This is a genomic window from Pseudomonas sp. ATCC PTA-122608 (assembly GCF_001952855.1).
Taxonomy (GTDB): Bacteria; Pseudomonadota; Gammaproteobacteria; order Pseudomonadales; family Pseudomonadaceae; genus Aquipseudomonas.
The window spans coordinates 1-57671 of the sequence record NZ_LPNO01000016.1; the positions used below are offsets into that span (position 1 = coordinate 1).

51 protein-coding genes, 1 tRNA gene and 1 pseudogene (1 of these 53 running past the window's edge) are annotated in these 57671 nt (G+C 59.8%); 13 read left to right on the forward strand and 40 right to left on the reverse strand.

Annotated features, from left to right (window positions below):
* Positions 1–327: 327 nt before the first annotated feature.
* From AU074_RS16005 to AU074_RS16020, 4 genes are all read right to left on the reverse strand, one after another.
* Positions 328–729, reverse strand: a complete 402-nt coding sequence (locus AU074_RS16005; protein WP_003218118.1) for a biopolymer transporter ExbD — start codon at positions 727–729, stop codon at positions 328–330.
* Position 730: 1 nt separating this feature from the next.
* Entirely contained in the window at positions 731–1456 is a 726-nt protein-coding gene (locus AU074_RS16010; protein WP_143503593.1) for a MotA/TolQ/ExbB proton channel family protein, read from the reverse strand.
* 50 nt (positions 1457–1506) lie between these two features.
* Entirely contained in the window at positions 1507–2316 is an 810-nt protein-coding gene (locus tag AU074_RS16015; protein ID WP_063033616.1) for an energy transducer TonB, read from the reverse strand.
* Positions 2317–2556: 240 nt separating this feature from the next.
* Positions 2557–3408, reverse strand: a complete 852-nt coding sequence (locus tag AU074_RS16020; protein WP_076015530.1) for a LysR family transcriptional regulator — start codon at positions 3406–3408, stop codon at positions 2557–2559.
* Positions 3409–3513: 105 nt separating this feature from the next.
* Here AU074_RS16020 and AU074_RS16025 point away from each other — a divergent pair, with 105 nt between their 5' ends.
* A complete protein-coding gene (locus tag AU074_RS16025) occupies positions 3514–3975 on the forward strand; it encodes a nucleoside deaminase (RefSeq protein WP_076015531.1) in 462 nt (153 codons plus the stop codon).
* Positions 3962–5146 carry a CynX/NimT family MFS transporter gene (locus tag AU074_RS16030; protein WP_076015532.1) on the forward strand — a complete coding sequence of 395 codons (1185 nt, stop codon included), beginning with the start codon at positions 3962–3964 and terminating at the stop codon, positions 5144–5146. Before AU074_RS16025 ends, AU074_RS16030 begins: the two co-directional genes overlap by 14 nt.
* Here AU074_RS16030 and AU074_RS16035 read toward each other — a convergent pair.
* The gene (locus tag AU074_RS16035; protein WP_076015533.1) at positions 5143–7491 is read right to left on the reverse strand and encodes a TonB-dependent receptor; all 2349 of its coding nucleotides are present in this window, start codon (positions 7489–7491) and stop codon (positions 5143–5145) included. The two genes, AU074_RS16030 and AU074_RS16035, sit on opposite strands and share 4 nt — an antisense overlap.
* A gap of 155 nt (positions 7492–7646) precedes the next feature.
* Here AU074_RS16035 and AU074_RS16040 point away from each other — a divergent pair, with 155 nt between their 5' ends.
* On the forward strand, positions 7647–8591 hold the full coding sequence (locus AU074_RS16040) for a LysR family transcriptional regulator (protein ID WP_076015534.1): 945 nt from the start codon (positions 7647–7649) through the stop codon (positions 8589–8591).
* A 208-nt stretch (positions 8592–8799) separates the two neighbouring features.
* Entirely contained in the window at positions 8800–10413 is a 1614-nt protein-coding gene (locus AU074_RS16045) for an alkaline phosphatase family protein (protein ID WP_076015535.1), read from the forward strand.
* Positions 10414–10545: 132 nt separating this feature from the next.
* Here AU074_RS16045 and AU074_RS16050 read toward each other — a convergent pair whose 3' ends face one another.
* On the reverse strand, positions 10546–11451 hold the full coding sequence (locus AU074_RS16050) for a TauD/TfdA family dioxygenase (protein ID WP_076015536.1): 906 nt from the start codon (positions 11449–11451) through the stop codon (positions 10546–10548).
* Between the two features lie 183 nt (positions 11452–11634).
* On the opposite strand from AU074_RS16050, the gene AU074_RS16055 reads away from it, so the two are divergent.
* Positions 11635–12555 (forward strand): LysR family transcriptional regulator, encoded by a 921-nt coding sequence (locus AU074_RS16055; RefSeq protein ID WP_076015537.1) that lies wholly within the window; start codon positions 11635–11637, stop codon positions 12553–12555.
* A gap of 51 nt (positions 12556–12606) precedes the next feature.
* On the opposite strand, the gene AU074_RS16060 is transcribed toward AU074_RS16055, so the two are convergent.
* Positions 12607–13608 carry an ABC transporter substrate-binding protein gene (locus tag AU074_RS16060; protein ID WP_076015538.1) on the reverse strand — a complete coding sequence of 334 codons (1002 nt, stop codon included), beginning with the start codon at positions 13606–13608 and terminating at the stop codon, positions 12607–12609.
* Positions 13609–13894: 286 nt separating this feature from the next.
* Here AU074_RS16060 and AU074_RS16065 point away from each other — a divergent pair, with 286 nt between their 5' ends.
* On the forward strand, positions 13895–15493 hold the full coding sequence (locus AU074_RS16065; RefSeq protein ID WP_076015539.1) for an ABC transporter permease: 1599 nt from the start codon (positions 13895–13897) through the stop codon (positions 15491–15493).
* A complete protein-coding gene (locus AU074_RS16070; protein WP_076015540.1) occupies positions 15490–16305 on the forward strand; it encodes an ABC transporter ATP-binding protein in 816 nt (271 codons plus the stop codon). Before AU074_RS16065 ends, AU074_RS16070 begins: the two co-directional genes overlap by 4 nt.
* Positions 16306–16318: 13 nt before the next feature.
* Here the strand turns inward: AU074_RS16070 and AU074_RS16075 are convergent, their stop codons facing one another.
* Complete coding sequence (locus AU074_RS16075) at positions 16319–17398, reverse strand: fatty acid desaturase (protein ID WP_076015541.1); 1080 nt, start codon at positions 17396–17398, stop codon at positions 16319–16321.
* A gap of 101 nt (positions 17399–17499) precedes the next feature.
* On the opposite strand from AU074_RS16075, the gene AU074_RS16080 reads away from it, so the two are divergent.
* Positions 17500–18504 (forward strand): AraC family transcriptional regulator, encoded by a 1005-nt coding sequence (locus AU074_RS16080; protein WP_076015542.1) that lies wholly within the window; start codon positions 17500–17502, stop codon positions 18502–18504.
* A 145-nt stretch (positions 18505–18649) separates the two neighbouring features.
* Here the strand turns inward: AU074_RS16080 and AU074_RS16085 are convergent, their stop codons facing one another.
* Both AU074_RS16085 and AU074_RS16090 read right to left on the reverse strand, forming a co-directional pair.
* Positions 18650–19015, reverse strand: coding sequence for a response regulator transcription factor (locus AU074_RS16085; protein WP_076015543.1), 366 nt, complete (start codon positions 19013–19015; stop codon positions 18650–18652).
* Between the two features lie 38 nt (positions 19016–19053).
* Complete coding sequence (locus tag AU074_RS16090) at positions 19054–19740, reverse strand: Crp/Fnr family transcriptional regulator (protein WP_076015544.1); 687 nt, start codon at positions 19738–19740, stop codon at positions 19054–19056.
* A gap of 83 nt (positions 19741–19823) precedes the next feature.
* On the opposite strand from AU074_RS16090, the gene AU074_RS16095 reads away from it, so the two are divergent.
* Complete coding sequence (locus AU074_RS16095) at positions 19824–20348, forward strand: DUF962 domain-containing protein (protein WP_076015545.1); 525 nt, start codon at positions 19824–19826, stop codon at positions 20346–20348.
* 114 nt (positions 20349–20462) lie between these two features.
* Here AU074_RS16095 and AU074_RS16100 read toward each other — a convergent pair whose 3' ends face one another.
* The 6 genes from AU074_RS16100 to dibA form a co-directional block, all read right to left on the reverse strand.
* Complete coding sequence (locus AU074_RS16100) at positions 20463–21443, reverse strand: sulfate/molybdate ABC transporter ATP-binding protein (RefSeq protein ID WP_063033633.1); 981 nt, start codon at positions 21441–21443, stop codon at positions 20463–20465.
* A gap of 3 nt (positions 21444–21446) precedes the next feature.
* Positions 21447–22319 carry a sulfate ABC transporter permease subunit CysW gene (cysW, locus tag AU074_RS16105; protein WP_076015546.1) on the reverse strand — a complete coding sequence of 291 codons (873 nt, stop codon included), beginning with the start codon at positions 22317–22319 and terminating at the stop codon, positions 21447–21449.
* Between the two features lie 13 nt (positions 22320–22332).
* Positions 22333–23151, reverse strand: a complete 819-nt coding sequence (gene cysT / locus AU074_RS16110) for a sulfate ABC transporter permease subunit CysT (RefSeq protein ID WP_076015547.1) — start codon at positions 23149–23151, stop codon at positions 22333–22335.
* Positions 23152–23309: 158 nt separating this feature from the next.
* Positions 23310–24320 carry a sulfate ABC transporter substrate-binding protein gene (locus AU074_RS16115; RefSeq protein ID WP_003218143.1) on the reverse strand — a complete coding sequence of 337 codons (1011 nt, stop codon included), beginning with the start codon at positions 24318–24320 and terminating at the stop codon, positions 23310–23312.
* Positions 24321–24396: 76 nt separating this feature from the next.
* The gene (gene oscA / locus AU074_RS16120; protein WP_003170956.1) at positions 24397–24579 is read right to left on the reverse strand and encodes a sulfur starvation response protein OscA; all 183 of its coding nucleotides are present in this window, start codon (positions 24577–24579) and stop codon (positions 24397–24399) included.
* Positions 24580–24901: 322 nt separating this feature from the next.
* On the reverse strand, positions 24902–26812 hold the full coding sequence (dibA, locus tag AU074_RS16125; protein ID WP_076015548.1) for a phosphodiesterase DibA: 1911 nt from the start codon (positions 26810–26812) through the stop codon (positions 24902–24904).
* A gap of 166 nt (positions 26813–26978) precedes the next feature.
* On the opposite strand from dibA, the gene desA reads away from it, so the two are divergent.
* On the forward strand, positions 26979–28163 hold the full coding sequence (desA, locus tag AU074_RS16130) for a delta-9 fatty acid desaturase DesA (RefSeq protein ID WP_010168824.1): 1185 nt from the start codon (positions 26979–26981) through the stop codon (positions 28161–28163).
* 311 nt (positions 28164–28474) lie between these two features.
* Positions 28475–29473: a sensor domain-containing diguanylate cyclase gene (locus AU074_RS16135; RefSeq protein ID WP_076015549.1), complete on the forward strand. Its 999-nt coding sequence runs from the start codon at positions 28475–28477 to the stop codon at positions 29471–29473.
* Between the two features lie 119 nt (positions 29474–29592).
* Here AU074_RS16135 and AU074_RS16140 read toward each other — a convergent pair whose 3' ends face one another.
* The 3 genes from AU074_RS16140 to gabD form a co-directional block, all read right to left on the reverse strand.
* On the reverse strand, positions 29593–30801 hold the full coding sequence (locus AU074_RS16140; RefSeq protein ID WP_076015550.1) for an HDOD domain-containing protein: 1209 nt from the start codon (positions 30799–30801) through the stop codon (positions 29593–29595).
* A gap of 137 nt (positions 30802–30938) precedes the next feature.
* Positions 30939–32216: a 4-aminobutyrate--2-oxoglutarate transaminase gene (gene gabT / locus AU074_RS16145; RefSeq protein WP_076015551.1), complete on the reverse strand. Its 1278-nt coding sequence runs from the start codon at positions 32214–32216 to the stop codon at positions 30939–30941.
* A 182-nt stretch (positions 32217–32398) separates the two neighbouring features.
* Complete coding sequence (gene gabD, locus AU074_RS16150; RefSeq protein ID WP_076015552.1) at positions 32399–33841, reverse strand: NADP-dependent succinate-semialdehyde dehydrogenase; 1443 nt, start codon at positions 33839–33841, stop codon at positions 32399–32401.
* Between the two features lie 395 nt (positions 33842–34236).
* On the opposite strand from gabD, the gene AU074_RS16155 reads away from it, so the two are divergent.
* Positions 34237–34313, forward strand: a tRNA-Arg gene (locus tag AU074_RS16155).
* Between the two features lie 57 nt (positions 34314–34370).
* Here the strand turns inward: AU074_RS16155 and AU074_RS16160 are convergent.
* The 11 genes from AU074_RS16160 to AU074_RS16210 all read right to left on the reverse strand — a co-directional run bounded on the left by AU074_RS16160 (position 34371) and on the right by AU074_RS16210 (position 44084).
* Positions 34371–34970, reverse strand: coding sequence for a hypothetical protein (locus AU074_RS16160; RefSeq protein ID WP_076015553.1), 600 nt, complete (start codon positions 34968–34970; stop codon positions 34371–34373).
* Positions 34967–35527: an RNA polymerase sigma factor gene (locus AU074_RS16165; RefSeq protein WP_076015554.1), complete on the reverse strand. Its 561-nt coding sequence runs from the start codon at positions 35525–35527 to the stop codon at positions 34967–34969. Before AU074_RS16165 ends, AU074_RS16160 begins: the two co-directional genes overlap by 4 nt.
* Positions 35528–35553: 26 nt before the next feature.
* Positions 35554–37215, reverse strand: coding sequence for a VWA domain-containing protein (locus AU074_RS16170; RefSeq protein ID WP_076015555.1), 1662 nt, complete (start codon positions 37213–37215; stop codon positions 35554–35556).
* Positions 37216–37289: 74 nt separating this feature from the next.
* Positions 37290–37871 (reverse strand): hypothetical protein, encoded by a 582-nt coding sequence (locus tag AU074_RS16175; RefSeq protein ID WP_076015556.1) that lies wholly within the window; start codon positions 37869–37871, stop codon positions 37290–37292.
* 74 nt (positions 37872–37945) lie between these two features.
* A complete protein-coding gene (locus AU074_RS16180) occupies positions 37946–38164 on the reverse strand; it encodes a hypothetical protein (protein WP_256576918.1) in 219 nt (72 codons plus the stop codon).
* 98 nt (positions 38165–38262) lie between these two features.
* Complete coding sequence (locus AU074_RS16185) at positions 38263–38886, reverse strand: hypothetical protein (RefSeq protein ID WP_083676687.1); 624 nt, start codon at positions 38884–38886, stop codon at positions 38263–38265.
* A gap of 65 nt (positions 38887–38951) precedes the next feature.
* Positions 38952–39530, reverse strand: a complete 579-nt coding sequence (locus tag AU074_RS16190) for a hypothetical protein (RefSeq protein WP_076015558.1) — start codon at positions 39528–39530, stop codon at positions 38952–38954.
* Positions 39531–39618: 88 nt separating this feature from the next.
* Positions 39619–42207, reverse strand: a complete 2589-nt coding sequence (locus AU074_RS16195) for an autotransporter outer membrane beta-barrel domain-containing protein (RefSeq protein WP_076015559.1) — start codon at positions 42205–42207, stop codon at positions 39619–39621.
* 299 nt (positions 42208–42506) lie between these two features.
* Complete coding sequence (locus AU074_RS16200; RefSeq protein ID WP_076015560.1) at positions 42507–42911, reverse strand: SMI1/KNR4 family protein; 405 nt, start codon at positions 42909–42911, stop codon at positions 42507–42509.
* Positions 42878–43354 carry an SMI1/KNR4 family protein gene (locus tag AU074_RS16205; RefSeq protein ID WP_076015561.1) on the reverse strand — a complete coding sequence of 159 codons (477 nt, stop codon included), beginning with the start codon at positions 43352–43354 and terminating at the stop codon, positions 42878–42880. Before AU074_RS16205 ends, AU074_RS16200 begins: the two co-directional genes overlap by 34 nt.
* Positions 43355–43391: 37 nt before the next feature.
* Positions 43392–44084, reverse strand: a complete 693-nt coding sequence (locus tag AU074_RS16210; RefSeq protein WP_063033648.1) for a hypothetical protein — start codon at positions 44082–44084, stop codon at positions 43392–43394.
* A gap of 378 nt (positions 44085–44462) precedes the next feature.
* On the opposite strand from AU074_RS16210, the gene AU074_RS16215 reads away from it, so the two are divergent.
* Positions 44463–44720 carry a hypothetical protein gene (locus tag AU074_RS16215; protein ID WP_076015562.1) on the forward strand — a complete coding sequence of 86 codons (258 nt, stop codon included), beginning with the start codon at positions 44463–44465 and terminating at the stop codon, positions 44718–44720.
* Positions 44721–44768: 48 nt separating this feature from the next.
* Here AU074_RS16215 and AU074_RS16220 read toward each other — a convergent pair whose 3' ends face one another.
* The 10 genes and pseudogenes from AU074_RS16220 to AU074_RS16260 all read right to left on the reverse strand — a co-directional run.
* Complete coding sequence (locus AU074_RS16220; protein WP_076015563.1) at positions 44769–45158, reverse strand: hypothetical protein; 390 nt, start codon at positions 45156–45158, stop codon at positions 44769–44771.
* 101 nt (positions 45159–45259) lie between these two features.
* Positions 45260–45856: a hypothetical protein gene (locus tag AU074_RS16225; RefSeq protein WP_076015564.1), complete on the reverse strand. Its 597-nt coding sequence runs from the start codon at positions 45854–45856 to the stop codon at positions 45260–45262.
* A gap of 50 nt (positions 45857–45906) precedes the next feature.
* A pseudogene (locus AU074_RS34870) lies at positions 45907–45993 on the reverse strand (hypothetical protein); the annotation flags it as partial.
* Positions 45994–46131: 138 nt separating this feature from the next.
* Entirely contained in the window at positions 46132–46599 is a 468-nt protein-coding gene (locus AU074_RS16230; RefSeq protein ID WP_076015565.1) for an Imm6 family immunity protein, read from the reverse strand.
* 175 nt (positions 46600–46774) lie between these two features.
* Positions 46775–47311 (reverse strand): hypothetical protein, encoded by a 537-nt coding sequence (locus AU074_RS16235; RefSeq protein ID WP_143503592.1) that lies wholly within the window; start codon positions 47309–47311, stop codon positions 46775–46777.
* Positions 47312–47429: 118 nt separating this feature from the next.
* On the reverse strand, positions 47430–47795 hold the full coding sequence (locus AU074_RS16240; RefSeq protein WP_076015567.1) for a hypothetical protein: 366 nt from the start codon (positions 47793–47795) through the stop codon (positions 47430–47432).
* 99 nt (positions 47796–47894) lie between these two features.
* Complete coding sequence (locus AU074_RS16245; RefSeq protein ID WP_076015568.1) at positions 47895–48539, reverse strand: hypothetical protein; 645 nt, start codon at positions 48537–48539, stop codon at positions 47895–47897.
* Positions 48540–48794: 255 nt separating this feature from the next.
* Entirely contained in the window at positions 48795–49520 is a 726-nt protein-coding gene (locus AU074_RS16250) for a hypothetical protein (protein WP_076015569.1), read from the reverse strand.
* Positions 49521–49524: 4 nt separating this feature from the next.
* Positions 49525–57558, reverse strand: a complete 8034-nt coding sequence (locus AU074_RS16255) for a DUF637 domain-containing protein (protein ID WP_076015570.1) — start codon at positions 57556–57558, stop codon at positions 49525–49527.
* Positions 57559–57589: 31 nt separating this feature from the next.
* Positions 57590–57671 carry the end of a ShlB/FhaC/HecB family hemolysin secretion/activation protein gene (locus AU074_RS16260; protein WP_076015571.1) on the reverse strand. 1643 nt of this gene lie beyond the right edge of the window, so the window shows 82 of its 1725 coding nt (coding positions 1644–1725); its start codon lies beyond the right edge, outside the window; the stop codon is at positions 57590–57592.

Sequence of the window (57671 nt, forward strand, 5' to 3'; positions counted from 1 at the left end):
GCCCCATTCAGCCCGAGGCCGAACGCAGGTATTGCGGAGCGGGTAAACCGGCAGGACGCCGGTTTAGCCGCGCCGGGCCATGGATGGCCCGTCGCGGCGGCCCGCGGAGTAATGCCGGAGTGAGGGAACACCGAGCCTAGGCGAGGTGCCGACAGGCGGGGCAGAGCGTTTTGGTTACTTTTGCGCTTTTCAAAAGTGACCCGCTGTAAGAGCGGAACCCTAGGTGGCCGTTACCTAAATAACGGATATGTACCCCCCCAAAAAAGCCAAAAAAAAGGCCGCACCCTGCCAAGGAAACGGCCAAAAAAATTGTCGAGGCATTTGAAACTAACGTGCAGTAATCACCGACAGCTTGGTAATCCCCGCGCGCTCGATAGACGCCATGGCTCGCGCCACTTCGCCATAATTAACTCCATCGTCAGCCTGCAGTTGCACCCGAACATCCGGGTCCTTGGCCTTGGCCGACTGCAAGTTGAATTCCAGCAAATCCGGCTGGATTTCATCCTTGTTGATAAACAGTTTGCCCGCAGCATCAATACTCACCACCAGCGGGTCTTTCTGCTCCACCGGCGCCACGGCCTCAGTCTTGGGCAGGTTGATCGGAATCGCATTGGTCAACAACGGCGCCGTGACGATAAACACCACCAGCAGCACCAACATCACATCCACCAACGGCGTGACGTTGATCTCACTCAGCACCTCATCGCTGTCTTGCGTGGAGAAGGCCATCTCAGGACGCCTCCTTCACTTTTTGCACGCCGCCCTGGGCACCGGCTTTGCTCAACGTCGGGTGCAGCAGCACACGGAACGAGTTCTTCTGTGCCAGGCTGTAGAAGTCATGGGCAAAGTCGTCCAGGTCCGCAGCCGTGAGTTTCAGGCGACGCAGGAAGTAGTTGTAAACCAGCACCGCCGGCACCGCGACGGCGATACCCACACCGGTGGCGACCAACGCGGCACCAATCGGCCCGGCCACGGTTTCGAGGCTGGCGGAGCCGGCGGCACTGATGCCTTTCAAGGCTTCCATGATCCCCCAAACGGTACCGAACAGACCGATAAACGGCGACGTACTGCCGATACTCGCGACCACCGCCAGGCCCGTTTCCAGGGAGCGACGCTCACGCACAATTTGTTGGCGCAGTGCACGTTCGAGGCGGTCCTGATGATTGATCGCCTGGCTCAGGTCAGCAGCGTGTGGCGCCTCACCCACCTGAATCGCGGCGTAACCGGCCTGGGCCACACGAGCGGCAGCGCCCGGCTTGGTTTCAGCCAGTTCAGCGGCCGAATCCAGACTGGAGGCCGCCCAGAACTGTTTATGGAATTTGCGATCCTGGGACTTGAGGCGGCCGAACTGAACGCCCTTGAGCAGGGCCAGGCCCCAGGTGGCGACCGAAAAAACCACCAGCAGCCAGATCACCGCGCTTTCGATGGACTCAGTTGGAGATGCTAATGCCATGATGTTTTCCCTCTGTGCAGGTCGCGATGTGTCCGACACACCGCATCCAATAATTAATGAATCTTAAAATCGATCGGTACGCTGACCCAGCCGTCCTGGGCCACATCGCCCTGCTTGGCCGGTACAAAACTCCAGCGCTTCACGGCAGCCAGTGCGGCTTCGTCGAGCTGCTGGCGACCACTGCTTTTCTGAATCTGGATCTCACCCGGTTTGCCGGTAGCCAACACATGCACCCGCAACAACACCGTGCCTTCCCAACCCCGGCGCTGGGCCAGTGACGGGTATTCGGGCGCCGGGTTCTTCAGGTACGCGGCGTTGGCCGAGGCCGGTGTTACCGGCGCTGGCGCAGGCGGTGCGGGTGCTGGAGCCGGTGGCGCAGGTACAGGCGGTGCGGGCGGCTGCTCGGCGACCGGTTTCGGTGCGGGCTTGGGCACAGGCTTCGGTACCGGCTTGGGTTTCGGAATCTTTTTCGGCGCCGGCTTGGCGGCCAATTCATCAACCACCGGTGGCGGTGGCTCGACAACCGGTGGTGGCGGCGGTGGCGGCACGGGCGGTGGCGGCTCCACAACCGGCGGCGCCGGCTGGGAAAATTCGATCGTCATTGGCGGAATTTCCGGCGGCACAATCGGCAGCACCGGGGTTGGCTTCTGGCTGACCCAATAGATCACCGCACCATGCAAGGCCAACGCGAGAATCCCCAACAGGATCGCTTCACGCCGACTCAACACACCCTTGGGGGTTTTCTGCGTACGCAACTGCCCCAACGGCGCGCGGTGCGGCCGGCCAAGGTCAACCAACTCACCACCCGGTGCGTGGCGCCACTGCGCCTCTTGTGCACTGGCGGCGGTCTGGACATTGCCCATTGATTAACTCCCCTGCGGTCTTAAGCAAAAAAACCGACGGGCCTGCCTTGGCGGCCGTCGAGGGCTGAATCATCGGGGCCAGACGCTTATCTCTTAAAGTAATCTTTAAAGTTATAGATAGATCCAAATTGAATAACCGAAACATCCAGATACGCCAAAGCCACGGCCTGCGCGGGCTGGCGCCGAGGCGTAAAATCCGAATGCTTTTGAGGCATACAAAATATTCGCTGAAGGCATGGCTCAGCGGGGATTGCTGGCACATAAATCCTGCAATTGGCGCAGCAACGCCTGCCCCGCCGCGCCCAGACCATTGCGGCCATACAGCGCCAGCCGCACACCCTGCACCGCCGGCAAACCGCTGTCTGCGCCCAACACCACATGCCCGGGCTGCACGACCCGCACCGGCAGCAAACTGATTCCCAGCCCCGCCGCCACCGCCGAACACACGCTGGCCAGGCTCGCGCTGGAATAACCGATGCGCCAGCGCCAGCCACCCACCTCCAAGTGATGCAACATTTCATTGCGATACAGGCCACCGGCAGGAAACGCCACCAGCGGCAACGGATCACGTCCCAGAGAGGGCGCACTGCGGCTGTCGACCCAGCACAACGGCTCTGGCCAAGACGCCAGGCAGTCATCACTGTCGCCCATTTGCTTGACCAGCAGCACGTCGAATTCACCGCCGCGATAATCCCGCAGCAACTCCGGCCCCAAGCCGCTGGTGACCTCCAGGCGCACCCGTGGATAAGCCTGCACAAACGCCGACAGCAATGGCATCAAGCGCTCAGCCGCAAAGTCCTCGGGCACCGCGAGGCGCAGCACGCCATCGCTCTGCTGGTTGATCAGCACGTCAGCCGCCTCTTCGTGCAGCGCCAGGATGCGCCGCGCATAAGCCAGCAAGCGTTCACCCTCCACCGTGGCCACCACGCGACGCTGATCACGGTCGAGCACCTGGCTGCCGAGTGCGTCTTCGAGGCGGCGGATCTGTTGGCTGACCGTGGACTGGGTCAAATGCAGGCGCTCAGCCGCTCGGGTGAAATTGCCGCAATCGACGACGGCGACAAAGCTGCGCAACAACACGGGATCGAACATGGGCTCACCATTCCATTTGCCACTGATTGGCATGGTTATATTTAATTTCAGAATACTCCGGCGGCTGCCCATACTTCACGCCTCATTGCGCACGAGGGCTTTTCCATGACTGACGATCAGCAGCATCTGCATCACGCCGTGCAACTGGCCAAGGCCAACGTGGCAGCCGGTGGCCGCCCGTTTGGTGCGGTCCTGGTGCGCGACGGCAAGGTGCTCGTGGAAGCGGTCAACGAAATCCACTTGAGCCAGGACCTCACCGCCCACGCCGAGATGCTCGCCATCCGCGCCGCCAGCCAACAACTCGGCCCGCGCCTGGAAGGCTGCGTGATCTACGCCAGCGGCCAGCCCTGCCCGATGTGCCTGAGTGCGATGTACCTGTGCGGCGTGTCCCGCGTGGTATTCGCCGCCAGCAACGAAGTGGCAGCACCTTTTGGCCTGTCGACAGCGGCGATCTACCAGCAAATGACGTTGCCTTTGGCGGAGCAAAAATTGCCCGTGCAGCATCTGCCACAGGCGGCGATGCAAGCCCTTTACGGTGAATGGCAGGCCCTGCATGACGCTGAATAATTCGTTCGCCGGCAAACTCGCCGGCTGGGGTTTGCTGGTAGTGCTGGGCCTGAACCTGCGGCCCATCCTCAGCTCCATCAGCCCATTGCTGGGGGAAATCCGCTTGGCCACCGGGCTGAGTTTCCAGAGCAGCGCCCTGCTCACCAGTCTGCCAGTGATTTGCATGGGGCTGGTGGCGTTGGTGGGTGTGCGCCTGGAGGCGAAGCTGGGAGAACGTCGCGGGATCGCCCTGGGTTTGATGATGATCCTGCTGGCGTGCCTCGCACGCTGGCTGTTTGGCCAGGCGCCGGCGTTGCTGGCCACGGCATTGTTCGGCGGCGCGGGTGTGGCGCTGATCCAGGCGCTGGTGCCGGCGATGATCAAGCGCCAGTTTCACCAGCGCGTGCCGCTGGCGATGGGGGTTTACTCGGCGTCGCTGATGGGCGGCGGTGGATTGGCGGCGCTGCTCAGCCCGTTGGTGGCGGGGCATTTCCAGCACTGGCAGGCGGGGCTCGGGATCTGGCTGCTACCGGCCCTGGGCGCGCTGTTGCTGTGGGCGTGGCTGCCATTGGGCGCGGCGAAAAACCCGCAGGTGACAGCGCCGTTCCAGGGCCTGCGCAACCGTCGGGCGTGGTTGCTGGCGCTGTATTTCGGCCTGGTGAATTGCGGCTACATGAGCATGGTCGCGTGGTTGCCGGCCTACTATCAGCAGCTGGGTTGGGACGTATTGCCCAGTGGTTCGCTGCTGGCGTTCATGACGATCTTCCAGGTGATCGCCGCGCTGTTGATGCCCGCCCTGGCGCAACGCGGCATTGATCGTCGGCCGCTGCTGAGCATCAGCCTGCTGGCCCAGACCGTGGGCTATATCGGCCTGCTGGCAGCGCCGCTGGAATTCCCGCACCTGTGGGTGGCGTTGATCGGCTTCGGCCTTGGGGCGTGTTTTGCCCTGAGCCTGCTGCTGACCCTGGATCACCGCCGCGACCCTCGGGAAGCCGGCCAGCTGGCGGCGTTCGTCCAGGGCGTGGGCTTTTTGATCAACGCCATCTCGCCATGGCTGACTGGCTGGCTGCGGGAACTGACCGGCAGTTTCGTCAGCGCCTGGCTGGTGCTGACGCTGACGGTGGTGGCGATGCTGATACTCACGCGGGTGTTCAGCCCGGCGACTTATCGCCCCGCTCCCGTGGCGGCCTAGAAGTCGTAACGCCCGGTCACCCCAAGCGTGCGCGGGGTGCCCAACAGCCCTTCATACCCCCCGTTACCGCCGGTCCACAGGGTGGTGTAGTAGGTCTTGTCGAACGCGTTCTTCAGCCACAACGACACGTCCCACTGCCCCTGCTGGTAGTTACCCCGCAGGCCGGTGGAGAGGTTGACCACCGCGTAGGCCGGGATCTGCCCGTAATCGGAATCCTCCACCGTGCCCACGGCCTTAGAGCGGAACGCATAGCTGGCGGTGACGTAGGGTTCGAAGCCGTTATCCAGGTTCCATTTGTATTCGCCATTGGCGTTGGCGATCCACTTCGAAGCGCCCACCACTTGGTGGCCACTCAAGTCGCACGAAGCCGGCGCGCCCGGGCGCAGGCTGACTTCCGGCGGGCACGGCGCATCTTTGTACGACAGGTACTGCACGTCGTTGTACGAGCCGTTGATGTTGAGCGTCAGGCCCTTGATCGGGATAAGCGTGCTCTCCACCTCCACGCCCCGTGAGCGCACCGAGCCGGCGTTGGTCAGGTACTGCACGCGGTTGCTGTCGTCGTAGGCGTTGGTCTGGTAGCCGTTGACCTGGGTCCAGAACAGGTTGGCGTTGAGTTGCAGGCGGCGGTCCCACAGGGTGCTTTTGAACCCCAATTCGGCATTGTTGGCGCGCTCGGTACCGATCAACAGCGAGTCCGGCCCGGCCGTGGGTGCGGAGCCGACCGCCAGGTTGACCCCGCCGGATTTCTCGCCATGGGACAAGGTGGCGTAGCCCAGCAGGTCGTCGTTGAAGCGATAGCTGAGGTTCAACAAGCCGGACGGGCTGGTGCTGTATTGGTTGAGGTCGCCGGAGTCATATGCCCCCGTTCGACCGCGTCGTGCAGTGGCCGCCGCACCGGTGACTGCGTCGCCGCCAAGGGGTGCGTTGCGCGTGACCCAGGCACTTTTCTGTTCATAGGTACCCCGCAGGCCGGCGGTGAAGTCCAGGCGCTCGGTCAGGTGCCAGGTGCCTTGGGCGAACAGCGCAAAACTGTCGGTGCGGATATGCCCGTTGCCCACGCTGCTGACGTTGTTCAAGGCGCCCGTGGGCGTGCCGTTCCAGATGTCGGCCTTGGGCCCGTAATAGGCGAAGGATTTGTTGTCCAGGTCGGAGCCGAAGTAGTAGGCGCCGAGCACGTAATCGAAGAAGCCACCGGTGGGCGAGGCCAGGCGAAATTCCTGGGACCACTGCTTGTCTTCCACCGACACGCCGGCGTTGTAGGAGGCCGGTACATTGAGACCGTCGTCGTTGCGCGGGGTGAAATTCCACCAGCGGTACGAGCTGACTGAGGTCAGGGTGAAGTCGCTGGGCAGCGTCCAGTTGGCTTCCAGCGAAGTGCCGCCCTGAAACACGGTGACGTGCTGGTCGCTGTCAAGGTTGACCTTGCGGTGCGTGCCGTCGACCAGGGTCGCGCCTGCCGCCGCCGCCCGCGATTGATACAGGTTGGTGCCATTGATGGTCGGCCCGGTGCTGTACAGCACGCGGGTGCCGGCGCTGGAGTCCTCTTCGTTGTAGTCGCCGATCCAGCGCAGGTTGAAGGTGTCGCTGGGCTTGTACAGCAGTTGCCCGCGAAAGCCCTGGCGTGAACCGCCATTGAGGTCGTGGCCGTCGTACTCGTTCTTGATGTCGCCGTCGCTGCGGGTGCGGTACGCGGAAAAACGGCCCGCCAGATCCTCGGTCAGCGGGCCGGAAATCGTGCCCTTGGTCTGGAAGTAACCGTCCTCGCCCAGTGACGTTTCAATGCTGCGCTCCGGAGTAAAACTCGGCGCACGGGTGCTGATATTGATCACCCCAGCGGTGGTGTTCTTGCCGAACAACGTGCCTTGGGGGCCGCGCAGAACCTCGAGCTGTTCGATGTCCATCAAGTCGAACACGGCCATCCCCGGCCGCCCCAGGTACACGTTGTCGATGTACAGCCCCACACTGCCTTCCAGGCCGTCACTGGCCGGGTTGTTCCCCAGCCCGCGAATCGACACGCTGGACTGGCGCGCATGCATGTAGGCGACGTTGACGCTGGGCACCAGTTGCTGCAAATCCTGAATCCGGTAGACCCGCTGGCTCTCCAGGGCCTGGCCGCCGATCACGCTCATGGGCGTGGGCACGTCCTGGGCACTTTCGGTACGCCGCCGCGCCGTCACCGTGACCGTTTCCAACTGTCCACTGGCGTTCTCACCCTTGGGCGCCGGCGCGGGCTCATCGGCCGCCTGGCTGCTGGACCAACCGGCACTGCCCGCCAGCAACAACGCCATCGGCAGGCGTTTAAGGCGCCAGGGAGAGGGAGGGACAGCGCGATTCAACAGGCTCATAAGCGGCTCCGGTGTCAGGAAATACGCTGGATCGCATATTCCTAAAGGCTATTTATTTATGTTTTTACAAACATTTACTGCATAAGAGATAGCCTTTATAAGGAGTCGACCTAATGCATAGCCAATGCATTTCCCCGATATTTTCAATGTGAAAAATGCATATCGACCTGCGCCAACTTCGCCACTTCATCGCTCTTGCCGAGCAACGCAGTTTTGTCGCGGCAGCGGTGACCGTGAACCTGTCGCAATCGGCCTTCAGCCGCAGCATCCAGGCGCTGGAACTCAGCGCCGGTTGCCAGCTGGTAGACCGTGGCCGCAAGGACCTGGCGCCGACCAAACAAGGCCAGGTGCTACTCGAACATGCGCGGCGGCTGGTCAGCGGCGCCCAGCAACTGGCGAATGAGATCAGCCAGTTCAACGGGCTGGAGGCGGGTGAGCTGCGCTTCGGTTGCGGCCCGGCGCCAGCGGCAGGTTTGATCCCGAGGGCCATCGGCAGTTTTATCGGGCGCTACCCCAAGGCCCGGGTGCAGTTCCAGGTGGACGACTGGCAAAGCCTGAGCAAGCGCCTGCTCAGCGAAGAGTTCGAATTTTTCGTCGCCGACACCCGGCATTTCGAGGCCCACCCGGATTACCAGACCCACCGCTTGCGCCCGCGCAAATGGCACTTCTGCTGCCGCGCCGGGCACCCGTTGGCGGAGCTGGAAAGCGTGACTGCCGCCGAGCTGATGAGCTATCCGCTGGCGGTGACGATTCGCCCGCCGAACCTGCGCAAGGTCATCGTCGACCTCAGCGGCCGACCCGACTACACGCCCAACGTCGAATGCGAAAACGGCTACAGCCTGCTGGGCGTGGTGCTGCGTTCGGACGCTATCGGCATCGTCAGCGCCAACAGCGACGTACTGCACATGGCCCGTGGCGAGCTGGTGTGCCTGCGAATTGAAGGTTTGGCGGAAGACCTGGAGGAGCGCTACACCCGCTATGGGATTGTCAGTCGTGCGGGGTATCGGCTGTCACCGCTGGCGGAGGCGATGATCGAGCAGATCAAGGTGATTGATGAGCAGGATGAAGAGGTGTGCGCGCTGGAGAATTTTGCTGTCTGAGCGACCGCCTTCGCGAGCAAGCCCGCTCCCACACTTCACCGCGTACATCCTGTAGAAACGCGATCGAATGTGGGAGCGGGCTTGCTCGCGAAAGCGTTAGTCGCCAAACAAATGCACTCACTGCATAAAACCCATTCCCCAAATGCACTTGCTTCAAGGCCCGCCAAGCGGCGAAATCGTTCGCCTGTCCTCCGTTCGGTGAAGCCTCATGTCCCAACCCAAACCCGTGCGCAACGTGCTGTACATCATGTGCGACCAACTGCGCCGCGATTACCTGTCGTGCTATGGCCATGCCCATCTGCACACCCCCAACATCGACCGCCTGGCCGCCGCCGGCGTGCGCTTCAGCCGAGCCTACACCCAGGGCACGATTTGCGGCCCGTCGCGGATGTCGGCCTATACCGGGCGCTATGTCAGCAGCCATCAGGTGGCCTGGAACGCGGTGCCACTGCCCCTGGAAGAACTGACCATCGGTGACTACTTGCGGCCCCACGGCATCCGCACCGCACTGGTGGGCAAGACCCACGCCACGCCCAATCTCGAAGCCCTGCAACGCCTGGACATCGACCCCGACAGTGCCCAGGCTCAACCGCTGAATGAGGTCGGCTTCGAAGCCTATTTTCGCCACGACGGGATCTTCCCCGACAGCCCGCTGTTCACCGAAAAACGTGAATCCGCGCCCTACACCCACTACTTGCGCGAACAGGGCTACGACGGCACCAACCCCTGGCACGAATGGGCAAATGCGGCGGCCGGTAAATCCGGGGAAATCCTCAGCGGCTGGCACATGCGCAACGCTCACCTGCCGGCGCGGGTGGATGAACAGCACTCGGAAACCGTCTACACCACCGACCGCGCCATCGACTTCATCACCGAGCAAGGCGAGCAACCGTGGTGCCTGCACCTGTCGTACATCAAGCCGCACTGGCCCTACATCGCCCCGGCGCCGTACCACGCGCTGTACTCCGCTGAGCATGTGCAGGCGCCGATTCGGCCGGCGCCCGGAAAGGAAAGTGATCACCCGGTGTACCACGCCTTCCGCCAGCATCAGGAGAGCCTGAATTTCTCCCGGGATGAAGTGCGGCTTAACGTGATCCCGACCTACATGGGCCTGATCAAGCAGGTGGACGATCAACTCGGCCGGCTGTTTGATTTTCTCGAAAGCAATGGCCGCTGGGACGACACGTTGATCGTGTTTACCAGCGATCATGGTGACTTCCTCGGCGATCATTTCCTCGGTGAAAAGGAATTCCTGCTGGAGCCTGCAGTGGGTATTCCGCTGATCGTGCGCGACCCTCGGGCTGCCGCCGATATCAGCCGTGGCTCGGTGGACGAGCGCCTGGTGGAAACCATCGATGCGCTGCCGACATTCCTGCAAGCGCTGGGATTACCCGGTGCCGAACACCGCCTGGAAGGCCGCTCGCTGATCCCGCTGCTGCACGGTGAAAACATCACCTGGCGCCGCTACGCCATCGCCGAATACGACTACGCCTTCCAGGCCCCGGCTCGGGAACGCCTGGACCAGCCCATCGACCGCTGCCGCATGACCATGGTGCGCAGCGAACGCTGGAAATACCTGGCCTACGACGGTTACCGCGCGCAGTTGTTCGACTTGCAGAATGACCCGCAGGAATTGCATGACCTGGGCACCGACCCGGCGCACGCGGATGTGCGCGAGGCGCATCGGGGTTATCTGTTTGAATGGCTGCGAGGCTTGAAGCGGCGCACCACCATCAGCCACGCCGAGATTGATCTGCGTGGCCAATGGTTCAGGTATGGAGAGCCGGAAGCGGAGAAGGTGGTGCAGATCGGGGTCTGGTGACCCGAAACGACCGATAAGCTTTTGTGGCGAGGGAGCTTGCTCCCGCTGGACTGCGTAGCAGTCCCATTTTTTTGGGGCCGCTTCGCGCCCCAGCGGGAGCAAGCTCCCTCGCCACAGGGATTTGCGTTGGAGTTATAGGCCGCGGGTGGTCTGGCTACGCTGCCCCTGCACGCTCACCGGCACATCGCCCTTGAGCGTCACCCGGCGCACGATGCGCTCCTGGGTGCCGTAGTCGTCCACTGCGTAATGCTGGGTGGCGCGGTTGTCCCAGATCGCCACGTCGCCGGTGTTCCAGCGCCAGCGCACGGTGTTCTCCAAGCGAGTGACGTGGCTTTGCAGAAGGTTGAACAGGTGCGCCGAATCCACCTGTGAATAGCCCTTCAGGCGTTTGACGAAGTGTCCCAGCAGCAGGGTCTTTTCGCCGCTGACCGGGTGCACACGCACCACCGGGTGCTCGGTCTCGTAGACCGTCGAGGTGAAGATCTTGCGGTATTCCTCCAGCTTCTCCGGCGACACATCCGGCTTGCGCGCGGCGTAGTCGTATTCGTTGCTGTGCACGGCCCAGAGCTTGTCCGCCAGTTCGCGCAGTTCGGCATTCAGGTCGTTGTAGGCCGCCGCGGTGTTGGCCCAGACGGTGTCGCCACCCGAGGCCGGCGCCAGCACCGAACGCAGGATCGAGGCTTTCGGGTAGGCATCAACAAAGGTCACGTCGGTGTGCCACGAGTTGGCGCGCTGGCCACGGGCGCCGTCCAGTTCCAGCAGGAACCGCGTGCCGTCGCGCACCGGAACGGTGGGGTGGGCAATCGGCTCGCCAAGCAAGTGGGCGAAGGCTTCCTGGCTCTGGTCATCGAGGTGGGTCTGCTCGCGGAAGAAGATCACCTTGTACTGCACCAGCGCCTGCTGGATGGCGTCGACAGTGGCGGCGTCCAGCCCGCCGGATAAGGTGATGCCACGGATCTCGGCGCCGATGCGTCCGGCCACCGGGTGGATATCCAGCGCCAGGGCGACGGGTTGAACAGCTAGTGCGGCGTTGCTCATGGTGATGACCCTCATGTGCCAGCTTTCGGTTGGGAGTAGCGTGCAACAAGGCTCTATTCATATGCATTTTAGGTCTAGCAAATGAACGAATGCTTCGTTGACGGAATAAGAGCTTGCATTTAAAACCTCAGCTCCCCCGGTCGCAAATGCCTTCGACCTATTTTTAAAATGCCAGGAAAGCATATGGATCTTCGCCAACTGCGCTACTTCATTGCCCTCAACGAGCACCGCAGTTTTGTGCGTGCTGCCGACGCCATGGGCATCACCCAACCGGCGTTCAGCCGTAGCATCCAGGGGCTGGAACAGGAGTTCGGCTGCGTGCTGGTAGACCGTGGCAACAAGGACCTGCGCCCCACGCCCGAAGGCCAGGTGGTGTTGCAACACGCCCTGACCCTGGTGCACGGCGCAGCCTTGTTGAGCAGCGAAGTCACGCGCATGACCAAGCTGGATGCGGGCGAACTGCGCTTCGGTTGCGGCCCGGCGCCGGCGGTGAAACTGGTGCCGGATGCGGTGGCGCGCTTTATCACCGCGCACCCGAAAATCCGCACCAGTTTCCAGGTGGATAACTGGGAAAAGCTCAGCCGCAGCCTGAGCCGTGAAGAGATCGAATTTTTTATCGCCGACATCCGCCAGTTCGAGTCCGACCCGAACTTTCAGACCCGGCCACTGACGCCCAAACGCGGGGTGTTTTTCTGCCGCCCGGGGCACCCGCTGCTGGCCAAGGACAGCCTGTCGACCAACGACATGTTTGATTACCCGTTGGCCGCGCCGCTGATTTCCCAAGGCACTCGCAAACTGCTGGCGAATCTCAGCGGGCGCATGGATTTCTCACCGAGCATTCACACCGAACATTTCCCGGCATTGGTGAAGATCGTGTTGCAGTCGAATGCGATTGGCGTGGGCACCGAAGAGGCGTTTGCCGAGGACATTGCCAAAGGTGAGCTGGTGCTGCTGCACTGGCGCAACCTGCCGCAGAACCTGGAGAGCCTGAATGCTCGTTGCGGGATCGTCAGCCGCACCGGTTTTCGCTTGTCGCCGGCGGCGAAGGCGATGATCGAGACGCTGGTGGCAGTGGATCAGCAGGAGGTGAGTGTGGCGGTCTAGTGCACCGCCACACTCACTCCCGCTACGAAGGAAGCTTGCGATAGGGGGCCTTCAGATTCCGGCGGCCGCCAACTTCGGCGCCACCCAATCGCTCACCTGGAACGGCTTGCGGATCAACCGCTGCTGCGATGCCAGGTCCACCTTGTCCTGCAACTTGGCGAGGAACACCGGGTCGAGGGTCGACGGGAAAATCTCGCTGAGTTTCTGATCTTGCAAATCATTGGTCAGTATCACCGGTGGATAACTCGCCAGCCCCGACACCAACTGGATGTAGGCCTGCTTGTTGTTGTCATCGGTCAGCCATTGCACTGCTTGCTGCTGCGCTTTGAGTAGCGTGGCCACGGCTTCGGGATGCTCATCGACAAATTTGCCACTGCCCACCAGCACGCTCTGAATACTGCCGGCGTCGCCCAGGTCCTTGGTGCTCAACGGGATTTCGGCCAGGCCCTTGGCCTGCAATGCGCTCAGGCCCGAACTGCCCCAGGTCGCGTCGATCTGCTTGGCGGCCAGTGCGGCGACGGCGGCGTTGAAGTCCAGGTTGATGACTTTCAGGTCTTTTTCACTCAAGCCCTGGCTGGCCAATGCACTGTCGAATGACAGTTGGCTGGCGGTGCCGCGGAACACCGCAACACGCTTGCCCTTGAGGTCCTGCAGGGTCTTGATGCCCGAACCCGGCACCACCCCTAGATAATGTTTGACGCCTCGGGCGCTGGCACTCAACAGGCGTGTGTCGAGGCCGTTGGATTTGCCGATGATTGCCGCGAGGTCGCCCAGGTAGGCCAAGTCCACCTGGCCATTGGCGAAGGCTTCATTGATCACGGGGCCCGCGCCCTTGAAGAAATTCCACTGGATCTTGATGCCCTGGTCGGCGAAGGCCTTTTCGAAGATCTGCTGTTGGCGCAGCACGTCCACTACACCACCGCCGCTGTGTTGGGTACCGGCGGTGAGGTCGGGCACGGCGATGCGGATTTCCTTAAGGTCGGCAGCCTGCACCAGCCCGGCCAACGCCGTGCCGGCAACGAGGGTGATCAAGCGTTTGAAGGGCAGCTTCATAGGGGGTGCTCCTGAGGGCGGCGGTAGCCTGGGGAGCAGAAAGTAGGCATAAGCGGGTCAAAACTATAAATACTATAAATTCACAATTTAATAGCTTTCAGATCTATAGGCAGCCAAACGCAGGCCCCAGAAGGCTATGCATCAACAGCATGGAAAATATTCTCCAAATGCATTGGATGCGTGTCAGGTAGCGGCTTTTAATGGCTTTTCTTATCCCTCAATCGTCTTGATTGTTTGTTTATAAGATCAAAAAAACATAAAGCCCACCGGACAACGGAGGTCATCCATGGCCCGAATCTCGCTGTTGAGCCTGCCACTGGCGGCCCCTGCCCAAGGGCGGCAGCCACGTTGGCCGCACCTGGGCGAACGCCTGTTGCCCTGGCTGCTGCCGCTGGCGTTGTTCGCACTGTGGTGGCTGGCCAGCCGCAATCACTGGATGAGCGAGCAGATTCTGCCCGCCCCGTCGCTGGTCTGGAGCAGCGCGGTGGAGTTGGCCGGCGGCGAGTTGTGGAGCCACTTGGCGATCAGCCTGCAACGGCTGTTTTGGGGCTTGCTGGCGGGGGTGAGTGCCGGGGCATTGCTGGGGGCGCTGCTGGGTTTCAGTCCCCGAGCGGAGCGCCTGGTGTTCCCGACGTTCAGCGCCTTGTCGCAGGTCCCGACGCTGGCGTGGATCCCGCTATTCATGGTGTTTTTCGGAATTGGCGAAACCCTCAAGCTGGTGGTGCTGGTGAAGGCCATTGTGGTGCCGGTCACCCTGCATACGCTGGTGGGGGTGCGCGACGCCCAGCCCGGCCTGCGTGAAGCCGCACGGGTGCTGCGCCTGCCCTCTCACTTGTTGATCCGTCGCCTGATTCTGCCGGCCGCATTGCCGGCGTTCATGGCCGGTGTGCGCCTGGCCCTGGCCGCCGGCTGGACCTCGTTGCTGGCCGTGGAGCTGCTGGCCTCCAGTGAGGGCATCGGCTACCTGATGGTGTGGGCGCGGCAGCTGTTCATGCTGGATATCGTCTTCGTGTGCATCGTGGTGATCGGCGTGCTGGGCGTGGTCATGGACCGCGGCGTCGGCTGGCTGGACCGCAAGTGGGTGCACTGGCCGCATCCGGCCACCGCACAGATTCGCCGTGGCCCGCGCTACCAAGGCTGGCAACGCCTGCAACCATGGCTGCTGCCGCTGGGTTTAGTGGCGCTGTGGCAACTGGCAACACAGCAGGCCTGGGTGGATCCGAACATCCTGGTCAGCCCATGGGCAGTCCTGCAAACCACGGTGGCCGGGGTGCTGGACATGAGCCTGGTCAGCGCCCTGGCCCTGAGTCTCGGGCGAACCTTGGGCGGCTTGGTGCTGGGTGGTGGAATGGGCTTCATCGTCGGCTTGCTGCTGGGCCTGTCGCGCACCAGTGAACGGGTACTCGGCCCGACGCTCGCCGCCCTGCGCCAGATTGCGATTTTCGCCTGGGTCCCGCTGCTCACTGCCTGGTTCGGCCTCGGCGAACTGGCCAAGTGGGTGTTCATCGCCCTGGCCGCGTTTTTCCCGCTGTTTATCGCCACCCAACGCAGCGTGCTCAACCTGTCTGCGCAACTGAATGAGGCCGCCCAAGTCCTGCGCTTGAGCCTCGGCCAGCGCCTGCGCCGCCTGGTGCTGCCGGGTGCGGCAGCGGGGATTTTTGCCGGCCTGCGCCTGAGCCTGATCTACGCCTGGCTGGGCACCATCGGCGCTGAATATTTCATGCCGTCCAACGGCGGCATCGGCAGCCTGATGATCGGTGCCCAGCAACTGCTGCGCATGGACCTGATCATGAGCGGCATGCTCCTGGTGGGCCTCACCGGCGCCGCTCTCAACCTTATCGGCCAACGCATCGAAACCCGCGCCACGCGCTGGAGACACGCATGAACGCACCTATCGTCAGCTTCACCCATGTGGGCAAATCCTTTGACGTCGACGGCTTCGAACTGGAGGCCATATGCGAATTCAACCTGGATATCGCCGAAGGTGAGTTCGTTGCGATCGTCGGCTCCAGCGGCTGTGGAAAATCCACCCTGCTGCGCTTGCTGGTGGGCCTGGACACACAGTTTCGCGGCCAGATCAGCGTCGATGGCAAGGCCGTCAGCGGGATTGGTGGCGAGCGCGGCATCGTGTTCCAGGAACACCGTTTGTTCCCTTGGCTGACGGTGGAAGAAAACATCGGCCTGGGCCTGGTCAACGAGCCCCTTAGCGTTGCCGAAAAGCAGCAGCGCATCGGCGATTTTATCGAGCTGGTGGGCCTCACCGACTTCACTCGTGCCTACCCGCACCAGCTGTCGGGCGGGATGGCGCAACGGGTGGCGATTGCCCGCGGCCTGGTGGCCAGCCCGCGCATCCTGCTGCTGGACGAACCCTTCGGCGCCCTCGACGCCCTGACCCGCCAGCAGATGCAGGACGAACTGCTGGCCATCCGCGCGCGGGCGAAAATCACCACGATCCTGGTGACCCACGACGTGGAAGAAGCGATTTTTCTCGCCGACCGCGTGGTGGTCATGGAGCCCCGCCCGGGGCGGATCAAGCAGGTGGTGGACATCGCCCTGCCCCATCCGCGCCAGCGCAGCAGTTTCGACTTCCATCAGTTGCGTGAAGAACTGCTGCACGAACTGATCAGCGACGATCACTACCAGCCGCCGGTGCGCGAACAGATCCGCGACCTGCCCCTGGCCTTTATTGCCTGCTAACCAGGAGTAATCCTCAGTGCGTCGCCGTTTCAGCCGGATTGATCGCTACAGACGAATCGGCAATGCGCTCAAACCGATTGGCCCGGGCAAACGTGCCGAAATCGTTAAAGCGCACACCCATCTCAGCCATCACCTTGTGCGCCGTTTTCACCGTCATCTGGCGGATGTAGAACGGCTCCTTGACCACGAAATGATGGATCCCGTGGGTGCTGCCGAAGTTGAAGCAGAACGCCTGCAACGGCCACAACCACCACGGGTTGAGCACCTGGGTTTGCTGGATCACATTGCCCGGCTCAATGTCGCCGTAGTAGTGCATGTTGGAGCTGACAAAGTGCAGGCAGAAAGTGCGCAGCACGTTGGGGCCGATGATCACCACGGCGGCGATGTCGATGACGTGCATCACTGCCAGCGTGTTGGCCGACCAGTCGATTGGCGCGCCCAGCAGGCTGGCGATGCCATTGGCAGCATGGAAGCCGAGGAACACATACCAAGCGCCCCAATGCAGCAGCGCCAGCGGTGCGTAGACCAGCGCCGTGCGCTTGAGAATGCCCAGCTTGTGCTTCCAGGTCGGTGCGCGCAGCACCCGGATCAGCGCCGACATGATGTTGTCGCCGACCATCAGCAGGCGTGCGAAGCCCCACGGCTCACCATTGGTGATTGCACGCTCTTCGATATCGGTTTCGCTGCCGGACACCTTGTGGTGATTCAGGTGAATATGGCGTCGCACCCAAGGGTTGATGGTGCTGGGTCGCGCCAGCCACACCAGGCCCATCATCAGGTTGTGGGGCAGGCGTTGCTTGCGAAAGTACATGCTGTGGATCAGGTCGTGTTCCAGCTCGTGGGTCAATGACGCGAGGAACGCGTTGAGCAGCAGGCACACCCACCACGCCATGTGCCCGGTGATGTACAGCGACGCTGAACCCAGCATGCCCACCAGAGCAAAGGCCAGGATGCCCGCACCCAACGCGTCCTGATGCAGCAGCCACGGGTGGCGCTGGCGCAATAACAGGCCCTCGGCCAGCACCACTTCACGAATATGCGCTGAACGCTGCTGTGCGTTCATCTGCCGGGGGCTTGCAGAAGTACCGTCCATGCTTCCATCCTCTGTCTTATTGATGCGTACATCCTGCCCTATGCGATCTGGCGGGACGCTAGCCCCACACGCCAACCTGTTGACCGCAAGCGCCAATCAACATGACCGAACCGACCTCCCTCGCCAGCTGGACCCGCGCCCTGCGCAAGCAGCTCGACGCCCTGGGCCTCGACAGCGCCGCGTTGTGCGCCCAGGCCGGGCTCGACCCGCAGCAGATGGACGATCCCAACGCGCGCTATCCGTTGTCGGCCACCACGCGCCTGTGGGAACTGGCGGTGCAGGCCAGTGGCGACCCGGCGATTGGCTTGCGGGTGTCGCGGTTTGTCAGCCCAACCACTTTTCATGCGCTGGGTTACGCGCTGGTGGCCAGCGGCAGCCTGCGGGAAGTGTTCGAGCGGATCGTGCGCTATCACCAGGTGGTCAGCGATGCCCTGAGCCTGGAGCTTAGCCGGGAGGGCGAACGTTACCACTTTCGCCTGCAACAGCCTGCGGGCACGCCGGCGCCAGCGTTTGAAGCGATCGATGCATTCGCCGCGATTTATGTGCGTACCTGCCGTAATCGGCTGGGCCGGGATTATGCGCCGCTGGCGGTATACCTGAGGCGGCCCGAGCCGGCCGATCCCAAGCCGTGGCACACGGTGTTTCGTGCACCCGTGTTTTTCGCCGCCGAGGAAGACCGTCTGGAATTCGCCGCCCAGGACTTTGACAGTCATCTGGATGATGCCAACCCGGAGTTGGCCGAACACAATGAAACCGTACTCAAGCGCACCTTGGCACAACTGCGACCGCTGACCTGGGAGCGCAAAGTGCGTTCGGCCATTGAAGCGCAGTTACCCGACGGTGAGCCGAGTGCCGAGCGCATCGCCCAGGCGTTGCATTTGAGTTTGCGCAGCTTGCAGCGGCACTTGGCGGATGAGGGCTGCCGGTTTGATGCGCTGCTCAATGAGTGCCGGGAGAACCTCGCGCTGCTGCACCTGCGGGACCCCGAGTGCTCGCTGGCGGAGATCAGTCATTTGTTGGGGTTTGCCGATACCAGCAGTTTCAACCGGGCGTTCAAGCGCTGGACCGGGATCACGCCGGGGCAGTTTCGGGATGGGTTGAGGTAGCTGGAGTTGCGGTGGCTGTGTGGGCCTCTTCGCGAGCAAGCCCGCTCCCACATTTGACCGAGTACATCCTTTGGAATGCGGTCAAATGTGGAAGCGGGCTTGCTCGCGAAAGCGGTCGATCAAACACCACAAAAGCCAGAATCAGTCAGCGCCCACGATCCCGCCGCAACACTTTCTTCACCCGCGCCACCAACGCCCGGGCCTCAAACGGCTTGAGCAAATAATCATCCTCATGCAATTCCAGCCCACGCAGCCGGTCTTCAATCCCGTCAGGCGTGGTCAAAAACAGCATCGGTGTCTCACCTTTCAACCGAATCGCCTGCTGCAGCTTCCAGGCATTCAACCCCGGCAGCATCACATCCAGGATCACCAGGTCGTATTCGGTGTTTTCCACAAAGCGCAGGGCCGCCATGCCATTGGCCGCCACCTCCACCGTGTAACTGGCCTCTTCAAGGCTGCGGCCCATCGCCTCGGCCGCCTCTGACTCGTGTTCCACCAACAGGACGCGCATAACACACCTCGAATAATCGTAAACGCAGGCTACCACCCTCAGGCGTGCGCCGCCTCGCGCAAACGCTGCGGGTCGAGGATTTCGATCTCGCCATAGCCCAGGCGCAGGATGCCCTGGCCCTGCAGGTCCTTGAGCAGCGCGTTGGTGGTCTGGCGCGACAGGCTCAACATCGCGGCGAGGTCTTCCTGCGGCAGTTGCAGCACCTGCCGCACCTGCTCGATGTCGCCGTAGCCTTCGGCGATCATCAGCAAGCGGTGCGCCACCCGCACCGACGCCGGCATCAGGCTCAATTGCTCGATATTGATAAAGGTCAGGCGCAGCTTCTGGCTCATCAACAGGGCCATGTCGCGCCAGTAACGCGGAGTCTGTTCAAGGATCTGCAGCAAGGCCGGCTGCGGCACCTGCAACAACGTACAAGGCCCGACCGCGCAAGCGTCGTGGGTACGGGGCAACCCGTCGAACAGGGAGATCTCGCCGAACCAGTATGGCAACTCCGCCAGGCTCAACACTGCCTCCTTGCCCTGCTCGTTCACCGCGCTGATGCGCAGGTAGCCTTCCAGCACCGCGTACAACCCACACGGTGGGTCACCGCGCTTGAACAGGTATTGCCCCGCCGTGAGCTGCCGCAACCGGGCGCTGACCAGCAAGCTATTCTGTAAGTCAGCAGGCAGATGGCTGTACCAGTGACCGGTGGCCAGCCGTGGGTGCCACTTCTCTACATCCATGCGAACTCCGAAGATTGTCGGCCAGTTGACAGTGTGTCGCGGGCCTACAGGGCATGATCAAACATCCTACAGGAGGAACAACAATGAAAAGCCTCGTCGACCATCTCAGTCAATACGCCGCCTACCACCGTGACCCGCGCAATATCGCCAGCCACTTTATCGGCATCCCGCTGATTGTGGTGGCGGTGGCCGTGCTGCTGTCACGCCCCGAATGGACGGTGGCCGGACTCTGGCTGTCGCCTGCGGTGCTGTTGGCACTGTTCTCGGCGTGGTTCTATTTGCGCCTGGAGCTGGCACTCGGTGTGCTGATGACGGTGCTGATGGGCCTGTCGGTGTGGGCCGGGCATGTGCTGGCGGCGCAAAGCACGCTGGTGTGGCTGAGCAGCGGCATCGGCATGTTCGTGGTGGGCTGGGTGATCCAGTTTGTGGGGCATTACTACGAGGGGCGCAAGCCGGCGTTTGTCGATGACGTGTCCGGGCTGATCGTGGGGCCGTTGTTTGTGGTGGCGGAGTTGGCGTTTCTGGTGGGGCTGCGGCATGACCTCAAACGGCAGATTGAAGAGCGTTCTGGCCCGGTGCGGACAAATCAGAAAAATGTCGCCGTTTGATGATCGTTCCCACGCTCTGCTTGGGAATGCAGCCCGGGACGCTCCGCGTCCTGAAGCGTGACGCAGAGCGTCACAAGAGGCGTTCCCACGCGGAGCGTGGGAACGATCAACGTCTTAGGCTTTTTGCCAGACCTTGGGTTTGAAGAACAACGTCTCGCCCCGCGCCAGCCCGGTCAGGCTGTCGTGGTCTTTCACCACTTCGGCCTCGATCAGTTCGCTCTGGCCTTCGACCTTCAGGGTCACCCGGGTAGTCGCGCCAAGCGGGCGAATATCACGCACTTCAGCCGCGTGGTGGTCTTCCAGCTCATGGCGTGACAGCGACACTTCATGCGGGCGGAACAGCACGTGCTTGTCTTCACCCAAATGCAGGCGGTTCGAATCCCCAAGGAAGTGATAAACGAAATCACTGGCCGGGTTTTCGTAGACTTCGCCCGGTGAGCCGATCTGCTCGATCACTCCCTTGTTCATCACCACGATGCGGTCCGCCACTTCCATGGCTTCTTCCTGGTCGTGGGTCACGAAGACCGAGGTCAGGTTGATGTCTTCGTGCAGCCGCGCCAGCCAGCGGCGCAGTTCTTTACGAACCTTGGCATCCAGGGCGCCGAACGGTTCGTCCAGCAGCAGCACTTTAGGCTCTACCGCCAGGGCGCGGGCCAGGGCGATACGCTGGCGCTGGCCGCCGGAGAGTTGTTCAGGGTAGCGATCCGACAGCCAATCGAGCTGCACCATGTTCAGCAACTCATGGACTTTTACCGCGATCTGGCTTTCGGTGGGGCGCTGGTTTTTCGGTTTCATGCGCAGGCCGAACGCGACGTTGTCGAACACCGTCATGTGGCGGAACAGCGCGTAATGCTGGAACACAAAGCCGACGTTACGATCACGCACGTCGTGGCCGGAGACGTCTTCACCGTGGAACACAATGCTGCCGGCATCCGGGGTTTCGAGCCCGGCGATGATCCGCAGCAAGGTGGTCTTGCCGCAGCCGGACGGGCCCAGCAACGCCACCAGCTCGCCACTCTGGATGTCCAGGTTGATGCTGTTCAGGGCCTTGAAGGCGTTGAAATTCTTGCTGACATTACGGACTTCGATCGACATGACTTATTCCTCAGCCGCACCGGCGCGCAGGCGGTTAATACGGTTCTCGCTCCACTGCTTGAGCAGCAGGATGAAGAGCGCCAGGATCAGCAACAGACTCGCGACGGCAAACGCGGCGACGTGGTTGTATTCGTTGTAGAGGATCTCGACGTGCAGCGGCAAGGTGTTGGTTACGCCGCGAATGTGGCCGGACACCACCGACACCGCACCGAACTCACCCATGGCCCGCGCGGTACACAACACCACGCCGTAGATCAGGCCCCACTTGATGTTCGGCACGGTGACATGCCAGAACATCTGCCAACCGTTGGCGCCCAGCAGGCGCGCGGCCTCTTCTTCCTGGGTACCCTGCTCCTGCATCAGCGGGATCAGCTCACGGGCCACGAACGGCACGGTGACGAAGATGGTCGCCAGCACGATACCCGGCAAGGCAAACACGATCTGGATGTCATGGTCTTGCAGCCACGGGCCAAAGAAGCCCTGGGCGCCGAACATCAACACGTAGACCAGGCCGGCGATCACCGGCGATACCGAGAACGGCAGGTCGATCAGGGTCACCAGGATACTTTTGCCACGGAACGAGTACTTGCTCACGCACCAGGCGGCACTGACACCGAACACCACGTTGAGCGGTACCGAAATCGCCACGGCGATCACCGTGAGTTTCAGCGCCGACAGCGCGTCCGGCTCAAGGATTGCGGTGAAGAATGCACCCAGGCCATTTTTGAGGCCCTGGGACACCACGATAAACAGCGGCAGCAGCAGAAACAGCGCGAAGATCAACCAGCCAAGGCTGATCAGGATGCGCCGGGATACAGCACTGCCACGGCGGGCAGCGTTCGCCGACGAGGCGGCGGAAATAGACGATTGGGACATGTGCCGCGCCTCCTTATGGGGTTTCGATGCGCCGCTGCAACAAGTTGATCAGCAGCAGCAGGACAAAGGAAACCACCAGCATCATCACGCCGATGGCAGTAGCGCCGGTGTAGTCGTATTGGTCGAGCTTGACCATGATCAGCAGCGGCAGGATCTCGGTTTTCATCGGCATGTTGCCGGCGATGAAAATCACCGAACCGTACTCACCCACGCCGCGGGCGAAGGCCAACGCAAAGCCGGTCAACCAGGCCGGCAGCAGCGCTGGCACCAGGATATAGCGGAACACTTGCAAGGGCTTGGCGCCGAGGCAGGCGGCGGCTTCTTCGATTTCCCGGGGGATGTCAGCCAACACCGGCTGCACGGTACGCACCACGAATGGCAGCGTGACGAAGGTCAGCGCCAGCGTGATGCCCAAGGGGGTGTAGGCGATCTTGAAGCCCAGGTCGGCGGCGAACTGGCCCACCAGGCCGGTGGGCGTGTAGAGCGCAGTGAGCGCGATACCGGCGACGGCGGTGGGCAGGGCGAACGGCAGGTCGATCATCGCATCGATGATTTTTCGACCCGGGAAGGTGTAGCGCACCAGCACCCAGGCCAGCAGGGTACCGATGATGCCGTTGATGATCGCTGCGCAAAACGCCGTGCCGAAGCTCAGTTTCAACGCCGCCAGCACACGGGGTGCGGTGATGATGTTCCAGAACTGATCCCAGGTGAGTTGAGCGGCATGTACAAACATCGCCGCCAGGGGGATGAGTACGATCAGGCTGAGGTACACCACGGTGTAGCCCAGCGTCAGCCCGAAGCCGGGTATGACGGGGGAGATACGACGCGACATAAGAGTCCTTGGTTAGCGGAACGGACATGCAAAACCCGCAAACGAATGCGGGCTCCTGATCCCTGTAGGAGCGGGCTTGCCCGCGAAAAACGTCAACGATAACGCGGGCAGTCAGCAAGCACGCGGCGTCATGAAGTTTTTCGCGAGCAAGCTCGCTCTTACTGGGCCGAGTAGATCTGGTCGAACACGCCACCGTCATTGAAGAATTTCGGTTGGGCAGTTTTCCAGCCGCCGAAGTCTTTGTCGATAGTCACCAGGTCCAGTTTCGGGAACTGCTGGGCGTATTTGGCGGCGACTTTCTCATCGCGTGGGCGGTAGAAGTTCTTCGCCGCAATCTCCTGGCCAGCCGGGCTGTACAGGTGCTTGAGGTATTCGGTGGCGATCTCGGTGTTGCCCTTTTTCTCGGCGTTCTTGTCGACCACGGCCACTGGCGGCTCGGCGAGGATCGACAGCGAAGGTACAACGATGTCGAACTTGTCGGCGCCGCCGTCTTCTTTCAAGGCCAGGAAGGCTTCGTTTTCCCAGGCCAGCAACACGTCACCCTGACCGTTGTTGACGAAGGTGATGGTCGAACCGCGAGCGCCGGTGTCGAGGATCGGCACGTGCTTGAACAGCTCTTTCACGTATTCCTGGGCCTTGGCTTCGCTGCCACCGGCTTTCAGGCCGTAGGCCCAGGCGGCGAGGAAGTTCCAGCGGGCGCCGCCGGAGGTTTTCGGGTTCGGGGTGATCACGGAAACGTCTTTCTTGATCAGGTCGCCCCAATCCTTGATGCCTTTAGGGTTGCCCTTGCGCACCAGGAACACGATGGTCGAGGTGTACGGAGTGCTGGCGTCCGGCAGGCGGGTTTGCCAGTTTTCCGGCAGGGTCTTGCCCAGTTTTGCGATTTCGTCGATGTCACCGGCCAGGGCCAGGGTTACGACGTCGGCACGTAGGCCGTCGATCACCGCGCGGCCTTGCTTGCCCGAACCGCCGTGGGATTGCTGGATCTTGACGTTGTCGCCCGGGTGCGACTGCTTCCAGAAGCTGGTGAATTCAGCGTTGTAGTCCTGGTAAAGCTCGCGGGTCGGGTCGTAAGACACGTTGAGCAGTTCGTAATCCTTGGCAACGGCGGAACCGGCAAACACGGCACTGGCCAGTGCTGCCAGGGCATAACGGCGAATCGACGACATAGAAGGCTCCTGAAATTCTTGGGTGTTGGCTTTTTTCTTATAGTTGCGGGTCTTGCAATCGAATCGCCGATCTTGCTCAGCTCGGTTTGTTGCCCGGGTTCTGCAAACGGAATTTCTCTTTGCGTTCGATCTGTACTACCTGGGCGTTGTGCACAGTGATTTCCACCGCACCAAACCGCAGATCGCGCAGAGCGCTCTGGATCTCGCGCAAAATGGCTGCTTCGTCCTGGCCGTCAACGCTACGTAGAGATGCGCTCATGGTCGTGCTCCTGAAATGAGAAGTGCCTCGCAGTGGCGGCACTGCTTGCGGCGTGAGGGCGATAGTAGATAAGCGCGGATATTCTTAAAAATACTATTTAAGAATGTTTATATAACCAGAAAGAATTTTCTGGTGGGACGTGGGGTTGCGAGGGGTTTTGCGGGACGGCCCGTGAAATAAAGCCGTGTGGAGATCCAAATGTGGGAGCGGGCTTGCTCGCGAAGGCGGCGTGTCAGTCAATACATAGGTTGGCTGATCCACCGCATTCGCGAGCAAGCCCGCTCCCACACTTGACCCTATTTCAAATCAAGCCAGGCGGTATTTAGCGAATTGTCGGCGCCGTCGTCCAATCCAGCTCACTGGCCGGCATCGGCCGACCAAACCAGTACCCTTGGCCCAGGTCGCACTGTTGTTCCAACAGAAACCGCGCCTGATCGACCTGCTCGATGCCCTCGGCATGCACCTGCATGCCCATGCTTTGCGCCAATGCGATTACCACCCGCACAATCGCCGCGTCGTCCTCATCCCACGGCAACCCGGCGACAAAGCCCTGATCGATCTTGAGCTTCTGCACCGGCAAGCGCTTGAGCCGCAGCAGTGATGAATAACCGGTGCCAAAGTCATCAATCGCCAGGCGCAAGCCCAACTCCCGCAGGCGGTGCATTTGCTCAAGGGCGACTTCCGGGTCTTCCATGACTGCGCTTTCGGTCACTTCGAGCTCCAGAAACGCCGGATCCAGCCCGGTATCGTGCAATACCTTGGCCACTTGGTCGTACAGCTCACGCCGGGCAAACAGGCGGCTGGACACATTCACGGCGAGGAACGTCAGCGGCGCGCCGTCGGCCAGCCACTGGCACATCTGGCGGCAGGCCTGGTCCATGACCCAAGCGTCGATATCGGCAATCAGCCCGGTACGCTCGGCAATCGGGATGAATTCTCCCGGCGGCACCAGCCCGCGCTCCGGGTGCTGCCAGCGCACCAGGGCTTCGACACCGATCAGGCGGCTGTTCTGCAACTCGTGCACCGGCTGGTAGTAGACCCGCAGCTCTTGCTGCTCCAGGGCGCGGCGCAGTTCGCCGGCCATTTCCACCCGGTGCTGGGCGTGGGCGGTGAGTTCTTCGGTATACAGGGCGTAGCTTTCGCGGCCGGCGCTTTTGGCCTTGAACAGCGCCGAATCGGCGTTACGCAGCAGTTGCTCGGCGCTCAGGGCATCGCCGGGGAACAGGCTGATGCCGATGCTGGCGCTGATAAACAGTTGATGACCGTCGAAGATAAAGGGTTCTTTCATCGCATCAAGGATGCGTTGCGCCAGTGCGGCGGCCTGGACCAGCTGTGGACAACTTTCCGCCAGCACCGCAAATTCGTCGCCGCCCAATCGTGCCAAGGTCACGCCGGGGCCGAACAGGCTTTGCAGACGCTCGCCGACCGTCTTGAGCAACTGGTCGCCGACGTTATGGCCGAGGCTGTCGTTGATGATTTTGAAGTGGTCGAGGTCGAGCAGCAGCAAGGCGCAGCCACGTTTATGCGCCTGCGCCGACGCCAGGGCCTGTTCGGCGCGGTCGGTGAACAGCAGGCGGTTGGGCAGGTCGGTCAGCGGGTCGTGGTGGGCCAGGTGGGCCAACTCGTGCTCGGAATGCTTGATGGCGCTGATGTCGGAGAACACCGCGACGTAGTGGCTGATCTGGCCCTGATCATCGCGGATCACCCGGATGGTCTGCCACTGGGGGTAGATTTCGCCGCTTTTTCGGCGGTTCCAGATTTCGCCGCTCCATTCACCGTCGCGCTCCAGGGTCTGGAACATGGCTCGGTAGAAACTGGCCGAGTGGCGTCCGGACTTAAACAGGCTCGGCTGGTGGCCCATGACGTCTTCGCACTGGTAGCCGGTAATTTCGATAAAGGCCCGGTTGACGTGAACAATCAGCCCCTTGGCGTCCGTGACCAACACCCCTTCGCGGGTGCAATCGAATACGGCAGCGGCCTGGCGCAGACGCTCGCGGTTTTCCCGCAGTGGCTGCTGGACCAGGTTCGCCCGGGCAAAACGGGCGCACAGCAGGTAGATCGCCAGCGCGCTGAGGCTGACCCACACGTAGCCGCGCATCTGAAGCCAGCGGCCCAGTTCCACGGGTTCATCGATAAAGTTGATCAATACCTGATGGCTGAGCTGAATCCACACAATCGAAACCAGCAGGTACACCAGCCCTGCACGCAGGGCACCTCGGTATGAAAACAGCATATGTTTAGTAATCCTTACTAAAAAACCAGATTCGCCCTACAAAGGTTACGGATTATAGAATAAGAAACATCCAGTCACTCCTATCTGAAAGGGCGGCTGGTTTTATCTGTAGGCTTAGTGATAATGCGCAAGCTGGTTTTTTCTTTATCTGAGGGCCATACAGCCTATGTGGTACAACGGTTTTCTTGACTTGTCGGCCTGGCAACTGGTTGCAGTCACCCTGTTGATGACCCACGTGACCATTGTCGGGGTCACGGTCTATCTGCACCGCTATTCAGCCCACCGCTCCCTGGAGCTCAATGCTGGCCTGAAACACTTCTTCCGCTTCTGGCTGTGGCTTACCACGGCGCAGAACACCCGCGAGTGGACCGCTATCCACCGCAAACACCACGCCAAGTGCGAAACCGTCGACGATCCCCACAGCCCGGTGATCAAGGGCCTGTCCACGGTCCTGCGCAAAGGCGCCGAGCTGTACCGCGCCGAGGCCGAAAACCCCGAGACCCTGCGTATCTACGGCAAGAACTGCCCGGAAGACTGGATCGAACGCAAGCTCTACACCCCCTACCCGCTGTTGGGCGTGGCGATCATGGGCGTGATCGACCTGCTGCTGTTCGGCACCATCGGTATCACCATCTGGGCCATCCAGATGATGTGGATCCCGTTCTGGGCCGCCGGCGTGATCAATGGCCTGGGCCATGCCATCGGCTACCGCAATTTCGAATGCCGCGACGCGGCGACCAACCTGATTCCCTGGGGCATCATCGTTGGCGGCGAAGAACTGCATAACAACCACCACACCTATCCCAACTCTGCCAAATTGTCGGTGAAGAAATGGGAGTTCGACCTGGGCTGGGCCTGGATCAAAGTGTTCAGCTTCCTGCGCCTGGCCAAGGTGCAACGGGTCGCGCCGATCGCCCACCGGGTTGAAGGCAAGGGCCACCTGGACATGGACACCGCCATGGCGATCCTCAACAACCGCTTCCAGATCATGGCCCAGTACCGCAAGTTGGTGATTGGCCCGCTGGTCAAGCAGGAACTGGAGAAGGTCGATCACTCGGTGCGTCACCAATTCCATCGCGCCAAGCGCCTGCTGTCGCGGGAAACCAGCCTGCTGGATGACCGTCACCACGTGCGCATCCAAAGCATGCTGGAACACAGCCAGGCCCTGAAAGTGATCTACGAGAAGCGCCTGGCGCTGCAACAGATCTGGCTGAAAACCAGTACCAACGGCCACGACATGCTGGCGGCGATCAAGGAATGGGTACACGAGGCCGAGGCCAGCGGGATTCAATCCCTGCGGGACTTTGCCCATCAACTGAAGACCTATTCGCTGCGGCCTGCCGCAGTCTGATCACGGCTGTAGCGAGCCGATTTTTTGTGGCGAGGGAGCTGCTGTGGCGAGGGAGCTTGCTCCCGCTGGGCTGCGTAGCGGCCCCAAAATCTTGGGAGCGCTGCGCACTCCAGCGGGACGCCACATCAAGCCCCTCACCCCAACAGGCTCACTCCTACATGTTTCTGGCGCCATTTCTTGGTCGCCTCAAATCGGCGCTGATAACGGAACTTAGCTGCAAATTCCCCCTCTCAAACAACACTTCGCCATCCCGGCGGCCCTTGTTGTGACCGCTGCCCAACCCCGCGGCATGCCCAGAGAGAGTTGTGCCGATGGTCCCCGAAAAGACCTTCACCGACACCCCCGTCCACGACCAGCCACGACCGGCAGCCGCCGCTACGTTGCTGGCGCTGATGCATGCCCAGGGCGAAGTGGAACGCTTGAGTGAACGCGAGCAACTGCTGAGTTCGCTGCTGGTCAGCGTGAATGCCGTGCTCTGGGCTATCGAGTGGGACACCCGCCGCGTGCTGTATGTCAGCCCGGCCTATGAGCGGGTTTTCGGACGTACGGCGGGCATGCTGCTGGCGGACCATCGAGAATGGCGCAACAGCATTCACCCCGAAGACCTCGACTATGCCGAGCACAGCCTGGCCCAAGTGCTGCTCAGCGGCGCCGTGGAAGACCGCGAGTACCGCATCATCACCGCCGACGGGCAGATCCGCTGGCTCAGCGACAAGTGCTACATCAGCCAGCAGGCCGAACCCGGCCAGCCGGTGATCGTGGTGGGCATGGCCGAGGACATCACTGAAAAGAAGCAGCTTGAGCTTGAGTTGCAGCGCCTGGCCACCACCGACGTGCTGACCCGCAGCAGCAACCGCCGGCACTTCTTCGAGTGCGCCCACCACGAGTTCGAACGCGCCTGCCTGCAAGGCACGCCTTTGGCGTTCCTGTTGCTGGACATTGATGACTTCAAAGTGGTCAACGACACCTACGGCCATCTGGAGGGCGATCAGGTGTTGCAGCGTATCGCCGAGAGCGGTCGAGGGGTTCTGCGCCGTGGCGACCTGTTCGGGCGCATTGGCGGCGAAGAATTCGCCGCCGTGCTGCCCGGTTGCGCACCGGAGATGGCAATGCAGGTGGCCGAACGCCTGGGGCACGAGATTGCGCAACTGAGTTTCAGCCATGACGGTGAGAGCTTCGCAGTCACCGTCAGCCAGGGCCTCGCCAGCCTGACCGCCGAGGATGCCAACGTCGACAGCCTGTTCGCCCGCGCCGACGCCGCGATGTACGAGGCCAAGCGCCAAGGCAAAAACCGCGTACTCGCCGGCTGAGCTACACCATTACCTGTGGGAGCCGGGCTTGCCCGCGATGCAGGCACCTTGGTGTGTCAGCTGTACCGGGATGATGCTATCGCAGGCAAGCCAGCTCCCACACTGGCCCGCATCGCCTGCTAAGTTTTGCGCATACGCGCCAATTCCGGCAAACCCACCTTGAGCAAGCGCGCCGTCTTGCTTTTTGCCAGCGCCTCGACGCCTTCATGCTCGGTCAGCCGCGCCAACTGCGCCGTCAGGTTCACCACCAGCGCTTCCCGGGAATACACCCCGCCTTCCAGCGAGTAAATCGCCGCGATCAACTGGCGCAACTCCAACGGCAAGCGCCAGCGCGTGCGCAGCGCCGAGCCATAGGCCGCGCCGAAGGTGTAGAGGGACTCGCCAATCGCTTCGTCATCCAATTCGCCACCGCCTTGCAACCAGTCTTGCAGGCATCGCAACAAGGCCAGGTCGCCAAGGCGATGGAGAATGCCAGCGCTGTAGCAGCGCTCGTGATCAAGGTCGAGCATGCGCGCCAGGCTGCGGGCGTAATCGGCGGTGCGTTGGGACAGCTGCCAGTAACGCTCGGCGTAATCCTTGAGGCTCGGGTCGCTCAGCACCACGTTGTGCTTGAGGGCCAGCCCCAGGATCAGGTTCATGCTCTGCCCGGCCGCCAGCTTGTGCAGGGCCATGGCCAGGGTTTGTACCGGCGAGCCGTGATGGCCGGCGCTGTTGGCGGCGGCGATCAGCACAGCGGTGATTTGCGGGTCCATGCGCACCTGCTCTTCCAGGCGCTTGAGGTCCAGGCCCTCCGGTTCCAGGCTGTATTGCACCGCGGCCTGCACGTCGACTCGCAGCGGCGCGCCATCGGACGCTTCGCGGCGCCGCTCCAGAAACACCGGCAAGGTCATGCCCGGCGCCAGGGCCGGGACTTCGCAATACACCGTTTCGCCTTCATTCAGCAGCAAGTCTTGCAGGCGCTGGGTCAGGCTTTCCATGTTCAAGGGTTTGGTCAGGTACGCCGTCGGCGCCAGGGGCAAGACTTCGTGCACGCTGGCGCTGTCGTTGCGGGTGCCCAGCAGGATAAACGGCAACAGCGGCGATCGCCGTTGCTGGCGCACGCTGTGCAACAGGCTCAGGCCATCGACGCCGGGCAGCTCCCAGTCGGCGATGATCAGGTCGTAGGGTTTGTCACGCAGCAGCTCGGCGGCTTGCTGGCCATCGGCACACACATCCAGCCGTGCGTCACAGCGCACATTCAGCAACACCTGCTTGAGCAAATCCCGGGACCAAGGGTCAGCCTCGGCAATCAGCACACGGGGTACAGCAGGTAAATCAACAGCAGTCATCCAGCACGCTCCATCGGCAATACCAGCACCTTAGACAAAGGAGCCGCCTGCGTACAATGAACAACGGCTGAATACCGTTCATCGGGCACAAAAAAACCCGCCTAAGCGGGTTTTTTGTCGATCAGGTCAACTTTCGATCACAGCTCGGAGAAGCACTCTTCGATGATCGCCAGGCCTTTGTCCAACTGCTCGTCCGGCGAGGTCAGCGGAACCAGCACGCGCAATACGTTGCCGTAGGTGCCGCAGGACAGCAGGATCAAGCCCTTGTCGCGAGCCTTGGCCACCACGGAAGCAACGGCAGCGGCGTTCGGCTTGTGGCTGTCGCCATCTTCGAACAGCTCGACCGCAATCATCGCGCCCAGGGCACGCACTTCGCCGATCACCGGGTACTTGGCCTGGATAGCTTTCAGGCCGGTCACCAGGCGCTCGCCGACAGCCTTGCAGCGGTCCAGCAGGTGCTCTTCTTCGAACACGTCCATCACGGCCAGGGCCGCGGCGCAAGCGATCGGGCTACCCGCGTAGGTGCCGCCCAGGCCACCTGGCGCGATGGCATCCATGTATTCAGCCTTGCCGCACACGCCGGCCAGCGGGAAGCCGCCCGCGATGGATTTGGCGAAGGTGGTCAGGTCGGCGGCAACGCCCATCTGTTCCATGGCGAAGAAGGTACCGGTACGGCCGGCACCGGTTTGCACTTCGTCGGCGATCAGCAGGATGCCGTGCTTGTCGCACAGTTCGCGCAGGCGCTTCATGAACGATTTAGGCGCGACGTAGAAACCGCCTTCGCCCTGGACCGGCTCGATGATGATGGCAGCGATATCACGCGGCTCGGCATCGTTCTTGAAGATGCGTTCGATGCTGGCGATGGAGTCGTCATCGCTCACACCATGCAGGTCGTTCGGGAACAGCGCGCGGAACACGCCGCCTGGCATCAGGCCCATGCCGGCCGAGTAAGGCACGACTTTACCGGTCAGGCCCAGGGTCATCATGGTGCGACCGTGGTAAGCGCCGGTGAACGCGATTACGCCGGCACGGCCAGTGGCAGCACGGGCGATCTTCACGGCGTTTTCTACCGCTTCGGAACCGGTGGTGACCAACAGGGTTTTCTTGGCGAAATCACCCGGGACCTTGGCGTTAACTTTTTCGCACAGTTCAACGTACGGCTCGTAGGCCAACACCTGGAAGCAGGTGTGCGTCAGCTTGTTCAGTTGCTCGGTCACCGCCGCAATGATTTTCGGGTGCAGGTGACCGGTGTTCAGCACGGCAATACCGCCGGCGAAATCGATGAACTCGCGACCTTCAACGTCGGTCACGGTGGCGTTCTTCGCCGACTCGGCGAAGATCGGGTGAATCTGGCCAACACCGCGTGGTACAGCGGCTTCGCGGCGTTTCATCAGGGATGCGTTGGTCTTGCTCATAAAGTCCTCATTCGCCACTCATCGGGTGGCGTGGTCCAAGGAATACGTGGCGGGGAGGCAACTACGGCAGCATGCGATGATCGACTGCCACAGCTTTCCCGGCCACTACGAATAACGGTGTGAAACACGCAAAGGGACAGCGCTCTCGTGCCCTCTGCGTTTACTGCAATCTCGCGCCGGGCTTAGATGCCCAGGCAGAGGTATTTGATTTCCAGGTAATCCTCGATCCCGTACTTGGAGCCTTCACGGCCCAGGCCCGAAGCCTTGATGCCGCCAAACGGCGCCACTTCGTTGGAGATCAACCCGGTGTTGACGCCAACCATGCCGTATTCCAGGGCTTCCGCCACACGGAACACACGGCCCAGGTCGCGGGCATAAAAGTAGGAAGCCAGGCCGAACTCGGTGTCATTGGACATCGCGATCACTTCGGCTTCGTCTTTGAAACGGAACAGCGGCGCCAGTGGGCCGAAGGTTTCCTCCTTGGCCACGGCGGCGTCTTTCGGCACGTTGACCAGGATGGTCGGCTCGAAGAAGTTGCCTTCCATCACCTTGCCGCCGGCCAACAGGGTCGCGCCTTTGCTCAGGGCATCAGCGATGTGTTCCTGAACCTTGGCCACAGCCTTCTCGTCAATCAGCGGACCGGTGGTGGTGCCTTCTTCCAGACCGTTGCCGATCTTCAGCTTGGCCACCGCCACTTTCAGTTTTTCAGCGAACGCGTCGTACACCGAATCCTGAATGTACAGACGGTTGGCGCAGACGCAGGTCTGGCCGTTGTTGCGGTACTTGGAAATGATCGCGCCTTCGACGGCCTTATCCAGGTCTGCGTCGTCGAACACGATGAACGGCGCGTTGCCGCCCAGTTCCAAGGAGACTTTCTTGATGTCCTTGGCGCATTCGGCCATCAGTTGGCGACCGATTTCGGTGGAGCCGGTGAAGGACAATTTACGCACGATCGGGTTGCTGGTCAGCTCGCTGCCGATATCGCCGGCGCTGCCGGAGACCACGCTGAACACGCCTTTCGGAATGCCGGCACGCTGGGCCAGTTCAGCCAGGGCGAACGCGGAGAACGGGGTTTGCGACGCAGGCTTGAGCACCATGGTGCAACCGGCGGCCAGGGCCGGGCCGGCTTTACGGGTGATCATCGCGGCCGGGAAGTTCCACGGCGTGATGGCAGCGGTAACGCCGATCGGTTGCTTGATCACGATCAGGCGCTTGTCCGGCTGGTGGCCGGGAATCACATCACCGTAGACGCGCTTGGCTTCTTCGGCGAACCACTCGATGAACGAAGCGGCGTAAACGATTTCGCCCTTGGCTTCGGCCAGCGGCTTGCCTTGCTCCAGGGTCATCAGGCGAGCCAGGTCATCCTGGTTCTCGATAATCAGCTCGAACCAGCGACGCAGCTTGTTGGCGCGGTCCTTGGCGGTGAGTGCACGCCAGGCCGGCAGGGCCTTGTCAGCCGCTTCAATGGCGCGACGGGTTTCGGCGGCGCCCATTTTTGGCACGGCACCGAGGATTTCGCCGGTAGCGGGGTTGTTGACCTTGATCGTTTGACCGTTGTCCGCATCGACCCAAGCGCCATCAATGAAGGCTTGCTGGCGGAACAACTGGGTGTCTTTGAGCTGCATGTCGGCTTTCCTTAACAGCACCGCGCACGCGCGGAGCGAATTAGAGTTGTTGAAAGGCGCCTTGAGGGCTGCCGTCAGGGAAATCATTCACTGGGCGCAAGCACGTAAATAGCGCACGAAAGGACAAATGTGCGGTTCAGCACCCAGGCAGGAGCGTTTGAAATCTCAAACGAATCCTAGGATCAATGGGGGTGCAGGGCAATAGTCTGTTCGAAAAAAAGAACGAAAACGGCGCATTTGCTCCATTTTTCTGATCAGCGTGTTTCAGGCGAGTTCAACCGTATTGCACCGAGACGCCCGGCACAGGGCGCCAGCGGTACGTATTCCTACTGGCAGGAGGCCGAAAAGCGGCATGGACGCCCAAGGTCGACATGGGTATGATGTCGCCCGCACAAGCATCCGTAGCTCAGCTGGATAGAGTACTGCCCTCCGAAGGCAGGGGTCGTGGGTTCGAATCCCGCCGGGTGCACCAGATACAGATGAAAAAGCCCCAGGTCGAAAGGCCTGGGGCTTTTTTATGGGCGACGATTCAGGGTTTCTGCAACACCTCCAACCGCGCCGGCAAGTCTTCCTTGGGAAAGCGCTTATGCAACTCCAGCAGCTTCTCATCCGCCGCCTTCGCTTCTCCCGCCTGCCGCAACCGCAGGATTTCCTGCAGCCCTTGCTCCAGCGGCGGCAGCACAACAGCCGCGCGTTTGCTCATCTTCGCCACCGGCTCATCCGCCAGCGAACCCGCCACTTCTGTCTGCACCTGCGGTGCGCTATCGGCCTGCGGAGCCACGGAGAATCGAGCCATCGGCGCCGCTGCCGGAGCCGGACGGGCCAGTTCTTGCGGAGCCGCCGCGTAAGTGCCTGTGGATAATTCCGGCTGCGGCACCGGCGAACGCGTGACCAAACCAATCATCAGGGCCACACCCGCGACGGTGGCAAATGCCATCTGCCAGCGCGGCCGTTGGCAGGCCTGCAACCAGCGCTGCCACAGGCCGGGTTGCCGCACGGGCGCTTCGCGGTGAGCGGTGGCCAGGATGAAGGCGTCCAGGGAAGCCGGCGGCTCGCCGCCGGTGTGTTGACGGAAATGCTCGATCAGCAGCTCGTCGTTCGAGTCCTGGGTATGTCGGGAGTCAGTCATGCGGGTACCTCCTCGGCCAGCAGTCGGCGCAGTTTCTGCTGGGCGTAACGCAAGCGGCTTTTTACCGTTTCCAGTGGGGCGCCGGTGAGCGCGGCGATTTGTGGCACTTCCAGGTCGCCATGCAGGCGCAGCAGGAAGACTTCGCGCTGGTCTTCGGGCAAGTCTTGCAGTGCGGTGTCCAGGCGCGCCTGGTCGCGGCTCAGGCTCAGCAGTTGTTCGGGCCCGGCGCTGTCGTCGGGCTGGCCGTGAAGCTGCTCATCGTAGCTGTCGTGCAGTGGGTTGTGGATGCCGTGCTTGCGCCAGTGGTCGATCAGGCGGTTGCGGTCAATCTGGAACAACCAGGTGCGAAAACTCGCCCGCCCCTGTGGCTCGCTGGTGCTGCGGATCAGGCTGAGCCAGGTGTCCTGGAACACTTCCTCGGCCAGTTCGGCCTTGTTGCTCAAGGACACCAGAAAACGGTACAGGCCCTGTCGATGCCGCGCGTACAGGGCTTCGAACGCTGCACCGTCGCCGCTGCGGTAGCGGGACAGCAGGGCTTCGTCGCTGGGTGAATCCATCAGGTGGCGCACTCCTTTGAGGTGGATCAGTGTTTGGCCGGGGCTTGGAGGCTCTGCGCCAATTCGACCAGTTGCACAAACTCGCCGCGCAAGCCGAACGGGTCGTCGCCCCGGGCGGAGCGGGCCAGTGCGGCCGTGTCCTTGAAACTCATGGAGCCAGTGTAGCGGCCATCACCCTTGAGCTGCTGGGCGAAGGCGGCCACGGCGGCAGAGAAACGCAGGTCGTCGCTGGGTTTGCCACTGTGCTGGTTGCTGATCGGGTGTTCGATCAGTCGGCTATCGCCGCCTTCCGCTGGTTTGTAGCGTACCCGCAACATCGCCAACTCATCAGTTTTACCGTCAGCCTTGGCCGCCGACGCGTAGCGCAGTGGCTCCAGCCAACCCTGTTCACCCTTCGGGACAATTTCATACAACGCGGTCACCGTATGCCCGGCACCGATTTCTCCGGCGTCGACCTTGTCGTTGTTGAAATCCTCACGTTTCAAGGCGCGGTTTTCATAGCCCAGCAATCGGTATTCACTGACCTGTGCCGGGTTGAATTCGACTTGCAGTTTCACATCCCGGGCCACCACGGCGAGGGTTGAGCTGAGCTGGTCCACCAGCACTTTGCGGGCCTCGCGCAGGTTGTCGATGTAGGCGTAGTTGCCATCACCGGCATCGGCCAGTTGTTCCATCAGGTGTTCGTTGTAGTTATCCACACCAAAGCCGAGAGTGGTCAGGGACACGCCGCTTTTGCGCTGGTCGACGGCCATTTGCTTGAGGCTGTCGAAGTCACTGACGCCCACATTGAAGTCGCCATCGGTGGCCAGCAGGATGCGGTTGATACCTTTGTCGATAAATCCTTCGCGGGCCATTTGGTAGGCCATTTCGATCCCCGACGCGCCTGCGGTGGAGCCACCGGCGGTGAGTTGGTCGATGGCGTTGCGGATCGTGGTTTTGTCGCGGCCCGAGGTGGGCTTGAGCACCACTCGCGATTCGCCGGCGTAGACCACCAGCGATACACGGTCCTGGTCGCGCAATTGGTCCACGAGCAGTTTGAGGGTGCTCTTGACCAGCGGCAGGCCTTCGCGGCGATTCATCGAGCCGGACACGTCTACCAGGAACACGAGGTTAGCCGGTGCCAGGTCCGCCACAGCGCGGTCCGAGGCCTTGATGCCGATGCGCAATAGTCGGGTGTGAGGGTTCCACGGCGATGGCGCCACTTCCGTAGTCACGCCAAAGGGCGAGCCGTCGGTAGGCAGGGCGTAGTCGTAGGGAAAATAATTGACCATTTCCTCCAGTCGTACAGCACCCTCGGGCGGCAGGCTGCCTTGGTTGAGGAAACGTCGTACGTTGGCATAGCTGCCGGTGTCGACGTCAACGCTGAAGGTGGAAACCGGCGTTTCGGCTACGCTGCGGATCGGGTTGTCCGGTAGGTTCTGATACTGCTCCCGAGGCTCGGCCTGGTATTGCAGGGCGACGGCGTCGTTCATGACCAACCGCGACGCCATCGGTGCAGGAGCAACCATCCGCTTGACCATGGCCCCCTGAACGCTGGCGGGCTCACTTTGCACCTCTACGACAGGCGCCGATTCAGCAGGCTTGGCCACATCACGGGATGAAGAAAGCCCACACCCGGCAAGCGCCACCAGCAGGGTCACGGCAAAGCCTTGGGCGGCAGGACGCAACAGCAGAACAGGACGGGACATGGTCTGAACCTCGTGAGTGAATGATCCGTTCACAAGGTCAGACGCAAGGAGTTGGTGATTCGGGTTAAAGCAACTTAGCGCGACGGAATATCGCGCAAATCATCGACGATAAATCGGCTCAACACGCCCGTGTAAAAAGGCTCGACGCTGGTGTTGCCCGTGTTGGAGATAACCCCACCCATGGTCTTGTACTGCTGCCACTGACCCAACACACCACCCGGCACCAGACCACTGCGGTCCTTGGCAAAGTGCAACACCTCGGCGCCGCCCTTCTTGACCTTGACCTGATAGTTGAAGTCGACACTCAGCAAGATGGTGTTGTCGTCGACAAGCACCGTGGCGAGTCCGCCCTTGGAGTCCTGGATATGGCGGGTGTAGACCAGATTCACATCCAGCAGGTAATCGGCGCTTTCCTTGCTGGTGGCGTATCGCTTGGCCTTGAGCAGCCGGTTGACCAGGTCGACGCCCAGTTGCTCGCGGACTTTGTCATCAGGCAGGAAGCGTGGGTTCTTGCCCACTACTTCAACGTCGAAGGTATCGAGCCAATAGGTAGCGGTCTTGGGAATCTGAACCGGTGCGGGGGAAATGTAGTAAGCCGGCTTGGAGGCGCAGCCAGCCAGAAAGCTGAACGCCAGGAGTAAAGCAACAACGCGCATGTCTGAACTCTTCCCTGAATGATGTCAATTTGACTTCATTTTACGGCGTTGTCGGCGCCTTTTCGAGTCCTGCTTCAATTTGAAGCAATAGCCCCAGCGGCCAGCAAGCCAATACCGGCGTACCACCCCCAAAGGAACGGCATGGCCTGGCGATCTTTTCGGGCATAAACGTACACATAGCAGGGGATGAACAGACACAGCAGCGCATGCCCCAGCGAGTTTTTAACGGCCACACAAAAAATGGCCAGCTGCATCAAAATTGCCAGTCCCAGTCCAACCATGACCAATGTCATTACCACGGTATTTCTCCTGCGCGGGTGCGTGTGTTACTTCGAGTGGGGCACGACGGCACTGGCCAACCTATCGCCAAGGCGACGAAGCCAACCCTCCATCAGGCGTACAACGTCCAAAAGTCCATGCCATCCACAACCCAATACCTTTGCTCTTTCGGGATCAGCTCCGCGAATGAGCCAGACGCTTGCCCGTCCCAGTCCGAGGGCACATAGGACTCATGAAACCTGTCCCAGTCAACGTGCCGGAACACCTTGCTATCCAGGTCCACATAAAAGCGGGGCAGCCTCATTCGCATTTTCTCGCATTCATCCAGACGAGGCTTCGCGTGGCCAGATAGAACGGCCTCGATATGGTTATGAAATTCGCCAAGGTAGGCAGCGGAGTAACCGTAGGTGAAGAAACTGACCATCCACTCCAGCGAATAAACGTTGACGCTGTTGTTATCCAGATAGCGCTGAAAGGTATTCACCTCCAGGACCGGAACGCCCCCTCTGAACTCGGAAACGGCCTGGTCATAGAGGCTACTGTCCATGACGCCACTTTCGACATAGCTCCTGTATTCAGGCCTGACATCGATACAGAAATTTCCCTTGTCGTCTGCCAGGTAGTAGTACTTGCCATCAGCGACAAACACCGCCAAATCCCTGCGCCCCTCGAAAATATCTTCAAGCAGGCCATCAACATCATCTGCAGAAATCATCAGCGCCTCTTCAGTTGCCATGGAGCCCGGCGGCACCCGTCGATACCTGAGCGACTATAGGATTTACATTGGCGCCAGGCTCTGGCTCACGCCGCCGGAGCCACAGTCGCCACAGGAATACGCTCATTGGGAGCAGTCACGTCATACACATGCTGCTCACACCCCTTCCCGATAATCACGAACTCCACCAGGTAAACCTTTTGCTTCTCAGGCTTGAAGGCTGAACTCATAGGGCCGCATTCATACACATATTTTTTGACGAGGCCGGCGTAGTTGGCGCTGTAGACCCGTGACTCGCCGATCACTTCAAAGGGCTGCCCCGGGTCAGCCTGCACTTCCAACTGCGGGAAGCGTTTGACGACAGCGCTGTTGGTGACCTCGCTCATCTTGGCGATCCAGCCGAATACCTTGCCGCGACCGGAATCAACCACCGTCCCGAGGATTTCCGGACGCTGGTCCACATCGGAACTACGGCGCACGGAGAACTGCACCGGATAGGTAAAGCCGGTCGCCTTCATGATGACTTTGGCGTGCTCGGCATCCACCTCGACCTTGTTTTGCTGCAACTGGACGCCGTCCTTGAGCAGGGTTGGCGAGGAGTTCCTGGCAGTGGAGTGGCAGCCGGCCAAGGCCAGGGCGAGGATTAGGAGTGAGGTCTTTTTCATTGGTTGCTTCCTTGAATACAGTTAAAAATCTGGCTCGGGCTACGTGGGAGAACCGCAGCCCGACGCCGTTTTCTATCGGTTGTAATACTTAAAACGCGTAACGCGCCTTGAGCATCACCCCATCCGCATCAAACCCACTGCGGGCCTGGCGGGTGTAGCTGGCCCCCACGGTAAAGTCCGACACCTGGTAGTTCACGCCAACACTGGCTTCATAGCTGTCACGCGCCACCGAAGCGCCGGTAACGGTGAACGCAGAACCGCCAAGCACATAGCTGGAGGTTTGTGCGACGCGATCACCCATCAGGTCGTGATACGCCATCAAGGTTGCTTCCGGCTGCAGGCTACCGGCGCCCATGGGCAAGTTGCCCGCCAAACGCACACCAGCGCCCAGCTCGCCCACTTCATAGCGTTGCGACTGGGTGCTCAGCGCGGCCGAAGAACCCTTCTCGTCGAAACCGTCCATGCGCACGTTGGCGTAACGCGCTGCCACGCGCGGCTCGATCACCACGGCCTGCGACGGCTTGAAGCTGTAGCCGCCGATCACACTGGCAGACAGCACATTGCTGTCGTAACTGCCCTTGGCTGTGGTGCCGGCGATATGGCGTTTGCTGTCGTTGTCGTTATGGCCATAGCTGAGGCTGCCGTCGACAAACCAGTTTTGCAGCGACCAGTTGCCGTACAGCGACAGCGCATGGCCCTCCACTTCGGTCTTGTTGCCGAGGTCGGAATGGATGTTGGAGTTAAGGTAGCTGTACGCCACGCCCAACGTGGTGGTGTCGTTCAAGCGCCCGTCCACACCCACGGCCATGCCGCTGCTGTTGGCCGAGTAGCCGTTGTTGCCGCCACGCCCGTCCTGGTCCATGTTGCTGCTCAGGCCCTGCACCCACACGCCGCCGGTTTGATGGCTTTCGCGCTGGTCGGTGAGGCGGTTGAAGATCGCACCGTTGATCACGGTTTGGCCCGACAACGCCACGTCCAGGGCGCCGCGGTTGACGTCTGGCTTGAGTTGTTCGCTGACTTGCGCCAGTTGCTGCGCAGTACCGGCGTTGGCCAGGGCCTGGAACACTTGATCGTTCTGGTTGAGGCTGCCGAGCACGTCATTTTTGAAGGTATTGACCGCCGTGGCCGCTGCGGCACTGGCGCCCACGCCGGCCAGCTCTTGCTGCACTTGCTGGTTGTCCTTGACCGCCACCACCGCCTTGACGGTTTGCGCGTCGGCCGAGTAGCTGAGCACGTCGAGCAACGACGACGAACTGGCGACCGACAGGCCGTTGTTCTGCACGCTGTTGGCTTGCACCAAGGTGTATTGGGTGCCGTTGTTGGTGCGTGCGAAGTCGCCTGGCTGCGCGCTCACCGTCAGCTTCGAGGCCTGGGCGAACGTGGCGTTGCCATTCACGTTCAGGTACGGCGTGGTCGGCACGACGCTGTCGGACAGATGCATATCGATGCCCGCGCCGTTGGCAACGTTAAGGTCGCCGGTGATCGTGGTGCCCGGGGCGGAAAGGTTCAGCGAGCCGGAGTTGATCGAGACCGGGGCGATGATGCGGCTGCCGGTGAAATCGGCTTGGCCTGCGACATTCACCGCGCTCAAGTTGAGCAGGTCGCCGGTAATTTTGCCGCCGGTCCAGTTCAGCGTGGCGAGGTTGGCGGCGTCGATGGCGGTGCCGGAGTTACTGCGGATCTCGCCGGCTTGCTGGTTGATCTCAAACGCCGAAGTCTGATCGGCAGCGTCCACGTGAATGGCTGTGCCATCGGCGCTGATCGTGCCGCGGTTAACGATGCCACGCGCACCGGTTGCGCTGTTCTGGGCAAAGGTTGCCCCGGCAAACTCGAAGGCATTGGCGTTGGTGCCCGTGGCCTCAAGGGTGCCGGTGTTGAGGATGTAGTCGACCGTGCCGTTTAGAAACATCACCGTCTTGGCGTCATTGCCGTTGGCGGAAAGCAGACCGCTGTTTTCAATGCGCAGAGGATTGGTGTCAGTTTCCACCTCGATACCCCAGGCGCCCTCGCCTGTTGCCTTGAGCGTGCCGGCGTTGAGGATTTTGCCACCGACGGTGGTGCCCAGATTGTTCTGACGGTCGAGGATCAGGCCGATTGAGTAATCACCGTTCAAGTCGATTACGCCGGTGTTGGAAACGTCGCCGGCGATGGTGGTGCCATGCAGGTAAATGCCTTCACCGCCATCCACGTAGGAGGGTGAAGCCGGCGGGGTCAGGGGCAGCGTGGAACGGATGGTGCCGGAGTTGATGACACTTCCACCGATGGTCGTCGCGCCGATCTCAAGGCCCTCGTAACCCCCATTTTTCATAAGAATGTTGCCCGCCTGGACCACGTCCCCGGTGACAGTTCCCGGGCTCAGGTTTTGCGGGCCCGACCAGAACAGCGGGTCCAGGGCAATCGCACGGATGGCGGCGCCCTGGGAATCCAGAGTGATGTCGGCACGGTTGATCAACGAACCCTGGATAGTGGTGTTGGCCACACCCAGTCCGGCAGGGTTGGTAGTGGTCGGCACCACTACTTCGGAGAACGTCCCGTTGATAATCAATGACTCATTAAAGCTCTCGCCGACCCAAATATTCTTGCCCTGCCCCAGGTCGAATTCCACCGCCAGCGCTTGCGTACTGATTGCGCCGACCATGAGTGCCAACAGGCTTTTCTGGAACTGCTTACGCTTCATTTCAAACTCCATGAACTACATTAAAAGCCGCCAATAGGCCCGGCGGCAGTAGGTGTACTGAGAGAGGGATCAATTGATCCGATGCATTCCCCCCGGGTGCCTTTCTGAAACGCAGGCGCGCAAATATGCACCGCAGCCGGCGATGACAGAGAAGAGGTTTTGGGGGCGAGGTTCACATTAATCCTTAATGTCATTTGAAAACGCTGCAGTCCATGCAGCCCGACCGGTTGCGGGTGGGCGGGGTAAAGACAATGGGATATACAAAATGTTCAAGATGCTGCGCGTTATGGCACCGTGGCCTACCGCTCAGGCTCAAGCGCTAACCGAACAAAAAACTCGGGCACATCCTGCGCGACCGGCTCGGCATACTGGCGATCCATACCGATAAAGGGGATGCGCACAATTGGCATCGAAGCCTCATTGGTGTCAAAACCGTAGCCTTCCCCACCACCATCGCAAGCAAATAGAAAGATGCCCGGGGCATAGGTTCCAACCTCGTACTCTCGATTGAAGTCAGCCAATTCCTGCGCTTGCCAGAAGACGATGTAATGGTCGCCGATAAAGCCATCACCGCCATCGTGTGCTTTGAGAAAATCGAGGTAGCTCGGCGGGAGCGCGACGCCCAGGGTGGCGTTGAGGCCGTCGACAAATGCAGCCTCGGCGGGGCCGTTCAGTTGGCCTTCGGTGAAGTTGTAGAGCTCCATGCCTGCCTCCTTTCGATCAAATCTTTTACATAAGCCAGCTTATTCAAAATGAAGCTCGAAAAGTCTTCAGACACGACTTCAACCTCATCGATTTCAGCGTCCAGCTCAACGATCGCCCAATTGCTCCGAGTATCAAAAGCGTATGAAACCTCGCAGGAGTCCCCCGCGAAGACATACAGCCCGGCATAGATGCCCGCGTCTGCATCGGCTAGAGCGGTATACCTTACCGGCCCATCACTCACATAGAGCGCACAGTCCAGCTCACCAAACCCAAAGGTGGCAAGGAACTCCAGATAGTCAGCAGGAACACCATTGCGACTCGCGGCATCCACCTTGCTCAGTATCAAGTCGACGTTATCTATACGGTCGCCAAAGTCCCCTTCATAGCCCACAGCCGAGGTAATCTCGCTGATCAACTGTCGTATTTCAGATGTGTTTTCCATTGTCACTCTCCTGGTATTTCCTGATCTGCTCGCGGAGTTACTTGAGCTCTTTCACCAGATATCCACCGGAGATCTGCGTAATACCCGTCAACGCGCGGCGCAACGCCTCAGGATCAGTGCGATAAGTGAGCGGTGTGTAGCCGTAGACATTCTGACCATTGAACGGCGTGACCGTCTCCACCGTGCGCCAGAGCATCTCGTCGCCACGGTCCATGCGCGCCACCACGGTGAGCGTTGGGTAGACCACGCTGCTGAAACCCTGGGTCAGGCGAAAACCCCACTCGCCCACCGTCAGTTGAATCTGCGCGTCGGCCGGCTCGTCGTCACCCACCACTTTGAGCGATGACGTCTTACCCAAGGCATCGATAAAGGCCTGCTTGAGCAACACGCCCAAGTCGATATTTTCGGCGTCCATCACCGTGAGGATCGCCGCCGGCGTCGACATCTCGGCCAGTTGCCCCGCCTTCATGCCGGCGGCAAACCCCGCGCCGCTCAAGGCCGCCGTGCCCAGCTTGGACGCGCCGCTGGCCATGCCGACGCCCGCGCCAAGCCCGGCGCCCAGGGCTGCACCCCAGGCTTGTTCACGGCCCATATAGACCATGTTCTTTTCCCACTTTACGGGCAGCACTTTGACCGTCTTGACCTGCGCACGATGCTCGGGCGTGAGGGGCTGGCTGACGCAGCCGCCGAGGATGAGGGTGGAGAGGAGAATCAGGAGAAGGTTTTTCACATCAGTCCTTTAATGTTGGTGGTGGGTTCAACGCCAGTGTGTCGGCAATGGGGGTGAAGACATGAGGCCTTGTGATTGGGCCAGTACTTTGCTGCCTTGCGTGGGTTTGGGTGCGGGCTTATAGTCCGGGCCGTCGCCCACATGGCGATTCAGGTTTGGCGACCTGACAACAGAGCGCAAAAGCATCCCGCTTCTATGCAGGTGTTTTTGCACCCGCAAAGCTGTGCATGATATGGCGGCTGTGCGTGGGAGACCTTCGGGTCTGCCGGTTTACTCTGTTGCCGGTTCGCCAACCTGCGTACAGCTGCCACCCATTCGTTTGGCGACGAATGAGTGGTGGCTTAATCCACCAACAGAGTACTGACAATGAATCGATACATGCCCCTCACGGGCCACGACTGCACCGTCCCCGCCCTGATTATCGACACCCATGCGCCCCTCGATGTCCTCCACGACGCCGCCGTGTACCGGATTCGCGCCGTCACCCAACTGCTGGAAAACCTTGCCTTCCGTGAACAGCTCAGCAGCGATGCTGTGGTGCTTCAAGACTTCGCCCAATTGCTGGCTATTCCGCTGCGCGATGGGTGTGATTTGCTGGATGTCATCGGTCGCCGGCTCAATGCCTATCCATCCTGAGTTAAAGGGGCGGCCTGGGTGCCGCCCCTTTAACTCGGTTAAACAACCTCACTTACCATGAAGCAAAACTTTTAAAGCATCTTTAGAAACGCACACTATGCGTGCCCACTCTTCTTTTTCCAAATACTCTTTATCAGAAAGATCAGTACCATACTTATCAAAAAGCGCGTCAATAGCTAGAACCACGTCCTCGATGGCTCTAGCTTCCTGATCATTTTTCAAAACTAGCCCTATCCAAATGTATGCATTTTCAGCGAGCCCTGTATCGTCATATAAAAAATGTATTGTGTAATCAAGTTTATCATAAGCTAAATCCGGCGATGAACGCTCTACCCAGGCACGGTACTGGTAATCTGAGTCCGACAAGCCTGCCAGATAGGAAACCAGCTCCTCTCTCATACTCGGAAACTTTAATTCGGAGCGTTCCAAGTTTTCCATTTTTTATACTCACTGGTCAAAGGGGACGGATTTATTTAATCGACCCACCTTAAAATATTTGGATAAAACCGCGCCACCTACGGCTCTTGCATCCTTACTCATTAATACATTCGAGAGAAATGCTCATCAACAGAAGTTCCAGACCAAAAGCGCACGTCTGAAAACTTCAGCGTTTCAGAAACAACAATTATACCCCTAAGCTCAAAAGGAATATCTTCTATATTAGCCTTGACACTAGGAACTAAATACCGAAAATAGTCTCCCATTTCGGATTCTCCATCATAACCTGAAGGGTAGTCCTCTCCAGGCACGCTACCTTCTATAGCATGGTATAGATAGACACCTTTAATCGCTGGAAGATTATATTCGGTTAATCTGATTTGAGGTGATGATCGATGCGCTATCCATGCTTCCACTTCCGTCTTAGACACTAGGTGCCGATATGCATAAGCAGAATATAGATCAAGAATAGCTTTACCGTTTTTGGCTTCAGGATATTCTTTGTAGCTTTCAGACTCTTCCCACAAATACTCACTTAAGCTATCAAGCTTCTGCTCCACATCCGCCACTTCCAACAAAACTGTTGGTAACGGCCCAAAACAGTTATTCACCATGATGGCAATAGCGCCCGCTTTATCCATGGCAAACCAAGTAACGACACCTCCAAACCCCGGAATCCAATGCTCATCAATAGTCATTATTTACTCCTCGGCCAAGATTAAAGCTGCCGCTTTTACTACGAAGCTGATCATATATAGGCATGATAGTCTTGAGGATGAGGTCCTTTATGACCAAGAACAGCTATTTTGTTAATAGCATCATCCAAATCGAGTTCGCCCCCTTTACGTCTTTTTCTACAGCCGAGATGTTCCTACCGCAGCTAAATAGACAAACTGGGGTCAGACCAAAATAAAAACAATCCGTTAATAAAATCGTGATCTGGCCCCGTGTCCTTCTTAAATTCAAAATCACTTCAACGATCAGCGTTGGCAAATAGATAAGCACTCAACTTATCAGACAAGCCTATCCGCTCAATATAATCAACAATATATACAGCAGAGCTCTCGTCCGCCTCACATATCGGCTCAGACATTTGCTCTTGTAGCCCTGCAATCTTATAGGCCTTATTCGCAAAAAAACCGACCACCAACAATATTAAAATTAAACTATTTTGTTCTACGCTTTCAGTTGCAAAATTTCCTTCTGCCAACAGTCCGCTCTGCATCTCATCGGAGTCTAGGTAATATGCTAAGTCATCGGCACTGAGCCCTCGATCAGACAACCATCGCCAACATCTATCAACTGCCTCCTGACATTTTTCTTGCGTATCACTCGCCGCATCAAAATTACGTAGAGCATAATCAAGCAACAGAAGGAAAATTGAGGCTTTCTTAATCCACATCATACTATTAATGACTTTAAGGGCTTCTTTATTGTCCATTAACTATTCTCCCATCTTTAACTAGGAAAGTAGGGGACAGACCACTATTCTTCTCCCCCCAGAAAAATCGTGATCTGACCCCGTTTTCCTTCACCTGTGGTCCGCCTCTCTGTACCCCGGCTATTGCGCTGCACGCCAAGCGTGAATAGCTGCCGACTCAAACCGATGAACACACCTATTTTTTTGCGCATCTACTCGACGGCACCTCTGCGACAGCGCCAGGCGCCTCTACGCCGGAGAGCAACCGAATTACCCCACCGCATTGCCCGCCCTGCCTCTGAAGGTATGCCTCATAGTCTTTACCCGCCTCAGGAACAAACACGCGGGGATCTGGCACACAAAACGCCTCGCCGGAAAGCATTTTCATCACGACTACAGACGGTAAACCCGCGGGTATAACAAACTCCGCGTAAGACTCGCCGTAGCTCAGGTGATCACTTCTCCAGGAAGCAGGCATTCCGACACTTCGTTTGGTGTGTTGCCCCAGGGTGGAATTGACCTTATCTGCAACGGTATAACCGTAGGCATAAAGAGGCTCTTTACTCGAAGCGCAGTCTTGTCCGGGATTGATGGCAACCGGCAAACCGTTATTCCCAAAAAGGCGGATGCGTGCGGTGGTTGCCTGATCGTAGGGAATAGGCTTCTCATAGCTAGTGGAGCCGCAGCCACTCAGGAACAAAGCAGAAAAGAAGGCTAGCAAAAGATTCTTCAAGATAACTCCCAAGCTCACATATCAAGCTGTTATGGGTAATTGATTAAGGGGTGAATAGGGACAGACCACCAATATCTGCCTTCTCAATAATCGTGGAGTGATCCCGATTTTCCTAACCTTATAGATAAAGCTCTTTAACAGCTGAGATTTCTGCAGCAACCAGCTCGAATTTAACACCCAACCCACCCTTCTCGGCCTCACTCAATAAATCAAACTTTCTACATGCATCAGATAGAACTTCCAACATATCCTGAGCATATACACTCTCCTTCGAAAGTTTAACTCCATGAACTGCACCCCACTTATATATAGCTGTTTGCAAAACAACATTAGTGACAGGGTCATCATTATGGAGAAGCTCAGACTCATCTTGTACGTAGGCGAATGCCTGCTCAGGCTTTAAATTCAGCTCTCCCAACGCCTTATTGTAAAGCCGCTGCACTACCTGCTGAATTTCGTCATACGTAATTTTTTCGTAGGGCATTATTTATCTACTGGAGAAACAGGGGTCATAGCACTGTTAATACTTTAATTAGAAAAACATTGCCTGCTCTATATTTCTCGTCTTATAGGACAACGCATTTCAATTAGATAAATCCGCCCCTTTTTCTTTTTTTAGCTCCCGACCACATGGATTGATCATCTGCATTATCTCTGTATTTGTTGTATAGACAATAGCAGGAGACTTCGTAACATAAGTTGCCTCACTGGTCCGCCCGGAGGCTTCTACAAAATTACCCTCTGGCCCGACATAAGCTTTTTTGCCTGGCTGCACCATGACGTCGAGCATGAGTTTTTTCTTCTTCATGTCCGGTTTATTGTGCACATCGAATGTCCAAATCTGCAGCCCATACTCTTTGGTGAATAAATAGAAATTCGGCGATGTCTCTCTGGACTCGTAGAGGTGGGCGCACATGACGTCACTGACCGTTACTGTTAAGTCGGGTTTGTAGTGCTGACCGCTATAACTGGCAAGTATCAGCTTTGTACGTGTCTGTACCGCAAGTGCATCCTGTGGGTGACACGGGATCATGTCACCATAAGGATAGGTGCACCAAGTCACCTGACTCATCGTGACAATCTCGTCAGGCCTTACGGAAAGATCCTTTTGGATGGAAATCTGGTCCTCGAGCCTTTCGTAGGGAATTCCTGCGCAGCCTGTTAATAGAGTTAGATTGAACAGGGTGAAGAGGTAAAGAGCTTTCCGGTATACGCTCCAATATTTCATTGTTGAAGTTCCTTTTCTGCTGCCATGATTTTTTACCGCTACTAAATGGACAAGCCGACTCAAAGGGGACGGATTTATTTAATCAACTCATCTGGAGTTCTATATATTTAAATAAATCCGTCCCCTTTACGATAGTCTCTTTTCGGCAATCCTGTTATATCATCGACCGAGAAATAGGGGTCAGACCACCATTAATACTTTAATTAGAAAACCGTGGCCTGAACCCTATTTCCCGCGCCCGACTCTCGCTCTAATTCACGCGTTAAACAAAACTTTTCTCAGCAAGTCCTGCCTCTCTGCCTGAGCCCCTACGGCTGCAGTGAAGCACTGGTTATAGGCAGCAATCTTCAAAACGCCGCCCAAATCTTCTACTGCAAAGCAGTCGATATCCATTAACTTCTTTTCGTCGACACCCACTAACTGAAGCAAGGATTTGCTTACCCACATGAAAGCGCCAACCGCCTCAATGTAGCCGTTTCTTAAAATCCAACGCCCAGGATTTTTTGATATATCTACGATCTCTTGGGTCAGCGGAAAAGGCAGCCCATTACTTTTCTTAGGCAGATGAGCGTGCTCAACGCGCTCAACTTCAAAGAGCGTAAGACTCTCGGCATTTTGCCATCGATCATACTCGCCGTCGTAAATTCGAGCCTGAACAAAGCCGGGCTCATCGATTAACGCTTCAATCATAGGCTGTGCCACTTCAATCGAATTCGCCAAGTGTTTTATATCAAGCCGATAAAACGCTTTATCTGCCACATACGAAAACTCGACAGAACCGTTTGCCAGCTCAATAAAAAAACTCTGACACTTGTTTTTCTTCAAGTAATTCGAAACGTCCGCCAACCCTATTTCCTTGCCGGTAAAGCCATCAATGACGGCATCCTCATTAAAGTTTTTGAGCTGTTGTATTAGCCGCCCCCATACAACTGAAGCGCCATCATGTAGCCTCTCGCTAAAGACAATTTCAATTTCAGCCATATGATTAGCCACCGAACTCTTTAATAATCACAGTAATATTACGTTGCTTTCCATACTCTATAAGCTTGCTCGCGTCAGCCATTCCGCCCGGTTGAACTCGGATGTCCAAAATTTTCGTTGCCGGTACGCCATCCACGGTAATTTTTGAACTTTGCAAGGTGTCCATATGGGTTCTCATGTCATAAGACCACCCTTTACCTCGGGTATCAATCGTTTTCAAACTCACCACATTAGTGTCGAGTTGGAAGTCAATAACTGGGAAGTTATTGGATTTAAAGGGTTGCCCGGTCTTGGGATTGATGAGGTTGTCCGTCCGGGCCCAGTCCTTATAGTCCGTATCAGTAAGCGTTGTCTCAATCTGCCTACCTCTCGCCCGAGGTTCAAGATCCCAAACATTTTTGCCGTTTTCCGGCGGCATTAGATCCGGCCTTGAAGGTGGCGGGGTCTCTCTCTTACTGGCCGCAACGGCGCGCTTGTAAGCCAAGGCTCCCGCCGCTGTACCTAACCCAACTGCAAGCGCGATTTTGAGATCGTTCGTAATTTCCTGCGCCTGCGCGTCGCTCAAATTCCATTTTGCTTTAAGCGTATCGACCATCGCCCCGACCGTGTGCTCAGTCGTCGCTGTCGCTAACATCTCCTGGAATTCAAAGTTCGAATTAATGAGGTTTTGTACTGCTTCTCGAGCCTTCGGCGAGCCGTACTCCACGATGTCTTTGATTGGGTTGAGATCCGCCATGGTATTGGCGACTTCTTTAGACCGCGCTGCACACGTAGAAGGATCAGCCTTACAGCCGGCGATCGCGTCAATATCTTGTTGAAGACTCAACTCTTTGAATTTACGTGTGGTGTCTTCAATGCAGGAAGTGTCCGTGCACGCCGCTATCTTCTTGGCTGCTCTCTCAAGCTGATTGTGGTTCAGATAGTTATATTGCGTTGCGTTTTGCGCCACCCAACTACCTTTTTCCAGCGCAGCCGCGTCCACGTCGCCTTGTGCTGCTGCCGCCAGCACGCCGACGATCTGCGAACTCATCGTAAGCAAGTTATCGTCGCCTTTAACCAAGCCGTCCAGATGGGTGACCAATGCCTCGCTCGCCCCTGCTGCCAAGGCGCCGGTCTTGAAGTCTCCTCCAGTGGCCTCTGCCAGCAACCCACCGACCATGGCGTGAATCGCAACTTTCGGTGCGGAACCGTCTGCGAACACATTCTTGGTGTAATTACCCAACAAATTGAAACTGGCAGCCGCCAAGGTATTGAACAACGCGTTTTTCAGCGCATCGCTGGCACTGCCACCTTGTCCGAGCGCCTTGCTCAACAGCATGGACGTGCCGCTCTGCAGCGTTTGGTTGGCTGCGAATTGACCAACACCGCTCCAGCTATTCAGGATGCCCGGCGTTGTAATTTTCCCAGTCGCCGTGTTTGTTTCGGTTCCAGTCCAATCACCGAAAAACTCTGCCGTCAGACCTGCCGTAGCACCCGCAATGACGTACCCCTTCATAGCATCCGAAGAAGTCACATCTTTAAGCACCGCGCCAAGGTTGCCTCGATTATTAATCACACTGACGGTCGCGTTCGTTGAGGCTCCCGCCGCAACCGCGCCTGCGACGGCGCCCACCGTACTTCCGCCTGCAGCGGCGGCGGCCATAGGCCCAACCACTGCTGCCATCACAATCGCAATAATGATCTGCGAAGCCGGCCCCAACCCCGAGTTGCTGTACTTGAAGCTGTCGTGGATTTCCTTGACCTGACGCCAATCCACATCACCGCGCTTTTCCGCTTCCTTGATCCACGCCAACTGCGGATCCGCCTTGACCATCGCATCAATGGACTGGCTGACGGTTTGCTGGTTAACCTGGTTGATGTCGATTTTCAAACCATCGACGGCTTTGATTGCCACGTTGCCTTCGGCAATCAACTGGCTCTGACGCAGGGTTTCATCAGTATTGCCCTTGCCTTTGGAAGAGACCCAAAACGCATTGTTGTTAGTCTTCTCGTGGCTTTCCTGATGCAGGTCCTTTACCGCCTCAAAGGTGATGGCACCACCACTGTCCAGGGTGATGTCTTTCCCACTCTGAAGCTTGGCGAGCTGGTAAGTCTGATCACCACCGCTCTTAAGCACGAGGTCACCACCGGTTTTGATTTCAGTACCGACGTTGGTCACGCGAGTCACTTCGTCACGCTGGGTCTTTTTGTTGCCCCAACCGCTGACCTTTTTCATGTCATACAACGTATGCGTACTGTTCTCAGCCGCCAGCAGGTTCAACTTATCCCCGCTGTACAGATACGCCTCATTGCCCGCACTGATCTTGCTCGCCACCAGTGTGGTGTCGCGCCCGGCCTGGCTCTTAAAGTCCGCGCCCGCCGTCAGCACACTGGCCAGCTGCGTGGTTTGCTCATCGGCCGTCTTGATGCGTTTTTTACCGTCTTTTTCTTTGCCCTCGACGTTGTGCACATCGCTGACAGAGGTCACGTTGAAATCGCGCCCAGCCTGAATATTCAGGTCCTTACCGGCAGTAGCGGTGCTGCCAATAATGTTGACGTCTTGCCCAGCCTGCATGTTGACGTTGCCGCCCGCCGTGACGCTGGCGGCGAGGTTTTTGACGTCGGTGGTGATGGTGGATTTGTGCCCGCCGTCGCTGAACTCGTGTTTCACGCGCGTATCGCTGGCGGCGATGAGGTTGAGGTCGCGGCCGGCGGTCAGGGTGGCGTCGTTGCCTGCGGTGAGTGCGCCACGGTTGGTGAGGTCACGGCCGGCGTCGATGGCGAGGTTGCCACGCGCGGTAATGGTGCTCGCGCCAGCATCGGTGAGGGTGCGCATGCCGGCGCCGTCACGTACCTGGATCGCGGTGTTGTCGTTGGTGATGTCGCCTTTGAGGGCGGTAAGGCTGACTTGATTGCCTCGAATTTCGCCGCCCGTGGCGTTGCGGATGCTGTCTTGGGCCAGCAGGCTCAGGTTGTTGCCGGCTTCGATCAGGCCGCCGTTGTAGAGGCTGCCGCCACTCGCGGCGCTGAGGTTGTTGCTGGCGCGCAGGGTGCCGACGTTAACTAGGTCGCCACCGGTGACGAGGTTGAGGTCGCGGCCCTGGATCAGGCTGTTGCCGCGCACGTTGCGCGATTCGGCCTGGGCCAGGTAGAGCACCGGCACGAGGACGGTCTGGCCGTCGACCACGCGGTTTTCCATCCACACGATGTCGTGGGTCAGGGCGCCGACTTGCTGGCCGGTGAGGGACACGCCGACGCTCAGGCGCAGGGCGTCTTTGCTGGCGAGGGCGTTGTCCATCAGGTAGCGGAACTGGTCGGCGTCGCTGAGCAGGCCGCCGGCGAGGAAGCGTTGGCCGGTTTGTGCGAGTACCGCGTCGCGAATCAGGCGTGTCTCGTATTGGCCATCGCCGAGGCGGCGCCAGGCGTTGTCACTGTTGAAGCCGAGTTTGCCGAGCATGTAGTCGGAGCTGAAGAAGCCCGATGCCGTGGTGAACTCGGGGTTGGTTTCGATCAGGTAGTGGCTGGTGGGGTCGGCGTTTTTGACGAACAGGCCGTACTCGCCCTTGGGCAGTTGGAAGGTGGGCGAAGTGGTGGGGTCGACCGGGGCGAAGGCGGTGCCGGTGTAGTCCACGGGCACGAAGCCGCCGCCGGGGGCCACGCCCACTACAGGCAATACGCTGCCGGGCGCCTGGGCGCTCGGGTCGTTGGCGTGTTTGCTCAGGTTGATGTTGATGCCGCCGACGGGAATGCCGGTCTGGTCTTCGCCGAGGGTACCAGTGAGCTGCGCCAGGGTGTTTTCGTGCAGGGTGCCGTTTTGCAGGGTGCGAGCAACGTTGAGGTTGACCGTGCCGCCGGCTTGTAGCGTGGCCGCGTAGCCAGGGCCGCCGTTGTCGGTCCAGGTGGTGACATTACTGACCTCGGCAAAACGGTCATCGGAAGACCGCGCCTTGAGTGCTTCAAACCGCGCCAGGTCGAAGTTGCCGGCGGCGACGGCGGCATTGAACGCTGGGACGTCACGAAACTCCATCTGGTCCCAATAATCGATGTCGATCCTTTTGGGTGTACCCACGACGATGGTGTTTTGGCCGGTGCGGGTGCCCGCGCCCTGATTGAGCAGGTCGTTGGCGGTGATGCTCAGGTTGCCATTGGCCGCCAGCAGGCTGTAGCGGTTCTGAACATTGTCGCCCTGGATCAGCAGGTCTTTGCCCGCCACCAAGCGCGCAGAGGCCGAGTCCTTGATCGCGGATTCAAGGATGGTCTGGTTAATGGTGATTTGACCGCGCTTGAACGAGTCGTGCCCGCCGCAGTGCTGGCCGCACTGCCAATTGAGGCTGCCGGTGGTGACGGTCTGGCCCAACTCGAATTCAGCCTTGGCGTTTTCCACGAAGGCGGCGTTGATGCCGATATTGCCTTCGCTTTCCACAGTGCCGGAAAGGTTGCTGAAACCTGCCGCGCGTGCGCCATCGACGGCGGCAAAGGTCAGGTTGCCCTTAGTGTAGACATCACCGTAAAGGTTGCTGAAGCTGTTACCGCGCAGGGTAAGGTCGCCGCCGCTGAACAACAGCGTGTCGGCCGCATTGGTGATGCCGTTGACCGCAGTGAGGTTCACCGCGCCCTGGGCACCGAGGGTGCCACGGTTGTCGATTTGCGCGGCGGCGATATCCAGTTGCTGGCGGGCGGTGAGGAAACCGAGGTTGGCCAGGGTGCCGCTGAGCGTCAGGCGCGCATTGGTTGCCGCCAGGCGGCCGCCGTTCTGGTTGAGAGTGTTCGCGGCGACGGTGAGGGTTTGCAGGGCCGATACGCGGCCACTGTTGGTTATATCGCCGGTGGTGATGCTGAGGTCGCCGTCGCTGAGCAGTTCGCCGCCGTTGTTAAGGCTGGCCACGTCGAGGATCAGGCCCTTGCTGCTGGCCATGCGGTCGCCGGCCTTGAGGGTCAGGCCCAGGCTGCTTTTGTACGTGAGCACTTCGTTCAGTTGCAGACGGCCCAGGCCGTCGACGCTGCCGAATGCCCAGTCAGCGGTGCCCATGCCATTGATGTTGCCCTGACTGCCGGTGAGGCTAGCGGTGTTGATCCGGAACAGGCCGTTGCCCGCGTGCTGCAACTGGCCACCCTGGTTATTCAGGTGCGTGGCATCGAGGCTGAAGGCTGTGCTGCCGAACTCGAGGGTGCCGTCCTGGTTGTTCAGCGTGCCGCTGAGGTTGAGGCTGCTGCTGGCACCGGCCAGCGCACGCAGTTGCCCGCGTGCGCTGTTGTCGAGGTTGCCACCGTTGAGGGTCAGGCCCTGGTTGGCTTCAATCAGGCCGCCTTGGTTGGTGAGCGTGTCGCGTGAAGTCAGGTTGAGTTGGTTGCCGCTGATCTGGCCGCCCGCGCTGTTGTTGAGGGTGTTGCCAGTGATCGTCACCTGTTCTTTACCGAACAGCTTGCCACCTTGGTTGGCCAGGGCTTCGACGGTCAGTTGCAGGTTGCCCACCAGGCTGGCCAACGTGCCGTTGCTGGCGTTGTTTACGCTGTCGGCGTTGACGGTCAGGGTGTCGCCTTGCACGGTGCCGCCGGTGTTATCCAGGCTGCCGGTATCCAGTTGGGTAGATGCGCCGCCGCTGAGCATCAGGCCTTTGCGGTTGGTCGCGTCCTGGCCGCTGTAGCTCAGGCCCTGGTTACCGGCCAGCAGCTGGCCGCCATCGTTGTTCAGGTGCTGCGCGGCGATGTCGAGGCGCTTGCCGCGCAGGGTGCCGCCGCTGTTGTCGAGGGTGGTGAGCGCCTTGACCAGCAGGCTGCGTTCGCCAGCGTCGATGACCCCGCCTGAGTTGGTCAGCAGGTCGCTGACGTTGAGGGTCACGTCGCCGCCATTGCTGACCAGCGAGCCTTTGTTGCTGTTGTTGAGGGTCTGCGCGGTGACGTCAACCGAGGTGCCGATCAGGATACCGGCGCTGTTGTCCAACCGCTCGCCTTGTACCTGCAACAGGCCTTCACTTTGAATACGGCCTTGGGCATTGAGCAATTGGCCCGGGCCTTTGAGCAGCAGGCTCACGCCCGGCGCGCCACCGGCCAGCAGGCCGGCGTTGCGGTTGTCGAGGCCGGAGGCGCGCACGTCGAGTTGGTCGCCCACCACGCGCCCGGCGCGGTTGTCGATGTCACCGCCGGTCACGTCGAGCAGCAGTTGTTTGCCGACGATTACGCCGCTCTGGTTATCCAGGTTCGCCGCGTGCAACTCGACATCGCCCTGCCCGGCCTGCAAGCGGCCTTGGGCGTTATTGAGCTGTTGCGCGGTGACGAGGGTCAACTTGCCGGTGTTGGCGCTCAGTACGCCGTTGGCGTTGCTGCTGAGGTTGCCGGCGTTGAGGTTCAGGTCGGTGCTGGCCTGGGCAAAACCCTGGCTGTTGTTGAACCCATTGGCAACGGTGAGGTTCAGTGCGCCGTTGTCGGCCTGGATCAGGCCCTTGAGGCTGTTGTCGAGGTCGCTGGCGTTCACCGTGAGGGCGCCGGCAATCAGCTTGCCGTTCTGGTTATTCAGGCTGCCGGCGTTGACGGTCAGGGCGTTGGCGATCACTTGCCCGCCGCTGTTGTTGAGTGCGGCGCTGGTCAGCACCAGGCTGCCGCCGGACATTTCGATGCGGCCTTGGCGGTTGTCCAAAGAGGCGCTGTCGAGGGTAGCGGCCTGGCCTTCACCGAAGCGAATCAACCCGCCGAGGTTGACGATCGCCGGTGCGCTGATCGCCAGGCTTTGCTCGCCGTACACACGGGCGGTGGCGCCTTGGTTGGTGAGCTTGGCGGTGCTGACGCTGACGGTTTTGCCCTGGATGATGCTGCCCTGGTTGGTCAGCGCCTGCGCGGCGGTGATCGCCAACGCGCGGCTGGCCAGCAGGTCACCGCTGGTGTTCACGGTCTGCGCGTTCACCACCAGGTCGCCGGTGGCATTGCGGCTGTTATCAGCCTGCACGCCCGCTTCGATGATGCCCGGGTTGGTGACCTTGATCGCGTTGAGTTCGATGCGCTGACCCGCGGCCAGGCTCTTCTGGTTGACCAGTTCTTCGGCACTGCTCACCTGCACATTGCCGGTGGCGTAGACCTTGTCGGTCAGGTTCACGTTCTGCGCGGTGACCTTGATATTACCGGTGGCCGCCGCCTGCGCCATGCTCAGGCGCCCGTTGGCATCCAGCTGGATATCGCCGCCACTGGCGGCCAGCGTACCGTCGAGCTTCACGCCCACGCCGGCCTCGGTGCCCACCAGTTTGATGGCGCCGGCGTACATGCCGCCCAATGCCGAGGAATCGATGGCCAGTTCGGGCTTGGCGCTGCCGTCATCGGCGCGCGCGGTGGCTTTCAGGCTTTTCGCGTCGACATCGTTGCGCCCGGCGATCACGGTCAATTCCCGTGCGTTGATCTGCGCATTGATCTTGGCCGAGCGGGTGATGATCTCGAAACGGTCGACGTTGCTGGCATTCAAGCCTTGGCCGTCGATGGTCACGGCGCCGCCATCGACTTGGTAGCGCTGCAACTGGCCGCTCGCGTCGAGCACCGGTTTGCCGGTGGTGAGGGTCACGTTGGGGGTGTTGATGAAGCCGCAGCCGCTGCACGTGACGCCGTACGGGTTGGCGACGATGACTTTGGCCGACTGGCCCGCCACTTCGGTGTAGCCGCGCAGTTGACTGGGGCTGCCGCCGTTGACTTCGTTGAGGATGACGCTGGCCGCGCCGCCCTTGAGGTTGGGGTTGCCGACGATGTAACCACCCAGCTGGGTATTCGTCATCGGGCCGTTGGCGTTGTTGAGGATCACGCCGTTGGGGCCGACGTTGTAGTCCTTGAATTGGTTATGGGACAAGCCACTGCCATTGGGGGTGGCGATGTTCACCACCGGTACGCCATTGCCGGCCTGGCCGACGGTGGTGCCCGGCGCACTGACCACAATGCCTTCGGCCTGGGCCAGCAGCGGCTGCCAGAACAGCGCGTTGGCCAGGATCAGCACCAGGCCGCGCTTGGGCAGGCCGAAGAACGAGTCTCGCGGCTTCAGCGCAGCAGAAGGTTGGCGGGCCAGGAAGGCAAAGTGGCGAACATCCATTGTCATATTCTCGATGTAACGGGGCGTTGAATTACAGGAAGAAATCCATGCGGAAGTAGATCGGCGCTTCGCGCTCGCTCATCACTGCCGGGCGTTCCAGGGAATGGGCAAAG

What these genes read in the sequence shown, in the direction of transcription:
- AU074_RS16185 (WP_083676687.1), bottom strand. Translation starts at nt 38,886, where the DNA reads ATGGCAACTGAAGAGGCGCTGATGATTTCTGCAGATGATGTTGATGGC.
- AU074_RS16005 (WP_003218118.1), bottom strand. Translation starts at nt 729, where the DNA reads ATGGCCTTCTCCACGCAAGACAGCGATGAGGTGCTGAGTGAGATCAAC.
- AU074_RS16015 (WP_063033616.1), bottom strand. Translation starts at nt 2,316, where the DNA reads ATGGGCAATGTCCAGACCGCCGCCAGTGCACAAGAGGCGCAGTGGCGC.
- AU074_RS16205 (WP_076015561.1), bottom strand. Translation starts at nt 43,354, where the DNA reads ATGGAAAACACATCTGAAATACGACAGTTGATCAGCGAGATTACCTCG.
- AU074_RS16245 (WP_076015568.1), bottom strand. Translation starts at nt 48,539, where the DNA reads ATGAAATATTGGAGCGTATACCGGAAAGCTCTTTACCTCTTCACCCTG.
- AU074_RS16065 (WP_076015539.1), top strand. Translation starts at nt 13,895, where the DNA reads ATGGCCCGAATCTCGCTGTTGAGCCTGCCACTGGCGGCCCCTGCCCAA.
- AU074_RS16165 (WP_076015554.1), bottom strand. Translation starts at nt 35,527, where the DNA reads ATGGATTCACCCAGCGACGAAGCCCTGCTGTCCCGCTACCGCAGCGGC.
- cysW (WP_076015546.1), bottom strand. Translation starts at nt 22,319, where the DNA reads ATGTCCCAATCGTCTATTTCCGCCGCCTCGTCGGCGAACGCTGCCCGC.
- AU074_RS16215 (WP_076015562.1), top strand. Translation starts at nt 44,463, where the DNA reads ATGCCCCTCACGGGCCACGACTGCACCGTCCCCGCCCTGATTATCGAC.
- AU074_RS16180 (WP_256576918.1), bottom strand. Translation starts at nt 38,164, where the DNA reads ATGACATTGGTCATGGTTGGACTGGGACTGGCAATTTTGATGCAGCTG.
- AU074_RS16220 (WP_076015563.1), bottom strand. Translation starts at nt 45,158, where the DNA reads ATGGAAAACTTGGAACGCTCCGAATTAAAGTTTCCGAGTATGAGAGAG.
- AU074_RS16095 (WP_076015545.1), top strand. Translation starts at nt 19,824, where the DNA reads ATGAAAAGCCTCGTCGACCATCTCAGTCAATACGCCGCCTACCACCGT.
- AU074_RS16255 (WP_076015570.1), bottom strand. Translation starts at nt 57,558, where the DNA reads ATGGATGTTCGCCACTTTGCCTTCCTGGCCCGCCAACCTTCTGCTGCG.
- AU074_RS16020 (WP_076015530.1), bottom strand. Translation starts at nt 3,408, where the DNA reads ATGTTCGATCCCGTGTTGTTGCGCAGCTTTGTCGCCGTCGTCGATTGC.
- cysT (WP_076015547.1), bottom strand. Translation starts at nt 23,151, where the DNA reads ATGTCGCGTCGTATCTCCCCCGTCATACCCGGCTTCGGGCTGACGCTG.
- AU074_RS16195 (WP_076015559.1), bottom strand. Translation starts at nt 42,207, where the DNA reads ATGAAGCGTAAGCAGTTCCAGAAAAGCCTGTTGGCACTCATGGTCGGC.
- AU074_RS16240 (WP_076015567.1), bottom strand. Translation starts at nt 47,795, where the DNA reads ATGCCCTACGAAAAAATTACGTATGACGAAATTCAGCAGGTAGTGCAG.
- gabT (WP_076015551.1), bottom strand. Translation starts at nt 32,216, where the DNA reads ATGAGCAAGACCAACGCATCCCTGATGAAACGCCGCGAAGCCGCTGTA.
- AU074_RS16170 (WP_076015555.1), bottom strand. Translation starts at nt 37,215, where the DNA reads ATGTCCCGTCCTGTTCTGCTGTTGCGTCCTGCCGCCCAAGGCTTTGCC.
- desA (WP_010168824.1), top strand. Translation starts at nt 26,979, where the DNA reads ATGTGGTACAACGGTTTTCTTGACTTGTCGGCCTGGCAACTGGTTGCA.
- AU074_RS16135 (WP_076015549.1), top strand. Translation starts at nt 28,475, where the DNA reads ATGGTCCCCGAAAAGACCTTCACCGACACCCCCGTCCACGACCAGCCA.
- AU074_RS16230 (WP_076015565.1), bottom strand. Translation starts at nt 46,599, where the DNA reads ATGGACAATAAAGAAGCCCTTAAAGTCATTAATAGTATGATGTGGATT.
- AU074_RS16075 (WP_076015541.1), bottom strand. Translation starts at nt 17,398, where the DNA reads ATGGACGGTACTTCTGCAAGCCCCCGGCAGATGAACGCACAGCAGCGT.
- oscA (WP_003170956.1), bottom strand. Translation starts at nt 24,579, where the DNA reads ATGAGCGCATCTCTACGTAGCGTTGACGGCCAGGACGAAGCAGCCATT.
- dibA (WP_076015548.1), bottom strand. Translation starts at nt 26,812, where the DNA reads ATGCTGTTTTCATACCGAGGTGCCCTGCGTGCAGGGCTGGTGTACCTG.
- AU074_RS16080 (WP_076015542.1), top strand. Translation starts at nt 17,500, where the DNA reads ATGACCGAACCGACCTCCCTCGCCAGCTGGACCCGCGCCCTGCGCAAG.
- AU074_RS16225 (WP_076015564.1), bottom strand. Translation starts at nt 45,856, where the DNA reads ATGACTATTGATGAGCATTGGATTCCGGGGTTTGGAGGTGTCGTTACT.
- AU074_RS16050 (WP_076015536.1), bottom strand. Translation starts at nt 11,451, where the DNA reads ATGAGCAACGCCGCACTAGCTGTTCAACCCGTCGCCCTGGCGCTGGAT.
- AU074_RS16060 (WP_076015538.1), bottom strand. Translation starts at nt 13,608, where the DNA reads ATGAAGCTGCCCTTCAAACGCTTGATCACCCTCGTTGCCGGCACGGCG.
- AU074_RS16085 (WP_076015543.1), bottom strand. Translation starts at nt 19,015, where the DNA reads ATGCGCGTCCTGTTGGTGGAACACGAGTCAGAGGCGGCCGAGGCGATG.
- AU074_RS16175 (WP_076015556.1), bottom strand. Translation starts at nt 37,871, where the DNA reads ATGCGCGTTGTTGCTTTACTCCTGGCGTTCAGCTTTCTGGCTGGCTGC.
- AU074_RS16040 (WP_076015534.1), top strand. Translation starts at nt 7,647, where the DNA reads ATGCATATCGACCTGCGCCAACTTCGCCACTTCATCGCTCTTGCCGAG.
- AU074_RS16190 (WP_076015558.1), bottom strand. Translation starts at nt 39,530, where the DNA reads ATGAAAAAGACCTCACTCCTAATCCTCGCCCTGGCCTTGGCCGGCTGC.
- AU074_RS16070 (WP_076015540.1), top strand. Translation starts at nt 15,490, where the DNA reads ATGAACGCACCTATCGTCAGCTTCACCCATGTGGGCAAATCCTTTGAC.
- gabD (WP_076015552.1), bottom strand. Translation starts at nt 33,841, where the DNA reads ATGCAGCTCAAAGACACCCAGTTGTTCCGCCAGCAAGCCTTCATTGAT.
- AU074_RS16030 (WP_076015532.1), top strand. Translation starts at nt 3,962, where the DNA reads ATGACGCTGAATAATTCGTTCGCCGGCAAACTCGCCGGCTGGGGTTTG.
- AU074_RS16045 (WP_076015535.1), top strand. Translation starts at nt 8,800, where the DNA reads ATGTCCCAACCCAAACCCGTGCGCAACGTGCTGTACATCATGTGCGAC.
- AU074_RS16200 (WP_076015560.1), bottom strand. Translation starts at nt 42,911, where the DNA reads ATGGAGCTCTACAACTTCACCGAAGGCCAACTGAACGGCCCCGCCGAG.
- AU074_RS16160 (WP_076015553.1), bottom strand. Translation starts at nt 34,970, where the DNA reads ATGACTGACTCCCGACATACCCAGGACTCGAACGACGAGCTGCTGATC.
- AU074_RS16025 (WP_076015531.1), top strand. Translation starts at nt 3,514, where the DNA reads ATGACTGACGATCAGCAGCATCTGCATCACGCCGTGCAACTGGCCAAG.
- AU074_RS16115 (WP_003218143.1), bottom strand. Translation starts at nt 24,320, where the DNA reads ATGTCGTCGATTCGCCGTTATGCCCTGGCAGCACTGGCCAGTGCCGTG.
- AU074_RS16090 (WP_076015544.1), bottom strand. Translation starts at nt 19,740, where the DNA reads ATGGATGTAGAGAAGTGGCACCCACGGCTGGCCACCGGTCACTGGTAC.
- AU074_RS16055 (WP_076015537.1), top strand. Translation starts at nt 11,635, where the DNA reads ATGGATCTTCGCCAACTGCGCTACTTCATTGCCCTCAACGAGCACCGC.
- AU074_RS16250 (WP_076015569.1), bottom strand. Translation starts at nt 49,520, where the DNA reads ATGGCTGAAATTGAAATTGTCTTTAGCGAGAGGCTACATGATGGCGCT.
- AU074_RS16140 (WP_076015550.1), bottom strand. Translation starts at nt 30,801, where the DNA reads ATGACTGCTGTTGATTTACCTGCTGTACCCCGTGTGCTGATTGCCGAG.
- AU074_RS16100 (WP_063033633.1), bottom strand. Translation starts at nt 21,443, where the DNA reads ATGTCGATCGAAGTCCGTAATGTCAGCAAGAATTTCAACGCCTTCAAG.
- AU074_RS16035 (WP_076015533.1), bottom strand. Translation starts at nt 7,491, where the DNA reads ATGAGCCTGTTGAATCGCGCTGTCCCTCCCTCTCCCTGGCGCCTTAAA.